Here is a 57421-nt window from a genome sequence, read left to right on the forward strand (position 1 = left end):
TTCCCGGGCAAGGAAGCATTGTTCGCGGCGATCCTGCATCAGCTGTGGGACGCGACACTTACCGCCGGCGCGCCGGCTTACTGCGCCGACGTGCCGTTGCGCGATCAACTGCTCGCGCTGCTGGGCCGCAAATTGCGCTTGCTGAACGACGAAGCGTTTCTCGCACTCGCACGCGTCGCGATCGGTGCGGCCATCCACTCGCCGGAACGCGCGCGCGACATGGTCGAACGCATGGGCGAGCGCGAAGAAGACGTGACGGTCTGGATTCGCGCGGCCGCAGCGGCCGGCCGGCTTACGGTGACCGATCCGGTATTCGCTGCGCATCAGTTGCACGGAATCGTGAAAGCGTTCGCGTTCTGGCCGCAGGTGACGATGGGTCAGCCACCGCTCGGTGTGCGGGAGCAGGAGAAGGTCGCGGAAACTGCCGCCGACATGTTTCTTGCGTACTACGCGCGTGCGGACCGCGCTGGTGCGAGTGCCGGGCAGGACTGACCGCACATCGTGCGAAGCGCGGAGTGGAACAGGCGCGTCGATATACTCGATGTGCGCTGCTTCTGCCGCCTCGAAGAATGTGCCATTCGACAACGGAAGAACGCAGGCCCGGGCACACACGTCGACCTAGCCCGTTTGAGCCGTACCGATGTGTGCGGCGGGCGCATTTGAAACCGAACGCGAGCGAACCCCGATGAAGACGCTGTTGATCGTCTATCACACGATGACCGGAGGCACGCAGCAGATGGCCGAGGCGGCCGCAGATGCCGCGCGCCAGCAACCCGGCGTCGACGTCAGGTTGCAGCGTGCGGATGCGACGAGCGCGGATGACGTGCTCGCCGCCGACGCCTACCTCTTCGCGACGCCGGAAAATCTCGCCGCGATGTCCGGGCTGATGAAGGATTTCTTCGATCGCTGTTACTACGCGGCACTCGATCGGGTGAACGGCCGTCCGTATGCGGCGATGATCTGCGCAGGCAGCGACGGACAGAACGCGCTGCGCCAGATCGACCGGATCGCGACCGGATGGCGGCTCAGGAATGTGGCGCCGGGCCTGATCGTCTGCACCCATGCGCAGACACCGGAGCGCATCCTCGCGCCGAAGACGATCGGCAGCGAGGATCTCGCGCGCTGCGCGGAGATCGGCGCGGGTCTTGCCGCAGGGCTTGCTCTCGGCGTGTTCTGATTGGCGACGATCGAGCCGGCCGCCGCGAAGCCGCAACTGCGCGCAACGACCGGAGCGCGACGCCTCGTGTGCCGCGTTCGATGACCGCGAGTGCTAGCGATGCGCACGATTCGCGGGACACCACTCCAGCGAACCGCATTGCCGTTCGCGGCAGCGACACCCAGCGATACCAAGCGACACCAACAGCTTGTCGATGCCCCGGTCAACCTTTGCCGATACTGGCGGCCGATGATGTTCGGGCCACAGGCTTTTCACGTGAAGCGCACTGAAGCGAGAAAGTGCAGAAAGCGACACTACGTAACGCGTGTGTCGATACCTGTCGAAAACACCGCCATAATGCGCGTCACGACTGCGCGGACGCCTTGCCTGCCACCCGGATCCGTCAAATCCGAACCGGTGAGTCAACCGACTGCCGCGCGTACCGGTATACTTCCACTCCTGCCTTTGTCCGGCATCGTGGCCGGGTGCCTGAAACAGTGGTGGTGGCGATGCGGCCCCGCAATGATCCGCATCGGTGGCAGTCGAGCCGCAGGCGATGCGGCGAACGCCGATGTGCGGAATGGCCGCACGAACCACACCTTATATTCCTGGTGGATTGAATTTATGGGTTTTGAACAACTTGCCGAATTGCGGGCGCAGCTCGCAGCCAAGGCCAAGCAGGAGCGCAACGCGAAGCGACCGGCTACGCAACCGGACGCAGGCGCGAAGCCGAAGTCCGGCGATCGGCCCGCTCGTGGGGCCAAATCGGGTGCCGGGGCCAAAGCGCCGTCCGGCGCGAAGCCTGCTTCGGCGAAGCCGTCGACGCCGGTCGATCCGGTCATCGTCGCAATCGGCAAACTGCAGCGCCGGTTCCCGCGCGCGTTCCCGAAGAATCCGGCTCCCAAGGTGCCGCTGAAGGTCGGTATCTGGGACGATCTCGCCCGCGAGGCGCAAGCCGTCGGCCTGAGCGAAGCCGAACTGCGCGAGGCAATGTCCACGTGGTGCCGCGGCAATCGTTACTGGTCGTGTCTCGTCGAAGACGCGGTGCGGGTCGATCTGCAAGGTAACGAAGCCGGACGTGTGACGCATGACGACGCCGCGCGTGCGCGCCGGCTGAAGTCGCGTCGTCCGGGCAACAAGGGCGGCGCACAAGCAGCGAAGGGCGCACCGCAGCAGCCGAAGGCCGATGCACAGGCCGATGCCGCCGCGCCGCAGCCGGCAGCCGTGGAAGCACCGGCCGATGCAGCACCGCAGGCCGAGCAGCAAACGGCCGCGAGCGAGTAACACGCGATGCGTCGCCGTGCGATATGCGCGGCGACGGCCGGCCTTCACCGCGCATATCGCGCATCACATGACGGACCGACCTTTCCTTGTCCGGGCAGGTCGGGACTGCCACCGCTGGCCGCACAGCCAGTCAGCCTTACCCGATCAGCATCGAACTGCCAATCGAACCGACGACGAAAGCACGTCGGCGGACGCGGCGTGTGCAACGTGTCGCTTACGCCGGGCGCGCGGCGACCAGGCATCGGGGAGTGTCGGCACGCATCAAGAATGCACGGTGCCGTCCCATCCGGAGAACGATGCACAGGCGGGCGTCCCGCGCGACTGCGTATACACGCTTGCGCGCGGACGATCGATGCATGCGCCATCGAGTGAGTGACCAACGCACATCCGCTTGCGTTCAATCACGATAATTCGTGTTCCTAATTTAATCGGATCGGAGATGAAACCCGGATTCGCACCCACGCGAATATGTCTCACGTGAACTGTTGTCAGGCGCGATGTGCGGCCGTATTCGAGAGACGGACGTTGAGATGTCCGGATGCGCCGCCGCGGCCGGCCGCTCGTCAGTTGGCGACCCGTAACACAAACGCGATAATCTCCCCGGCACGAATCGTCGGGCCGGCCTGCGTTGCCGCCCGCGCATGACGCGACAGGTACCTGAAAGCCTGCGTAATTCGTCCGACATTCCCCGACATTGAAAGGCACCGGCAAACCGCAAGCGCCACCGCATCGCACGCAACCTGCCGATTCCATACGCCCAACGCCCAACGCCAAGACTGCATCATGAACCCGAGACATTCCGCGATTCTCGTCGCGCTCACCGCCGCCGCGCTGTTCGGCGCCGCGACGCCGCTCGCCAAGGCACTGATCGGCGCGATGTCGCCGTTCATGGTCGCGGGCCTGTTCTATCTCGGCAGCGGGATCGGCCTGGGCGTCGGGATCCTGCTGCGCGGGTTGCGCCGCCGCCGCGCGCCGGCCGAGGACGCAGCGCCGCTGCAGCGCGCGGACCTGCCGTGGCTCGCCGGCGCGATCGCGGCCGGCGGCGTCGCGGGTCCGGCGCTGCTGATGCTCGGGCTGTCGAGCACGCCGGCCGCCACGAGTGCGCTGCTGCTCAATCTCGAAGGGGTGCTGACGGCGGTCATCGCGTGGGTCGTGTTTCGCGAGAACGTGGATCTCCAGGTGTTTCTCGGCATGGTTGCGATCGTCGCGGGCGGCACGCTGCTGTCGTGGGTGCCGGGGCGCGCCGGCGTGCCGGTCGGCGCGTTGCTGATTGCCGGCGCATGCCTGTGCTGGGCGATCGACAACAACCTGACCCGCAAGGTCGCCGCGAACGATGCGATGGTCATCGCGTGCGTGAAAGGCCTGGTCGCCGGGCCCGTGAACATCGGCATCGCGCTCGCGACGGGTGCGTCGCTGCCCGCCGTTCCGGCCGCGGCCGCCGCGATGCTGACCGGCCTCGGCGGCTACGGGATCAGTCTCGTGTTGTTCGTCGTCGCGCTGCGCCATCTCGGCAGTGCACGCACGGGCGCGTATTTTTCGGTGGCGCCGCTGTTCGGCGTCGTGCTGTCGTTGCTGATCTGGCCGGCGCTGCCGTCGGTCACGTTCTGGATCGCGGCCGCGCTGATGGCGCTCGGCATCTGGCTGCATGTGCGCGAACGGCACGAACACGAGCACGCGCATGAGCGGCTCGAGCATACGCACCGGCATCGGCACGACGAACATCATCAGCACGCGCACGACTTTCCGTACGACGGCGATGAGCCGCACACGCATCCGCACGTGCATCTGCCGATCACGCACAGTCACGCGCATTTCCCGGACATTCACCACCGCCATCGACACTGATCGCGCGGCACGGGCGCACGACCCGCGCTGTGTGCCACGCGCATCGCAAGGTAACCGTTTATGGGGCCGTCGTTCGTGTCCGCTGCACGGCTTCGGCGTCGATCGATGAGGCGAACCGTAGCGAGTCAGTCGTCCGTCTGAATCAACCGGATCAACGACCCGTCCGGGTCGATCAGCGCGCCGACGGTGCCGCCCCATGCCTCGCGTTTCGGCCGATGCACGCGCGGCCAACCGGTCGTTTGCTCGGGAATGCCGGCGGCGAGCACTGCGTCGAAAAACGCACCGACGTCGGCGAGCCGGAAGCAGCAGCTGAACCAGCTCGTGGCCGGATCGAGACCGGGATGCGGAAAGAATTCCAGCAGCAGGTCGCCGCGTCTCAGGATCATCCAGCCGTCGTCGCGCCAGGTTTCGACGAAGCCGAGCTTCGCGTAGAAAAGCGACGTAACTTCGAAATCGCGCGACGGCAGATTGGGACTCGCAAAGTCGGTCAAGGCGGTTCCTCCAGTGGGCGCAGCGATCGAACGAACGCGCGGGAAAGCGTGCGGACGGATGTCGCGCATGGTCGGTCAAACGATGCGCACCGGCAAGCCGCGCAAGCCGCCGCCGCGACTATCGTCCCGCGGGAAAGCAGAATCCGAAATCCTCGCAGCCCGGGCATCCGGGGGCGGGCCCGGGCGGCAGGCCGAGCGATGCGGCCGCTTCCTGCGCGAGGAATTTCTTCCAGCGCAGGTTCGCGAGATTGCGTGCGGCGAGCGCGGGAAAATAGCGGTCGAGCAGCGCGGACACCGCGGCGCGTCCGTCGAGGCCGAGATCGCGCCACAGGTGATCGGGGCGCAGGCACGCATGCGCGATGATGGTCGCGACGCAGTCGGCATCGTCGCGTGCGACGGCGCAATGCGCATCCTGCATCAACCGCGCGTGCAGTGTCGCAACGAACTGCGCGTGCGCGGTCGGCAGCGGCGCGATGGCGGCCGCCGACACGAGCGCGGCGGCATCGTCCGAACCCAGGTGCGGAAACTGGCGGGCAAGCAGGCCGCTCAACCGTGCGGGAGACAGACCGAGCAGCGCGAGCTCGTTGCGGCATGCGCGTGCCGCAACGAGCGTGCCGAACAGACGTGCATCCGGAGAATCGGCGTCGGCCGCCCCGGCCAGCAGCGATTGCAATATGCGCTCATGCGCGTGCTCGAGCATGGACGTCATCGTGTGCGCCCGCGCGCCGGTCGAGCGTCGCACGCCGCTTGCGGGCGCGGCGCACGACGGATCGTCGGTGCGGTCGACAGGGCGTTCACTCGACCCCGACGATCACGCTCGACGCCTTGAAGATGGCGGACGCGGCCTTGCCGCTCGCGAGGCCGAGACGATCGACGCTGTCGTTGGTGACGATCGCGACGATCTCGGCGCCGCCCGCCGCCTTGATCACGACTTCCGAATTGACCGCGCCTTTCGCGATCGACGACACGGTGCCCGAGACGCAGTTGCGGGCCGACACCTTGCTGCTGTCGACGTCGACCATCACGATCACCGACGATGCCTTGACGAGCGCAAACGCCTTCGTGCCGGCCGCGAGGCCCAGCGATGCGACGCTGCCATGCGTGATCACCGCGACGATGTCGAGGCCGTCCTGGGTACGCAGCGTGATTTCGTCGTTGACCGCACCGGGCTTGACGGCGCCGATCTGGCCGGCGAATTGATTACGGGCGCTGGTTCGCATGATGACTCTCCGGGAAATGGGCCGCCCGACGGGCGGCCGGCGAATGACGGAAACAGCGGACGAGTTTACCGGCAATGCAGGCGACGCGCGACGTCGGCATCGGCATACCGGACATGCGAAATCGCGCACGATGGCGCAGGACGGCAGACGTGTCGTGCACGCCGGCTGCCGCCCCGCGCGCGCTTACTTTGCGGCGGCCGGCGCCGCGGCCGGCGTACCCGCTGCGGAAGTCTGCTGCGCCGCAGCGGGCGCAGCGTCGCCTTCCCATCCGCCGCCGAGCGCGAGGAACAGCTTGACCTGATCGGCGGCGACCTGGCCCTCGGCCGCGGCGACCTGCGCGCGCACGCTCGTCAGCGTGCGCGTCGCATCGAGATCGGAGATGAACGACTCGCGGCCGGCTGTATAAAGCCGGTGCGTTTCGTCAGCGGAACTGCGCGCCGATTCGTAGGCCGTGCGCAGCGCATCGGTGCGCTGCACGTCGGCAGCATAGGTCGCGAGGCTCGACTGCGTTTCGCGCAGCGCGTTCAGCACGACGCCGTCGAAATGCGCGAGCGCGCCACCGGTCGCGGCTTCGGCCTCGCGCACGCGCGCGCGCTGGCCGTTGACTGGGAACGACCAGCTGATCAGTGGTCCGAACGACCAGCGATTGGTGGTGGACGAGAACAGGTCGGCGGCGACGCCGACCGAGCCGGCCGACGCGCCGATGCTGACCGACGGATACAGCGCGGCCGTCGCGACGCCGATCCGCGCGGTCGCGGCGGCGAGCTGGCGCTCGGCCTCGCGTACGTCGGGGCGGCGGCGCAGCAGCGCGGCGCCGTCGCCGATCGGAATCGGCTGGCGCAGCTTCGGCAGCCGCTCGCATTCGGCGACAGCCTTCGGCAGGTCGGCCGGCGAACGCGCGAGCAGCGCGGCGAGCTGGTACTGCGCGATCTTGCGGCGGCCTTCGAAACGCGGGATGTCGGCCGCGAGCGTGCGCACCTGCGTGACGCCGCGCGTGACGTCGGTCTGGTTGCCGCGCCCCGCGTCGCGCAGCCGCTGCGACAGCTTCACGCGCTGCTGCTGCAGCGCGAGCGACTGCTTCGCGATCGCGAGCTCGTCGCCGGCGGAGCACGACTCGACGTACGCGCGCACGACGTCCGCGACGACCGTGATGCGTGCGAGGTCGGCGGCCGCTTGCACGGCTTCGCTGTCCGCGCGCGCGGCCTCGACGCCGCGCCGCAGCTTGCCGAACAGGTCGAGCTCGTACGACACGCTGATGCCGACCGCGCCCTCGTTCACGACCGGCAGCTTGTTTTCGAGCAGATACTGTTCGGCCGATTCCTGCGCGCGCTGCACGGCGGCTTCCGCGCGGCCGGAAAAGCCGCCCTGTTCGTTCGCGACTTCCAGCGCCGCGCGCGAACGCGCAAGGTTGGCCGCGGCGACGCGCAGGTCGGTATTCGATTTCAGCGCGCTGCGCACGAGTTCGTCGAGCACGCGGTCGTCGTACAGCTGCCACCAGTTGCCGGGCACCGCGTCGCGCGACACGAGCGTGCCGTTCGCATCGTCGAGCGCATGGTTCGCGAGCGGCGCATTCACGTACGCCTGCTGCGGCAGCCTGTAGTCGGGGCCGACGGATTTGCACGCGCCGAGTGCGAGCGCGAGCGGCGCGAGTGCCGCCGCGAGGCGCAGGCCGTGCCGCTTCATTGCGAGGCTCCCGTCGCGCTGACGGCCGCGGGTGCGGATGCCGCGGAGGCGCCGGCGGTTGGCCTGGCGCCAGCGTCGCGGCGCGTGTCGGTGCGCATCGCGACGGTCGCGGTGCGCCCTGCGATCATCCGGAAGTCGTCGGGCACCTCGTCGAGCACGACGCGCACCGGCACGCGCTGCGCGAGCCGCACCCAGCTGAATGCCGGGTTCACGTTCGGCAGCAGGTTCGCGCCCTGCGTGCGGTCGCGATCCTCGATCGCGGCGACGATGCTCTGCACGTGGCCGCGCAGCGGCCGCGGCTCGCCCATCACGACGATGTCGACCGGCTGGCCGATGTGGATGCCGCGCAGCTTGGTTTCCTCGAAGTAGCCGTCGACGCGGAACGAATTGCGGTCGACGACCGACAGCACCGCGCGGCCGGCCGGCACGTATTCGCCGACGCGCGGCGCGCGATCGTTCAGGTAGCCGTCGACGGGACTCACGATCGTCGTGCGCTGCAGGTTCAGCTTCGCGGTGTCGAGCGACACCTGCGCGTCGGCGACGGCGGCTTCGCCCTGCTCGACGCGCGTGCGGCTTTCCTCGACCTGTTCGCTGGCGACCAGGTTGCCGAGCTGCTGGTTGCGCGCATATTCGCGCTTCGCCTGGGCGAGAGTCGCGCGGCGCTGCGCGAGCGTCGCTTCGGCCAGCCGTTGCGCGAGCGCGTAGCGGGCCTGGTCGATCACGAACAGCACCTGGCCGCGCTTTACCTCCTGGTTGTCGGCGACCTGCACCGCGGTGATGAGCCCCGCCACGTCGGGTGCGACCTGGATCACGTCGGCGCGCACGTGGCCGTCGCGTGTCCACGGCGAGAACATGTAGTAGTTGATGATCCGCCACAGCACGAGGGCGGCCACGACGACGACGATCAGGGTGAGCAGGATCTGCCCTGCCGAGAGCCAGGTTTTTTTCACGGTTAGCTAGCCACGAGATGGTGAGACACGATGACGACCGCGGCAAGCACGAACACGTAGATGCCGAGGTCGAAGATCGAACGGTGCCAGACGAGGCGGTAAAAGCCGACGCGTTCGAGCAGCGCGCGCACGACGATGTTGATCAGGTAGGCGATCAGCATCAGCACGAGCGGAGCCGGCACGAATACGCCGAAGATGTCGATTTCGCCGATCATGGTCGCGGTCGGAAAGACAGGTTGGAAAGCGGGATCATGCGCGTGCTCCGTCCGGTGCGGCTTGGGGCGGCTGCGCGGATGCGGCCGGGTACAGCGACAGGCGCAGGCCGACGAGCGCGTGCAGCGTGTCGCGCAGCCGGCGGTGCGTCGCGGGCGTGACCGGCGTCGCGGGCGTGCCCGGCGTCGTGCCGCCGTCCGCCGGCGCGACGGAAGTGCCGGGCAGGTTGCGCCCGGCCACGCGCTGCAGCGCGTCGTCGATCGATGCGAGCAGCGCGGGCGGTGCAGGCTGGCGCGCATTCGCGGCCGCGCAGCGCGTGTAGTGATCGTTGACGCCGGCGAGCACGCGGTCGATCGCGTCGGGCACGTCGCCCGTCAGCTTGCGGCGCGAGCGGCGCAGGTCGAGCGCGTTCAGCGCGATGCGCAGGTCGCGGAAGCTCTCGATCGACGGATGGCGGTGGTCGTCCGACGCGCCGAGGCGCGGCAGCAACTGCGTGACGCGATCGAGCATGCGCGACGCATGGTTGCGCTGGTCGTCGAGCGGCTGCGTCGACGCGGAGCGCGCGACGTCCTCCCAGCCCGAGCGCAGCAGGCGCCGCACCGCGAGCTCCGCGCCGAACGGCCGCGTCGCGCGCGTCCATACGTACGCGAACAGCAGCCCGGCGACACCCGCGAGATTACTGTTCAGGAACACGAAGAAGTCGGCGTCGTATGCGCTCTGGATGCTGATGAAGGTGGCGGTGTTCACCGCGACGAGCATCGTCACCATGTTGAATTGCGGGCGCGGCAGCAGCGTGCCGATCAGGATGAACGGCCCCGCGAACATCAGCACGAGCATCGGGAAGTCGTGCACGTGTGGCAGCACGACGAACAGGTACAGCCCGGCGAACACGACGCTCGCGGCCGTCGACAGGAAGAACTTGAACACCAGCGGCGCCGGTTCGTCGAGCGCGGCGAAGAAGCTGCACGACACGGCCACGAGCGTGACGGCCGCGGCACCGTCGTGCCAGCCGGACGAGATCCACAGTGAGCACGCGAACACGATCGCGAGCACGACGGTCAGCGTCGAGAACAGCATCATCCCGCGATCGAAGAAGCGTTCGGTGCCGCCGAGCCGCCAGTGCCGGTAGCGCGGCTGCCAGACGCCCGACTCGTTCGCGATCAGCGCGCGCAGCGAGCGGCAGTCCTGCCAGATGTCGATGACCTGGCGCAGCCGCCACAGCGCGTTCGACAGCAGCGCGCCGTCCCAGCTCGCCAGCGCGCCGTCGGCCGGCTGCAGCGCGGCGATGCGCTCGCGCAGGTGGTCCGCGACCGGGTCGTGCGCCATGTCGCCATCGCTGCCGGCCTTCACGGCCGGCAACGGCGCGTCGAACCACTTCGCTGCGTCGGCGAGCAGCGCGTCGAGCGCCGGCGGCCGCACGTGCAGGTCGCGCATCAGCGCAATCAGCGGATCGGCGAGCGACGACATCAGCGGCAGGAACAGCTGCATCCGGCCGGCGAGCGCCTGCGCGCGGGCGAGCACGCGCGGGTGCGCATGGTCGTAGCTCAGCTGGCTCAGCAGGAATTCGAGGCCGGTGATGGTCGCGGCGAGGCGTTGCCGGCACGCGGACAGCGCCTTGCCCGCGATATGCCCGGACAACGTCTCGCGGCCGTAGAACGCGGCGTCCTTGAACCATGCGTCGGTGCGCTCGATCAGCGTCGGCGCGAGCCGGTTCGGGAACACGGCGCTGCCGACCACGCTCGCGCACACGATGCCGAGCACGATTTCCTCGGTCCGCGCGATCGCGACGTCGAAGATCGTCGACGGATCGGTCACCGTCGGCAGCGCGACCAGCGGCATCGTGTAGCCGGCCAGCATGAACACGTAGCTGCGCGCGGTGCGGTCCGAGATCGCGAGATAGAGCAGCGTGCCGCACCATGTCGCGACGATGACGCTGAACAGGAACGGCGTCTCGACGAACGGCGGCACGAACAGGATCGCGGCGGCCGCGCCGAGCGCGGTGCCGAGCGCGCGATACAGCGCCTTCGAGCGCGTCGCGCCGACGAACGGGTTCGACACGATGTAGACGCTCGCCATCGCCCAGTAAGGGCGCGGCAGCTGGAAATACAGGCCGAGGTACAGCGCCAGCATCGACGCGGCGAACGTCTTGCCCGAGAACAGCCAGTCGCGAAGGCTCGGATAGGTCATGACGCGGAATCGGCTGGGTGGGACGGACGCGACGCCGGATGCTGCGCATCGGCCGCGTTGAACGCGTTCAGCACGCGCAGCGTGGCTTCGAGATCGGCGCGCGTGACGCCCTTGAGCACCTGGCCGCGCAACACGCGCAGGTCTTCTTCCATCTTCGCGGTGACCGCGCGGCCGGCGGCCGTCAGCGAGATCGTCTTCGCGCGGCGGTCGTGCGGATCCTCGTCGCGGCGTGCGAGGCCGGCCGCGCACAGCTGGTCGAGCAGGCGCACGAGCGACGGCCCCTCGATGCCGACGTGTTCGGCGAGCGTACCCTGGCGCACGCCTTCGCCGAGGCGGCCGGCGATCAGCAGCGGCGTCGCGCAGGCTTCGGATACGTTGTACGCGGTCAGCACGCCGTCGCTCGTGCGGCGCCACTTGCGCGCGGTGAGCACCAGCAGGCTGCTGACGGCGAGGCGGAGGTCGTGCAGATTGGTCATGGGCGAGATGATAGGAGCAAAAACATTCGATAGCAAACTATCGTTTTGTCACCCGGGTGTCATGCCGCATGCCGGGGCGCCGACCTGCAATGCGCAAATCCCCCTACCGCACGTACGGCAGCAACGCGCGCAGCCAGTACGCGACCGCCACCGCGCCGCCGTCCGGCGTGCCGATCGCGCGTTCGCCGAGATAGCTCGCCCGTCCCGCACGCGGTGTCATGCCGGCCGTCTGCTGCGCGCCGCGTTCCGCGGCGTCCACGGCGGCCGCGCATGCGCTCACGGGGGCGCGGTCATGGTCGAGTGCGTGGTCGAACGCATCGGCGGCGGGCAGCAGCGCGTCGAGCATTGTCCGGTCGCCGGCGCGTGCGCCGCCCAGTTCGGCGATGGCATCGGCTGCGCTGCGCAATGCCGCGGCCCAGTCGCGTGCCGACGGCTCGGCGGTATCGGCCGCCGCGGCGAGGCGCCGCGACGCGCGCAGCAGCGCGGTCGCGTAGAACGGTCCCGAACTGCCGGCGATCGCGCGGCGCAATGCGGCGCCGAGCGCCGCGAGCGTACCGGCCGGCGAGCCGTGCGCGGCGTCAGGCAACGCGAGGATCGCCTGCGCGGCGCGCCGCATGCTCGCGCCGAGATCGCCGTCGCCGGCGGCCGTGTCGAGTTCCGTCAGGGTCGCCTCGTGGTCGATCAACGCCTGCGCGACCGCACGCAGCGCCGGCTGCAGCCGGGCGGCCCATGCGCGACCGGCCGCATCGAGCGGCGGCAGCGGCTCGTCGTGCGCGGCGGCCGCGGCCACGCGAATCTGCGCGTTGACGGCGCCGCCGCCGGGCCATGCGCGCGCCTGCGTCGGCGCGTCGAGCAGGGCGATCCGCTCGTCGTTCAAGCGCAGCAGCGAGATCGAGCAGCCGGGCATGTCCAGCGCGGACAGGAACGTGCCGGCCCATGCGCGCGCGACGGTGATACCGCGCCGGCTCAGGTTGTCGTACGCGGCGCGCAGCACGATCGCCAGTTCCATGTCCGGGGTCGCGCCGAGACCGTTGACGAACAATGCGACGCGTTCGCCGCGATCGAGCACGAGGTCGGTGACGATGCTCGACAGCAGCGTCTCGACGAGCGCGTCGGCCGGCATCGGCGCGGTGCGTTCGACGCCTTTCTCGCCATGGATGCCGAGGCCGAGCTCGATCTCGTGTTCGGCGAGGCTGAACCCCGACTTGTCGGCGCCGGGGATCGTGCAGCCGTCGAGCGCGACGCCCATCGTGCCGAGGTCGGCGGCCGCGTCGCGTGCGATCGCCGCGACGCGGACAAGCGGCAGCCCGCGCGCGGCGGCCGCGCCGGCCAGCTTGTGGATCAGCACGGTGCCGGCGATCCCGCGCCGCTGCCCGCGCTCGACGCGGCCGCGCAGCGACACGTCGTCGGCGACGATCACCGTCTCCACCGGAATGCCCTCGGCGCGCGCGAGTTCGGCGGCCAGCCCGAAATTGAGGCGGTCGCCTGTGTAGTTCTTCACGACGAGCAGCGCGCCGTTCGGGCCGGCGCTCGCGCGGATCGCGGCGAGCACGGCATCGGTCGGCGGCGACGTGAACACTTCGCCGCAAACGGCCGCGCTCAGCATCCCTTCGCCGACGTAGCCTCCGTGCGCGGGCTCGTGACCGCTGCCGCCGCCGGACAGGATCGCGACGGGGCGCCGCGACGGCTCGGGAAGCGGCTGGCGGATGAGCACCTGCTCGTCGCCGAGGATCGCGACATGCGGCGACTGCCGCGCGATGCCTTCGAGCATTTCACGCACGACGTCGGACGGGTGGTTCACGAGCTTTTTCATGGCGACGGTTTCCTGAAGATGGGACCGAGCCCGGCGGCACGCGGGCGGTGCCGCCGGGCTGCGTACTGTGGATGGTAGGCGGTGGATGGCAGGCGCGCGCTCGGAAAGCGTAGAGCAAATTGATTCTGTCACTCCAGAGTCCCTGCGGTTCAAGGCATCCGACACCCATCGATCCAACTTTGCTTCGGTCTACGGCAGGTCAGCGCAATTTCGGAGAGGAGGTCATTCCTTCGCGACGATAAAGAAGCGCGAGCGGCCGGCGCAGTAGATTTGTTGTATATCTTTCGTGAGGTCATTATGGGCTGCTTCTCGTCGAAGATCGACTCGCCCCCACAACACTACGGGCTCGACACCATAGATTCCTCGCCGAGCGCACCCAGTCAGGACCGCCCACCCCAGCTGGCGCAACGACCTAGCGCAGTCAGTCCTGAGTTGGCGAATTTGACCGCGCGAGGACCGGGCACTTCCACCAGGAAACATCCGGACAGCACGGCCAGTTTCGCATCATCTTCGTTACCGTTAGCAAATGCTCCCGTGAAGACAGGCGGCCAAACGCATCCTGGCCAGCCCGACGCTGTCGACGGAGCACGCCTCGATAAACTGCGGGAACTCACCAGATCGGGGCGTGAGCCTCGGGAGGCCGCTGCTCGGCAAGAAGGCGATTCCGTGCATATTCATGGCATGTGGTATCAGTCCTCCCCGCACCCTCGCGTCGGTTCGCGCGATTCGAACTTTCGCCAGCATCTGGCGAGTGCGTTCATTACCGAGGTCGCCGGCACGTCCAACCTGCCGCCCAATGTCGACGCCCATCTTTGGACGGACAGGAGAAATCTGAAAGCACTGTATACGCCGATCGTACGATCGAATCTGTCCGAGCTTGAAATTCCCCACTCGATGATTTCAAGAACGCATCTGAAAATTCACCTCGAAGGGGAAATCGAAGCGCTGATTTCAAATTTTCCGGACCCGGAGCATCGGAAAATGTTTTCCGAGCTATTTAACCACCCGGCTACGATAAACATCGGATTTCGCAGTGACATCGTCCGCTTGCTGTACGGAATCCTGTATACCAAAGCATCGGTCAAAAGCGGAGGGGGCAGGGAATCCGAGTTCAACGTTCACGTCGATATCGACACCCTCGACGCCGGGATGGCGAAAAAAGCAACGAAACAGGGGTTCGCAGCGTATAAATCGGGCTTCGTAGACCAGGACTTCGAGAACGCCAAGCTCAACCTGAAGGCGGCACACGTGTCATTGTCACAAAGGACAGTTGGCGCAGGCATCGCTCCGCCACCTTCCAAGAACGAATTTGACAAGTTGATCACTCAGCCTCAAAAATCGTGGTCCAGATCTATTCCCGTCGACAATTCATCCGGAAAACCCGTAAAAATATCGGAGTCATTGCGCAGCGAGGGCTATGGCACTCTCAACAAGGCAAACGACGTAATAGGAATGTCCCCTCACCATCACGAAGCTGTGCAAGTAGCGAAAAATACACTCAAGCTGTTGAAAACCGGAATGTATGACAATCTCGACGAGTCAGCCGATTTTTCTGCGCTTGAGCACTTTGAAAGAAAAATACAGTACTTCGGAGGAATGCTGCACGTGATGAATGCCAATGGAGTACCCGATGAAATGAATGCGCCAAGTCAGGCGGAATTGCTCGATTATTTTCGTCTTTCAGAGAAAATCAGGAAATTGAAGCCCGAGCTTCAAGCTGAAGTGAATAAGCGTTCCGATATCATCAAGAGCAATGGAAGCAGCGACGCGGAGATCGAGGCGGCGAGAACTCAAATCAAGGCAATAAGAAATGTTTACAAGTTGAGCGGTAGTTTCATCGAGGCGTTCGTCAACAAGCATTCCTATTTTTCACAGATTGCCAATGTCCCGGATAGCGGCAATCCGGAGTTCAAGCGACTGTTTGAATCGATGCTCGGTTTCGACGAAGTTTCTGCATCGAGCGGAGGTTGGAAAGCAGATCGCCTCGATATCGACGAAATTGAATTGGGTATCGATAATGAAGGCATTGATTTTGAGGATGGTGTGGATGCCCTTGCGAACATGAGGAAAATGATCAAGCCGAGCACCACCGACGACCTCGATGTCATGTGACCGCTTGTCACGACAGACCGGCGCCGCAGGCGGCCGCGCGGCGATCAACCGATGCCGCTTGTGTCGAGCCGCTCGGCCAGGCTGAACGGCACGCTCTGAGCGAACAATTCGCGATCGCCGATCGCGCTCGTCTGCGTGGCGAGCTGCAATGCGAAATTCAGGCCCGGACGCTGGGTCGACGCCGTGCGTTCCTTCACCTTCAGTTCAAGCGGCATCCACGACGCCGCATCGCTCAGAATGCGCGCGGTCTTTTCGTCGAGCGCCGCGCGTTCGACCGTCGCGTCGCGCGGCAAGCCCTGGTTGAGGGCGCTCAGCACATCGAGCCGAGCCGCCGCGCTGCGCCGCAACCGATAGCGATGAAAATACGTCTGATTCGGCCGGCGGTTGGCCTTGATGTCACCCAGATGCGCGTCGATGCGTTCGCCCGCCAGTATGCGCGGGTCCGCTTGCAGTGGCGCCGGCAGTCCATCCTTCGCGGCCTGCTGGCGCTCGGCTTGCTGTTTGTCGGCGATCTCGCGCGCGAACAGCGAAACCCATTCTTCGCGGCCGGCGTCGAGCGCGCTGGTATACGCCTGGGCGCTCGAATACTCGGTGTCGAGCAGACATGCGCGATGCATCAGCGCGCCATCTTCGCGGACCAACTGCACTTTCGAGACGCTGCTGTCGTCGGCAAACGTCATCGTCGCGGCCGGCGCCTCGAGCGACAGGAAGCCGAGGCCGACGGTCGACGGCGCGTTGCCGACCGGCATGGTCACGCCGAATGCACCACTCACCCGGCCCAGCAGGCGAGAGCCGCCGCCTACCCGATGCTGCTCGATCTGCAGGCGGCCGCTATGCTCGGTTGAATCGAGCGTCTGCCGCGCGGTGCGTTCATAGCCGATGCCGATGTTGGCGCCGGCGCGTAGCGGCGAGCCCACCTTGGGCACGAGGGCCGACACGCCGGCGTCGACGGAGCCGCCGCGCTTCACCGTATCACCGACCGTATCGGTCCAGCTGACCGAGACGTCCGGGTCGTCGAAATAGCGCTCCGCGAGCCGGTTCCATGTGTCGCGGGCGCGGCCTGTCCGTGCGGCGGTGGCCTCGTCGAACACGTGGTCGACGATCGTCTCGAGCTTGCGGTGCATGGACTTGTCGTCGTAGCCGCTACCGTCCGCCTTGACTCGCCGCGCGACCCGCAGCGACACGCCGCTCGCCTTCGTCAGCTCCTGCGCGTGCAGCGTCGCCTGGGTGACAACGCCCGCGCGCAATTGCGTCAGGCTGACGTCGACGTCATAGCCGACCAGCACGCCGACGCCGGCGCGGCGGGCCTGCGTCTGCGCGGTACCGATGAACATCTCGGCGCCATGCGTGCCGCGGCTCAGCTCGACCACCGCTTCGCGGGACTTCGACGCACGCAGATCGACGCGCGGCGCGACCGGTACGCTCGTCAGCTGCAGCAGTTTGCCGATATTCGCCGACGCCCCGCGGGTGCTGCCTCCCACTCGGCCGCCGTCGCTCAGCCGCAAGCGCGCGCTCGACTGCAATTCGCCCGAGATCTGTTTCAGGGTCTCCCGCACCGACGCGATATTCCGGGAGGGCGGCGTGTCCGACGGGCGCGCCGCCGCCCGTATCGCGGCCACGCTTGCCCAGAACGGCGCATCGCGCGGGACGTTGGCCACCTTGCCCCAGGCCTCCAGCCGGTCGGCGTTGAAGGACTGCGCGACGATCGACTTGAAAGGCTGGCTTCGCGCAAGCGTCTGCGGATCGGCGTCGGCCCAGCTGTCCGTCTGAGCACGCAGCGCATCCGGCGTCGCCGGCCGGTCGGAACGTTCGGACTGTTCGGACTGCTCAGATCGTTCGGCCCCGAGGCCCATGCACATCTGGCGCGCGCGGTCGGCGATCGCGCGTACATGGGTGGCGTCAGCTCGATCGTTCGGAAACCCGCCGGATTCGAGCCATACATGCAGCGCTGCCAGCTCCACGATCGATTGCAGCGGGCGGGCGTGCGACACCGCGGCGCCCGGACTCATTTCCGGACGCTCGACCAATGCCGGCAAGGCGGCTTTCAGCGCGTCGGCGAGCTTCGCGCGCTCCTTGTCGACGGCTTTGCGCGGCAGCCCCTGGGTGCCGAAGCTCAGCGCCGACAGCGGCGACTTCTGTTGGCCGAATACCCGTGGCACGAAGTTCGTCAGTCGGTTATCGCCGACCCGGTCGATGGTTTTCGCCGAAAACTTGTTCAGACGTTGCTGCGCTCGAGACAAGTCGCTGCCGCGGCCATCTTCGCGGAAATTCTGCCGCCATGCGAAGAACGCCCCTTTCTGATCGGCCGTCAGCGCATTGCGGCCGTAGGAGAGCAGCGCGGCTGAAGCGTGATAGGCGCGCCACGCGAGCGGCGCGGCTTCGGTCGGCGTATCGGGCGGTGGCGCCGCCGCCGCGGCGACTGCGCCGGGCGACGGGTCGTGGTGGGGCGTTCCGTCGGCGGTGGTCGTGTAGGTTGGCGGCACGGGGTCGAGCGCGTCGGCGGTTTGCAACATGATCCGCTGCGCGAGCCGCTTCGATGCATCGGCAGGGGTTGGATCGCTGCCGCCGCGCAAATGCTCGAGCGCCTCGAAGCCGCCGTGCGTGCGCGAGAGTGTGCGCGCCACCCGCCACGCTTTCGCATCGGCCATGGTGGTCGAGCGGGCGGTGGCGGCCTTGGCGAAGTCGAGTCCGCGAATGGCCGCCAGCACCTGGCCCGCGTCGGCGGCATCGGCGACATTCGCGCCGCGCAGCGCCTGCGCGACCAATGCGCCGCGCGTCGTCGGCGGCGCGCCCTCGGGGGCGCCGAGCGCAGCGAGCGAATTCGACAGTTGCACCGCGGCTTGACGGTTGGCGGGCGCGGCAGGCATTGCGCGCGCCACGTAGCTCAATAGCCCGTCGTTGCCATCCATCGCGTTGTGGAGCGCGCGGGCCTCGTCCAGCGTCGCGAGCGGGATGTCGTCGCCATTCGACGCACGGTTGCCGGTGGCGCGCGCCTCGAGAGGCGGCGGCGCTTCGGCACGAAGCGAGCCGACTTCGGCCGGCGCATTCATGCGGGCGGTTTTCGACAGGGCCTGGCGGTTCTGTTTCTCGGTTTTTGCCAACGCGTTGCCGGCCGCCGTGGAACCGGCAACCGCCTTGACCGGATAGCGCTTGCCGCCGGCAGTGAAATCGGCCGGCGCGAACGGTTTGCCATGCGTACTGCCCTGGAACACCGCGGTGCTGACGTCGATCTTGCCCGCGCGCAGCCGCGCGCCGGTGCGCGACAGCTGGTTCTTCATCCGCCCCAGCGCTGTTTCGTCCGTCCGTGCGGCGGTCTGCTGAGTCGGTACGGACGCATTGCCCGCCGGCGTCCGCGTCGTCGCCGGATGCGTCGCGGCGGTATGCGTCGCAGGCGTGGCAGTGGATTCCGCCAGGTCGGTGTGGGCCGGGCGGCTGGACGAAGTGGCATTGACGGCGGACATGGCGCGCGGGGTTCCTCGATCGATTCTCGGGGAAACGATATTCAGTCGGGATGACTCGGCTGGACATGACGCGAAGCGTGGCCGCAAGAAGCGAAGCCTGCCTCGCGGCGAGGCTGCGGCGGCAGTGCGGATCCCGTGTTCTTGCCTGGGGCGATTCGCGTCCCGTTCCAGTCGTTCGCACCCGGGAACGGCGGCGCGCGAGTGCGGGCCTATGATCGGCACACCACGCTTCTGACGGATTCCCCTATGGTCATTCGAGCGATCGCGCTGCTGACGATGACGCTGTGCGTGCTGCACAGCGCCCGCGCCGACTGCTTTTCCGATGCAGCCTCCTATCAGCACGTGAACGAAACGATCTTGCGTGCGCTGGCATGGCAGGAGTCGCGCGACAACGTCAACGCGAAGCGCGTCAACACCAACGGGTCGATCGACTATGGCCTGATGCAGATCAACTCGATCCACTTGTCCGAGCTCTCGACCTACCACATCGATTCGCACACGTTGATGGACCCGTGCGCGAGCGTCTACATCGCCGCGTGGCACCTGCGGAAGATGATGCTCAAATACGGCAATACGTGGCGGGCGGTCGGCGCCTACCATTCGCAGACCCCCGCCGAGCGCGACCGTTACGCCGCGCAGGTACGGGCGATCGTGCAGCGGATGCAGCCTCGCTGAGGTGCGCGCGCGGAGCCTCCGGTGCCCAACGGGTGCCGCGTGCTTCAGCGATCACCGTCGGTGCAGGGCCGTCAGACGGAGATCCTGGCGGCCGTCAATGCAGCGGCGCCGGCTGCCATCTGCTCGGCGGTGGCCGCGATCCGGCCGGCGAACATCGATGCGTGCTGTTGACGTGCCTCGCGAGCCGCGCGATCAAGCAAGGTCATCGTGTCGGCGGACGGCCGCCCGGCGTGCCACGACAGTATCGCGTTCACCCGCAGCGCCTCCGGCCGCAGCCATTGCAGCCCCATGTCTTCGAGGTTCGCGATCATCTGTTCAAATCGTCGCATCAGCTTCGACGTGCCGGTTCGCGCCAGCGCGAGGTCCGCAAACTTTTCCAGCACGAGGAGGTCGATGATCGTCGCGTGTCCACGCTCGAGGTTGCACAACGCCTGATCGATCAGTTGATTCGCTTCGTCGCGGGTATCGTCGGCGGCGTGGATCCACGACAGGAAGCTGCGGCCCGCATGCCACCAGCCCTGGAGTCCGGCGCGTTGTGCGGTCGCGCATAACTGGCGCGCCCGATGCGCGGCGCGCGGGGCGTCGCCTTCAAGCAGCAATACGATGCACGCGAGGGCCTTGGTCCCGCAACGCGGCAGCGGGTCGGACGGCCGTTGCGTGTCTTGCAGCATGCGGTGCAACCACGGATGCGAGCGCTCGTTCGCGCCGGTGTGCCACAGCGAGAATGCGAGCGCACCGTGCGAGATCGTCTCGACGTAGTGCGGCTGGTGCGCGTCCGGCGAGGCGGTGTCGGCCGTGCTGGCGTCCGTGTCCGGTGCGTCGTCTTCCGGCGGAGTGAGCAGGGCGATCGCGTCGTCATGGCGGCCGTTCAGCGTCAGCAATGCGCCGCGCAGAAGAGCGAATCCGTCATGCGTCGATGAACCATCGCATTCCTGAGCAATTCGCGAACGAACGCGCGCCAGGAGATCGGGAGGATCGCCGTTGAAGCCGGCTTCGAGTGTGCGCAACAACAGGACCGACAACGCACGCAACCGGTTATCGTCATCGGCACAGGAGGTGGCCAGATCGTAGACGCGCCACCACGCGGCGATCGGATCGCCCGGCGGCCTCGATGGCGCCCCGTGCAGCAACGCCTGCGCCAGCACGAGATTCAACTCCATCTGGTCGCGGACCTTGAGGACGGCGCACTGTCCATTGCGGTCGAGCGTGCGCCGGATCCAGTGCAGCCGTTCGTCGACGAGCCGGGCGGCGATCCAGATTTGCGCCGAATGCTGCAGGAGCCGCGCGGCGATTTCGCACCGTCCGGATTCGATTGACCACCCGACCGCCCGCCGCACGTCAACGAGCGCAGTCGCGCGTGGCGGGCGCGCGTCGCCGGCGCCGTCATCGTCGCAGCAGCGGCATACCCATTCGGCCACGCGCTGCGCGTGCCGTTCAGAGGCCAATGCGGCATCGGGTCGATCGGCGAGTCTGGCGAGCGCGAACTGGCGTACCGCCGGAGGCACGCTCAGCTTGCGATCGCGCTCCACGGACGGGTAGGGCGGAGCGCCCCATGTGCATTCGATCAGCAGGCCGGCCTCGACCAGTCTTGACGCGTGCGCGCGCATTGCGTCGTCGCCGGCCGCCTGGCCGCTCGCATCGCCTGCGTCGCTCGTCGTGGCGACCGCGTATGCGTCGGCGAGGTCGAACGGGCTGGCGAACAGGCTGATGCAGCACAACGTATGCCGGGCGTCCGAATCGAGTGCGTAGTACGCGTGCGCGATCACCGACTGGACCAGTTCCGCGCGGCGCGGCACGACGTCGCCACTGCCATGGCGTTTCAACATTTTGCGGCGCCACGTCGCGTCCCAGTCCGCGAGTGCGTCGGCAGGCGTTGCGCCTCGCTTCAGCGCGCCAGCGATCTGATCGGCGGCCAGTTCGAGCGCGAGCGGCATGCCGCCCAGCGCACGGCAGATCGACTCCATGATGCCGAGCGCGGGAACGGACGATGCCGCATCGTTGGGGGCGCCACCTGCCTCGCGCATCGCAACGCCGTCGGATATGCCCGCCGGCAATGCGCCGCGCGCCTGCAACTGCAGGGAGAACAGCCGGCAGGCATCTGACGGCGCCGCATCCGGCGCGTCCCGCGCGGCGCAACGCAGCGGTGCGAGCGGCAGCAGATACTCGTCCGGGGTAAACAACGGGGCTTCGGCGCACACGATCATATGGGCCTGCGTGGCGGTGCGCAGCGCATCGAGGACGGTCGCGACTTCCGGCGCGAGATGATCGAAATTCTCGATGATGAGCACCGCTTGCCTGCCGCTCAGCCGCGCGATCAGACCGTCCAGCCCCGGCGCCTGATGCGGCGGCAGCCGGGTGAGTCGTGCCGCGATCGCATCGGCAACGCACTCGTGCAGCGTCAGATCGGCGAGGTCGACGACGATGACGCATTCGCGGAACAGCGCCGCGATGCGCTGCGCGGCTTCGTGGGCAAGCCTGCTCTTGCCGGTTCCGCGCGCGCCCATCAGCGTGACGAGCCGATGCTGCGGAATCCGCATCAACAGTTCGGAGAGTTCGGCGTCGCGTCCGATCAGCGGCATGCGCCATGCCGCATTGAAGTCGATCTCCGGGCCCTGGCACGTCGCATGGCGGTCGGCTTGCAGTCTTGAGCCTGTAGCCGGGGGCGCGTCCGACCTGCCGTCGGGGGCGACATGATCGTCGCCGGCCTCGTACCAATCGACGACGAGTCGATAGCCGCGGCGCGGCACCGTCTCGATCAGGTCGCGGTCGTCGCCGAGCGCGCGCCGGACTTGCGACACCACCGCCCGTACGCTATCGGCGTCGATCTGCGACGACGGCCACAGCTGTTGCTGCAGATGTTCGATCGACAGGATCTTGCCGCGCGCATCGAGCAGCGCGATCAGCAAGTCCATCGCGCGATCGTTGAGGGGCACGGCGCGCCCGTTCGCATACAGCGTACGCGACTCGCGCGCAAGCGCAGAGCGGCCGAACACCATGACTTGCTCCGCAGTGACGGAAGGCGCGTTGATTTCGTTCATGTCATGTGCGTGGTGTCAGGTAAAAGCGGAGGCCGTCCGCGGTCAGCGTCACGCAAAGCGTCTCGTTGATCCGCGGGTATCGCCTGTCGGTGCAACCGCGCACGTGTCGGGGCAAGAGATCCTTGCGCATCATGAACTCGCTATCGAATGACGGAAGCAGTCTGGTCAGGCACGCGGTGCTGGCCTGCAGCGCGGGAATTCACGATCAGATCGTAGCGGCGGCGCTCGCCGAGATCATGGCTTAATGCTGAATTGGTCTGAAAAAACATGTGGGACGCATGGGGGCGCAGCCGGTGGGACATCGCGCCCGCGCCTGCGGGCACGGTCCGCCGTGCTTCGCGGCGCGACGGATTCCGCGCAGGGAAACCGGTTCACCGATCAGGTGGCCCCGAGCCGGCGCGAGAAGGGCCGGCCACGACGCTCGTCGCGCTTCAGGTCTTTCAGGCGCGCAGCCAGATGAATTCTCCTGCCGCGATGCCTTCGAACATCTCGTCGCTCGACTCGATGATGTTGCTTTGCCAGTAACGTCCGTGTTCGGCGTAGTGCGACAACAGGTCGGCCACGGCCTGGCCGTCGAGGTCATCGCCGAACGGCACCCGTACGATCAGCACGATGCCGCCCGTATCGGTGTCCAGGCCGAGCTGAGCCTGGTCCTGCGCGTAGATCAGCAGGTTGGCTTCCAGCATCAGCCGGAAGACGATCAGCGTCCGGCCGGCGGTGACGGTACCGAACTGGAAATTGACGTAAAGCGCGCCGGGATCGGTTTCAAAATGATCGAGCCGCACGTCGAAACCTTCGACCTGGACAGAGCGGGTCTCCAGCACCTGATCGACATCGGGCAGGCCGACCGCGGCGCAGAGGTCGCTGATTAACGACGTATACAGGCCTGAGTTCATCGATATCGGCAGATTGTGGAGGGGCGCGGTCGTGCCAACGCGTGGCCCAAGCTGCGACAACGCGGAGCTGGCCGGCGCGCGAACGCCGGCCGTTCCGCATTGGTTACGAGGGCTTGGCCGCGTCCTTGATCTCGTTCGCGCCGCTCTTCAGCGCCGCGCCGATAGCGTCCATGAGGCTGGCCTCCGATTGCGCTTTCGCGATTTGGAGGCCTTCTTGCGCGTTTGCTGCGATCTGGGCGGTAATAGCGCCCGTGGTGGCGGCACCGTTCACCGCTGCACCAGCACTTTGAGCTGCGCCACCCATAATGCTGGTAGCGGTCATGCCATGACTGAGGCCTGTAGAGACATTCATCATCAACTCCTTTTGAAGTGTAGAAGGGACCATTCGAGAGATGCCGCTGTCGCGGCCTGCTACCTCTCCAAACGGCGCACTGCATACCATGACAGTCCGGAGTTCGGGTGTCATGGGGTTCCCGCAAATCGCGGAAATCGATGTTGCGCTACCTTGCCTGCGCCTGTTCGCGCAATTGAGCGATGACCCGGCTCGCGGCCATCATCCCCTGATAGATCTTCGAGCGGTTGCTGCGGTCGAGGTCGTTGCCGGCCGCGCCTTCGGCGACCGCTTGCGCGCTCTGTTGCAACGCTTGTTCGATGGCGATCAGGCGCTGACTGCCTGACGGATCGGCGAGCAAGTTCTGCAGATTGTTGAAATCCGCGGCATGGCGTTCGATTGCTTCGTACATGACACTTTCTCCTTGGGTTCAGTGCGGCCGTCGCGCCGCCACGCCGTCGTCCGAAGGCAATGGCACGGGGCTGGCCGCGACGGCGATCGACGATGCCGCGGTCGTCGTTGCAGGCGTCGCCGAGGCCGCAGCCGCTTCGGATGCTGGCGCCACTGCGTCCGGCGCGGCATAAATGTGCTTCACGCCGTCGGGCGTTTCCGCGTACTGCACGTCGCCTGACGACACCAGCGCGGTGAACGTGCCTTGCTGAGGCAGCGAGCCGGATGGGCTGGCGTCCGTCAGCGCGACGCGAATCTGCTGGACGTTCTTGTCGAAGTCGCCTCGCACCCGGTTGAGCGCGTTTTCGACCCGCTGCTTGTCCGCGACCGCTCCGGAGACGGTAAACACGCCCTGGCCGTCATAAGTCACCTGCACGCCATCCACGCCGATTGCATCGCGAATGCCGCGCGCGGTGTCGTCGGCCACCTGGTAGCGCCGTTCGATGACGCCGGGTTTCATGCGCTCGAACAGTTGCCGCGCGATGTAGTCTTCGCCCGACGAGCGCACCATCCCGGTCACCACCGCGCGGCCGGCACCGTTGCGGCCGGTGGTGCCGGTGGTGCCGGTGGTGCCAGTGGTGCCGTTCCGCACCGCGTGAAGCTCGGTCAGATGCGCATCGCTCAGCGCGCGATTGACCTGCTGTGCCAGCAGCAGATCCGGCGGCGTCTGTGCGGCGCGGCTGGTGCCGGTGGTCAGCGCGACGCTGACCGCGATCACCCCGACCGTGACCGCCGCACAGGTGGCGGTAATCCACGCGTAGCGCTGGCGTTTGATGCGTGCGGCGTCGCGCTCGGCGTCATCGGCGTCGCGCTTTGCGTCGGCCGGGCCGGTCAGCAGCGTCGACAGCAACGCGATATCGCTCGGCCATGCGCCGTCCGCCCAGCCGACGCAGATCACCGTGTCGTCGAACTGCATCGGCACGAAATCGACCATCCATACCTTGCCGGGGTCCGCGGTTGCGTCCTGCGTGTCCTGCAGGCCTGGCTCGGCGGCGCCATCGCCATCGCCGGCCGGCGACGCACCGGCTGCGGGTTCATCGACGCTGTCGGCCGGCGCTGCACCGGTCGCGGCTTCGTTGCCGCTGTCGGCCGGCGGCGTGGGCTGGTCGACGGAACTCGCGATATCCGCGGCATCCACCACGCCCGCAGTCGAGCCGTCCAGCCGCTCGCAGCTGACCGTGCCGTTGGGCTCGACGACCAGCAGCACGTCCGCGCCCTGCCAGTCGGTGAGCTGGACGTCAGCGTCATCGTCGGCGCCGATCCGATAGGCCCCGGCGTCCAGGTGGACTTGCGCGCCGGCGTGATGACCCGTGAGGATGCGTAGCAGTTTCATGGCTGGGCAGTGGTTCTACGGTGCGGTTTCTCGCACCTGAAGGGGCACGAGGCACCCGCTTGCTGTCGATGTGCCCACTGTAGCGACCGCAACCGGGCAAGCATGGTCGGGATGCGAAGCGCGCGGCAGGCAGGCGAAGCGTTCAGCGCTGCGCCGATGCTGTGCCGCCCGCTCCATCCGTCGGTGTGTCGGGCATGTCGCCGGCAGGGCTCGCGCCGGCTGCGAGCGATGCCAGCGTGCCGCGTGTGCGTCCCATACGCGACGCGAGCAGCGGCCGTTCGAGCATGAGCAGCTGCAGGCCGAGCAACAGGTTGAAATGCCTCGTGCGGGTCGACTCCGCCGGTGGGGGGGCGCCCGTGGCGTCGCGTTGTGCAGCCCGCTCGACCAGACGCGCGCGAAGGGTCTCGAAATCAGGCGCGGCGGGCGCGTCCAGCCCTGCACGCGCGAGCGTGACGTCGTGAGCGAGCTGGTAGAGCTGCGCGTCGAAGCCAGCGAAGCGCCGTCCGGCAGGCGTAGCGGCGAGTTTGTCGCGCAACGCGAGCAACGCGTCGCATGCCGCTTCGCCGATCGCGTGCCAGCGCGCCGCACCGGCTTCGTGAGCGACCGCGCCGGCGAGCCAGTCGGGCCACACCGTGTGGGCTGCCGCACTGTTGCCCGACAGCGGGAACACGCTTGCCGTGCCTGCCACGATGCGCCGGTCACCCTTGTCGCGCAGAGGGTCGCGCTCGCGACGCTGCTGTTGCTGACCTTGCTGCTGCTTTTGCCCGTCCTGCTGCGAGGATTGCTGGCCCCCGCCGCGATTGCCGCCGCGTCCACCGTCACGGCTGACGCGCAGCCCGGCGAGGCGGCCCGCGCCGGCGCGCTGTGCGGCCGCTTGCGAGCCGGCTTGCCGCAGCGACTGCGCGACCGCTTTGCGTGGCGCTGCAAAACGTGCCTGTTCGCCGGCCCGCGCCGGTCGTTTCTGCGCGAGCCGGGCGTGCAGGCTGCTCGCATGCTGCTTGTCCGCGAGTTTTTTCGCGGACGTCTGGCGCGAATAGGTGAAGGTCGTGCGCCCTCGATACAGCGAGGCCTGAGGGTTCGCACGACCTTCGTCGCGCACTTGCGAAGCGTGACTGCGCTCGACCTGCGCGAGCGAAGCGGGCTGCGCGGACGGCAGATTTCGCGTGACGGCGCTCATCGGCGCGCCGGCCGATGCCGGCCCGTGGCGAGGACGATCGCGCGAACGCTCATAGCGGCAGCGCGGTGCGCATCATCTGGTTGGCGAAGTGAAGCACGGCCGATGCCGCCAGCGGGGCCGCGATCGCGATCGCGATCACCACCGCCGTCAGCTTGACGCCGTGCGACAGCGTCTGGTCCTGCATCGACGTGATCGCCTGCAGGAACGACACCGCGAGCCCGACCACGGCAGCCACGATGACCACCGGCAATGAGCAGTAGAGGCACAGCAGCATGCCTTGTGCGGCAGCGCCGACCAGTGAATCGATATCCATTTGAAATCCGCATGCGTGTGCGGTCCGTGGCGGTTGCGGGTCACTGCCTGTATGTCATCACCAGGCCGTGAATCAGTGTCGACCAGCCGTCCATCGCGACGAACAGAAGCAGCTTGAACGGGATCGCGACGTTGGTCGGCTGCACCTGGTTCAGGCCCATCGCCAGCAGCACGTTCGCGATGATCAGGTCGACCACGATGAACGCGATGTACAGCAGGAAGCCGATCTTGAACGCATCGGTGAGTTCGCTCAGCGTAAACGACGGCGCCAGCACGAACAGATCGGTTTCCTTCAGCTGGCTCGCTTCCTCTTTCGGCCAGACGAGCGATGCGGAGCGCAGGAAGAAGCGCTTTTCGCGCTCGTGCGCATGACTTTCCAGGAACTTGCGAAACGGCTCGCGCGCCGCGCCGAATGCTTGCATGACCGATTGCGATGTCGATTCGCCGGCGCCGGGCGACGACTGCATATTGTGCGTGGCGGCGATCGCGATCGGTGCGAGCACGTAGGCGGACACCAGGATCGCAATGCCGTTGAGCACCATGTTCGGCGGCACTTGCTGGACACCGAGCGCATTGCGCAACAGGCCGAGCACGACCACGATCTTCATGTAGCAGGTCACGACCATCGCGACGAAGGGCACGATGCTGATCGCCAGAACGACGAGCAGCACGCCAGTGAGGTCACTGAACTGAACCATCGCCGTGCGCCATTTTGACGATGCGGATGCCCAGATGCTCGGCCACACTGATCAGTTCGCCGTAGCCGATGGTCTGGCCGTGCGCGACGAGCCTGATCTGCGCGTCGGCGACCGGCGTCTCCAGTTCGATCACGTAGCCCGCGCGCAGCGACGACAGTTGTGCGAGCGGCAGCGCGACGCTGTCGAGTTCGAACTGCACCGGCAGGTCCAGTTCGCCGATCTCGATCGCGTCGCCCTGGAGATCGCCCGCAAAAGGTGAGGTGCCGTCTTCCGGATACTGTAGTTCGTCGGTCATGATGGGAGTCTCGATGATGGTAAGCCGAGTGCCGTCGATCTCAGCGGCGACGGCGAGCCGGGTCAGTCCGGGCGTGCCCCATGCGGCAGCCACCCGGAACGGGTTGCCGAGACTCAGTGCGGTCTCGGTGCGGGATGGCATCGTGCGCAGCAGCACGTCGCCGGGCCTCAGCGCTTCCAGCTTGGCAATGGCGATGCCGCGCGCACCGATCGTGATGCGGCCCGGGATGCGCCAGGGCGGATGGCGCTCGGCCGATTGCGCGTGAAACGCGTTTTCGTCGTGCGCGGCATGCGGCTGCTCGGGCGCCGTCGAGCCGGCCTGCAGCGATGCGATGCGTCGTTCGAGCAGCGTGAGGATGGCCGGACTGGCATGCGCGCGCGCATCGTGACGGGATCCGCCGACCTCGACGGACAAGTTCACCATGAGCCGGTCGGCTGCAACGTCGGCGCTCGCGCCGGTCAGCCGGTGCACGTCGGCGACGCGCCACGTGCCGATTCCGGCCTCCAGCATGGTTTCGGTCACCGGCGCGAGCAGCGCCGTGGCGATTGACTGCCGCAACGAATGCGCGGCGCCCGCGTTCGCCGCGCCGGCCGAGGCCAGAATCTGCAGTGCCGGATAGCGCCGCAGATCGACATCGATCGAAAGGGTGCCCGCGACGTGCGTCAGTACGATCCGGCCCGGCTCGTCGAACGGCGCCGTCGCGTCGTCGGCGGCATCGGCGGCATCGGCGACGGGCCGCAACCGCCACGCGTCGATGCCGGCGAGACGGGCGGCAAGTGCGTCGACGCGCGCATCGAACAGCACCCGGCTGGCGTGCGCGGCGTCCTTCGTGATGCGCGGCAGGCGTGACGCGAGCGTTTCAACGGGCGGCGACGCCGGCTGTGCGCGGTCGGCCAGGCCGTCCGGGCCGGTGATGTCGCAATTGAGCGGTGCGGTTTCGTCCAGCGCGATGGCCATTGGAAGTCAGTCGAAGTCGGCGTTGAGGCGGCTGCCGCCGGCCAGCGAAAACCAGCGCTGCCCGGCATCCCGTCACCAGATCGTGATCTCCACCTGCCGCGATTCGCCCCAGGCGTCTAGCAGCATCGTGAGCTCGCGATCGAGCAGGTGACTATGCTGCAAGAGTAGCTGCTTGCTCGACGGATCCTGCGTGTCGAACCGAAGCTGCAGACAAAGAGGCGAAAGCATCAGGTACAGCGTGGTGTCGGGCAGCACCTTCTGGTCGAGCGGCAGGCGGACATCCCAGTTGCCCGACCGGGTGATCGCGCGGTTCGAGCAGAATGCGGCGATTTCGCGCGCGATGCGTGCCGTCAGTTCAACGAACCGATGCTGCTGCCGGTACACGGCGTCCACGATCGGCGTGCTGACCGAGCCGATCCGATCGGCGAGCGAATCGGCGGACGTGGTCGACCTGCGCGGGTCAGCCGGCAGGTCGTGTCCGGCCGTGTCGGACGGCGTGTCGGCATTCGAATCTTCCGTACCGTGTCCGTCGGGGAGCGTGCCGAAACCGGCCGGATTGGCGGCGTGCGGCGCCCGGCGGCGCAGCAGCGCCGCGTAGTCGAAGCGCCGGGCTCGCTGCGACCCGGCTTCGTCGGCCGTGCCGGGCGCGGGGGCGATGATGCGGGCGGGACGGTGGATTCTGGTCATCGCGGGCTTACAGCGTGACCCGGCCGACGGGTTCCAGATCGACGTGCGCGCCCAGCTCCTGATACGAATAGACCGCCAGCCAGCCGAGTCGCGATTCGATCATGCGTCGCACGTAGCGGCGGATATCCATCGACGTCACCAGCGCGATGCCCGTGCGTGGCGCCGGGCCGACGAACGACTCGATACTGTCGATCAGGAACTGCGTCTGGTCGGGCGGCAACGCCAGATAGTTGCCGGTCGGGGTTTGCTTGATGGCCTGGCGGATATGCTGCTCGACGGGCATGTCGAACAGCACGACCGGGAGCTGCTTCGCGCCGTTGGCGGCGCGGTGCGCCAGGAAGCGCGACAGGTCGCCGCGCACGTACTCCGTGAGCATCAGCATGTCCTTTTCCTTCGGCCCCCAGTTGATCAGGCTTTCCATGATGTTGCGGGCATTCCGGATCGGCACCTGTTCCTCGAGCAGCCGCCGCAGCACGTCGGCGATCCGTTGCGGCGGCATCACCTTCTGCACTTCGGCGACGAGCCCCGGGTAGTCGGCGCCGAGTTGCTCGAGGATGTACTGGACTTCCTGCACGCCGACGAAGAGCATCGCATGCTGCCGCAGCAACGCGATGGATGCGTGCGCGATCAGTTGTTCGGCTCGCCAGACGCGGCTCTTCGGCGGCACGGCCTTTTCGTCGATCCAGTAGGTTTGCGGACCGTCGGCGGTGATCGGCGTGCCGACGTCGCATTGCGCGATGATCGCGGTAGTGGACTCGCCGCCGGCGGCTGGCGCGGCATCCGGTTCCGGCGTGCGAGCGGCCGCCGAACCCAGATCGGGCAGTACGACCTTGCCGGGCGGCAGTTCGAGCAACAATTGCGGCACGTCGTGCATCAGGAATTCGCACGTCGACGGCGCCATCCGCTCCGAGACCCACATCGTGATGCCGGGGAATGGCAGGCCGAGCTCTTCCTGCAGCAGCGAGCGCTCGGTCTCGAATGCCTTGTCGAGCGCCAGCGGATTGATGCGCGCGACCAGGTCGGCCGAGATGCGCACCCCGAGCGGCGCCGCGAAGGCGGGCGCCTGCGGCAGGATCGCCGGAGAGCCGGACTTCGAGCCCGCACGCTGCATCGACTCGAGCGACCCGACATCGGGCCCGCTCTCCTGCGGGTTGCGCCGGCCAAGCTTGTAGGCGGCGAAGCCGAGTATGCCCGACAGCAGCAGGAACAGCGGCCAGGGGAAGCCCGGCACGGCCGCGAATGCGAGCAGCAACAGCGAAGCGAAGGCGAGCGCGCGGGTGCTGCCGACGAGCTGCTTGCCGATTTCGGCGCCGAGCGACAGAGGCTTTTCGTTGCGCTCGTCGGCGACCCGCGTGATCATGACGCCGGCCGCCACCGACAGCAGGAGCGACGGGATCTGCGACACCATCGCATCGCCGATCGAAAGGATCGAGAAGCGGTTGGCTGCTTCGCCGGCTGCCATGCCGTGATAGGCGACGCCCACCGCGAGGCCGGCCACGATATTGACGACGGTGATGATCAGGCCGGCCACCGCGTCTCCCTTGACGAACTTCATCGCGCCGTCCATGCCGCCGTGGAGCGCGCTTTCGAGCGCGAGCGTCGCGCGCTTGCGGCGCGCTTCCTCAGGCGTGAGGATGTTCGCGCGCAGGTCGGCGTCGATACTCATCTGCTTGCCGGGCAGCGCGTCGAGCGTGAAGCGCGCGCCGACTTCAGCGACCCGCTCGGAACCTTTCGCGATCACGACGAACTGCACCACCGTGATGATCATGAACACGACGATGCCGACGACCAGATTTCCCCCGACCACCAGCTTGCCGAAGCTGTCGATGATGTCGCCTGCTTCCGCATGAAGCAGGATCGACTTGGTCGACGCAATGTTCAGCGACAGGCGGTACAGCGTCGTGAACAGCAGCAGCGTCGGAAACGCGGACAGCGACACGATGCTCGGAACGTACAGCGTAATCATCAGCAGCGTGACGCTGATCGCGAGGTTGAAGCTCACCAGGATGTCGATCAGCAGCGTCGGCAGCGGCAGGATCATCAGCGAAATCATCGCGATGATCAGCATGAGCAATGCGATTTCGCCGGCCGCCGGCAGCTTGAATGTCTTCAGCATCATGATCCTCGGTAAGGTGCCTGGCGCACGTCAGTGCGTATTGGGCGACGCACTGGCATCGCGTGCGCCGGTGCCGAGCGAATCGACCCAACGCAGGATTGCCGCAATCGTTTCGAACAGCTCCTCGGGAATCGGTGCGCCGAGTTCCACCTTGTAGAGCGCGCGCGCAACCGGCGGATTCCCGACGATCGGTACGTTGGCCGCCTGGGCCTCGCGGCGCAGGCGTGCGGCCTCTTCGTCGTAGCCTTTCGCGATGATCACGGGGAGCGGGTTTTCGTCGGGCGCGTAGCGCACCGCGACCGCGTAGTGCGTGGGGTTGACCAGCATCACGTTCGCCGCGCTGACTTTCGGACGCGGCGCGCTGGTCGCGAGCTCGCGCGCGATCCGGCGGCGCTCGCCCTTGATCACGGGATCGCCCTCGTCCTGCTTGTGTTCGCGCTTGATTTCGTCCTTGCTCATCTTCTTGCCGCGAATGAACAGCCACTTCTGCAGCTGCGCGTCCGCGGCGCCCAGCACGATGAACGCCAGCGCGGCGATGCCGAACAGCTTCAGCGCGATGTCCGCGAACAGCCGCGACAATTGCGGGAGCTGCTGGTACAGCGAGCCGACCACCATCGGCATCAGGTTCCTGATGGTCAACCACATCACGGTCGAAACGATCAGGCCTTTCACGAGCATCTTTCCAAGATCGATCAGCGCGCGCAAGGAGAAGATCTTCTTGATGCCTGCCATCGGGCTGACCGCGCTCAACTTGAACGCGACGGGCTTCATCGACACCTGGAAGCCGATCTGCGGCACCAGCGCCACGATCGCGGCGATGATCGCGGCGGCGACGGGAACGATCACGGCACCGGCGAGCCGCGTGCCGATCTGCTGCAGCGCGAGCGCCAGTGCGACCATGTCGTGTTCGCCCGAAACGAAGTGCAACGCGGTATTCAACGAGGCACGCGTTGCGTCGACGATCATGTCGCCGCATGCCAGCAGCACGATGACGCCCGCCGCGAGCAGCACGCCGTCCACCAGGTCGGTGCTCTTCGAAACCTCGCCGTTCCGGCGCGCTTCGCGTAGTTTTTTGTCGGTGGGCTGTTCGGTCTTTTCGTCGCTCATTGCCGGGTCGAATCAATTGGGCGGGCGCCTCGTCGGTTAGGGGCCGCTTGGGGTCCCCATGCGACCGCGAGGCAATGGGTAGGGTCCAGGACGCACCGCTTCGCGCCGACGTAGCCCTGTTCGATCATAGGTGCGCCGCATGCCGCTGTCCGCGCCGGTCCGAAGTGCGGACAGCGGGAGCGAAGCGAGCCGGTGCCGAACCGCGCCGGCCGGAGGAGGGGCAGCGATGCCGGCGCCGCATGATCTGATCGGGACCGACAGGGCCGAATCGGCCCGACGGGCGGCGCTTCCGGGTAGCGCTTCGTTTGCACGCGGAAGACTTCGCACCGGGCGGACGCCGTGCCGATGCGGGTTGTTAAGGTTGCATCCGTCGTCAGTGGCGGCATGCATGGCCGGGTGCGCCGGGACTCCCGTCGGGACCCGCGGCGCGGCCGGCGTGCGGCGTGCACCCCACATCCACGGAGATCCAACGTCATGCTCCCGAGTCAATCCACGCAGTCTTCAACCAGCGCGCATCCGGACTACCTGCAATGCAGTCATGAAGTCGTGTGCGGCATGATCGAGGCGGCATCCGCGGCCTTGTTCGCCCATTTCCCGCAGGCGGCCGGCGATACGCTGGACGTCGAACTGCTGCTGGATGCGCTACGCGTGCTCCGTCCGAAAGTGTCGGAGATCGGCATGCTCGACGGCTTGCTGCATATCGTGCACGGCCGCTGGGATGATGCCGCGCATGCGCTGCGCGCCGTCATCGACATGGTGCCGGATTTCACCTATGCGAAAGCGTTGATGGCGTACTGCCTCGCGTCCAAAGGCGACCCCGGCTGGCGTCGGTGGGCGAGCGATGCAGTTGAATCGGCCCCGAACGGCGAGACCCTCGCACTGGTGCGGGCACTCGAGGCGCGCGAGGATCTGCATGCCGCGATGCGCGACTATCGAGGCGGCGAGTTCGTGATTCCGCAGACGTGCCAGTCGCTCGTCGACGAAGCGCGCGCGGCGGAACAGTCGCAGCCTGCTGCGTCCGGTTCGCTGCCGGTGCCGGATCCCCAGTTCGGCTACCTGCGCGCATGATCCGGCGCGCCGAAACGGTCGGCGCCTGAACGGCGCCGGCTTCCACATACACACGCAATCCCGGGTAAGGAGGCAGCGATGAGCGCTTCGGTAGGCGGCGAACTGATTGGCGCGGCGATGTCCGGCCTGACGCAAGGCGGCGACCAGGCCGGCGCAAGTGCCGGTGCGGCGGAGAAATTCCAGGCACTGATGGAACAGCCGCACCTGAGCCCGCCGGGCGTTCACGCGGTGGACGGAGAAGGCACCATGCTCTCGAACATGGTGGCGACACACGATGCCGCGGCGCAGCAGGCTATGGACGACGTCAACGGACTCTCGCAGCGGGCTGGCGAGATGGACCCGATGCAAATGATCGCGGAATCCAGTCGCGTCGCGATGGAGATGGTTCAGGTGCAGTTCGACTTCCAGGCGAAGATGAGCGTTGTAACCTCGTCGCGGTCGTCGGCGGAAACCTTGATGAAGAATCAATGACCATGGAACGTCGTTCACCGAGGAACGCCCGCGCGCGGCGCCGCGCCGGTCTCGCGCTGCTGCTGGCCGGCTGCGCGTTGCTGGCGTCGTGCAAGAAGGACCTGTATGCGAATCTCAGCGAGCAGGACGTCAACGAGATGGCCGTGGCCCTGCTCGAACGCGGCGTCAGCGCGGAGAAGGTCACGCCCGACGGCGGCAAGACGTATGCGCTGCAGGTCGAGAACAACGACATGGTGCGCGCGATGCAGATTCTCCGCGTTCAGGGCCTGCCGCGCAGCAGGTTCGACGACCTGGGCAACCTGTTCAAGAAAGACGGCCTGGTGTCGACGCCGACCGAAGAGCGCGTGCGCTTCATTTACGGCTTGTCGCAGGAGCTGTCCGGCACGCTGTCGCATCTCGATGGCGTGATGTACGCACGCGTGCAGATCGTGTTGCCGAACAACGACCCGCTGGCGCAGCAGGCGAAGCCGTCGTCGGCGGCCGTGTTCATCAAGTATCGGCCGGAATTCGATATCAGCGCACTGGCGCCACAGATCAAGAACCTGGTCGTGCACAGCGTCGAAGGTCTTTCGTACGACCAAGTGAGCGTGACCGCGGTCGCTGCCGAGCCGGCGGAGATCGCGGTGGCCGCGCCGGCGCAATCGTACCCGATGCGCTGGCTGGCGGTCGGTATCGTGGCGCTGCTGGTGGTGCTCTCGTGTGTGGCCGTCGGCTGGCGGCGCACGTTGCAGCAGCGTTTCAGGCCGACCGCCGACGTATTGAGCGGCGGTCTTGCGGCGTTGCGCCGCAAGCGCGGCACCTCTGTCTGAGCGCACGATGCTGCGTAACGCGCGTCGCGGGCCGGGCCCTGATGTGCTGACCGGGAGCCGCCCATGCATGGCGTGACCGATTCGCCGTTTCGCCGGGCCGCGGCTGTACTGGCCGCCTGGCAGCGCAATGCGACGAGCGTCCTGCAGTGGGCGCATCCGTCATGGCTGGCAAGCGCGCTCGCGATCGGCGAGGCCGACGCGCTTGCGCTGACGCGCGCGACGGTCGAGCGGTCTGGCGCCGGCGCGCCAGCGGATACGATGCCGGCCACCGGCGAGGGCGCCGTCGACAGCGCACGGGGCTCGCGCGCGCACCTGGACGTCTGTTCATTGGCGTTGCTGCGCAGCGTGGGGCTTGCCTGGCCTGAACTCGATGCGCTTGCCCGTCCCGGCGCGATGCGGCTCGACGTGTTGCCGCCCGAACTCGGTTTGTGCGTACTGCGCATTCGCGCGTTGCGTTTCAGGCGCGGCGAGATACGCCGCATCGTCGACAAGCGCACGCGGACGAACGTCGTGCAATGGGCCGGCGTTCCGGTCGATGTCCTGACGCGGGAGATGCCGAACGAACGCGCGGCGGTGCCGGATATCGGCCAGATGTCGGCACGCGTGCCGATCCCGCCGATCGCCGCGCTGGATGGCGACACGCTGGCGCTCGAAGGCCTCGCGCTGCTCCAGCGCGACCTGCGCAGCGCGGTTTCCCCGTGTCCGCTGCTGCGGCTCGCGTTGCCGCGCGCCGCGGCCGGCGGCCGCGACGGAACATCGATGGCGGCACGCGGGGCCGGCGAGTCTCGCATGAACGGGCACTGGGTCGAGCAGGTGCCCGCCGAGGTCGACCAGCACGGCACCGATGCGGTGTTCGCGCAGCTTCCAAACTTGTTTCCGGAGTGGGCATGGTTATTTGGCTAAGCAATCCAAGGCAGGCCGGCCACGAGGAGGCCGGCGCGCATGCCCGGCTCGGTGTGGACGGCGATATTCTGCCGCGCGAGACGTTCGGCGCGCTGGTCGACGTGGCGAGGGTCCATGAGCAGGCCGAGCGCGAGGCCGATGCCGCGCTGGCCGCCGCGCGCGAGGAAGCCTTGCGGATCATCGCCGCCGGCCGCGAGGAGGCGGACGCGGTGCTCGACGACGCACGCCGCGAATACGCGGCCGCCGCGGCGCGCGGTTATGACGAAGGCATGGCGCAAGGCCTCGCCGATTGGCTCGCGAGCGTCGCGCGAGCGGGCGGCGAAGCGCGCGCGGCCGACGACCAGATGCGCGGCCGGATGGCCGAGATCGTGGCCGTCGCGGTCGAGCAGATCGTGCGTAGCGAAGGGGCGGATGCGCTGTTCGAGCGGGCGCTCGCCACGGTCGACCGGATCGTCGAAGGATCGACCTACTTGCGCGTCGCGGTTCATCCGGACGATCTGGGCGACGCGCAAGCGGCATTCGACGGTCTCGCGGACCGGTGGCGCGAACTCGGCCGCCCGTTGCCGATGACCGTGGTGGCGGACAAGCGGCTCGAGCGCGGCAGTTGCGTATGCGAATCGGATCTCGGCCTGATCGATGCGAGCGTATCGACCCAGTTGCGGACCATGCGCGCGGCCATTGCACGCGCGCTGAAACTCTCGGTTCAGAATGGCGACCGCTCCGACGCCGCATTTGCGATGCAGGCAGCGGATGATGCGGTCCAGGCAGACCCGGCAGCGGAAGAGGGCGTTTCGTGAACGATATCGATCCGATCTCCGCGCAGGCGAGTGCGCCGGACGATTCGACCACGGACGTCGAGCCGGGCGCCGCATCCGGCGAACACGAGCGCCATTCCCGGGTCACCCGTTTCGGCAGCCTGACCGACGCGATCGAAAGGGAGCTGCTCGGCAGCGTACGGGTGCAGCGCAGCGGCAAGGTCATCGAGGTGATCGGCACGCTGATCAAGGTCGGCGGACTCGACCTGCATCTCGGGGAACTGTGCGAGTTGCGCGCGGCGGACGGCACGCTGCTCCAGCACGGCGAGGTGATCGGCTTCACGCGCGACTACGCGCTGGTGTCGCCGTTCGCGCAGCTCGGCCAGGTGTCGCGCTCGACGCAGGTGATCGGACTCGGGCGGCCGCTGGCCGTGAAAGTGGGCGACCGGCTGCTCGGGCGCGTCATCGACTCTCTTGGCGAGCCGATCGACGGCCTGGGTCCGCTCGACATCGACGACACGCACACGCGACCGATTTTCGCGGACCCGCCCAGTCCGATGACTCGCCGCATGATCGACAGCGCGATGCCGACCGGCGTTCGCGTGATCGACGCGTTGACGACCTTCGCCGAAGGCCAGCGCATCGGCATCTTCGCGCCGGCCGGCGTCGGCAAGAGCACATTGCTGGGCATGCTCGCGCGCGGCGCGCAAAGCGACATCAACGTGATCGCGCTGATCGGCGAGCGGGGGCGCGAGGTGCGCGAGTTCGTCGAACTGATCATGGGTCCCGATGGCATGGCCCGGTCGGTGGTGGTTTGCGCGACATCGGACCGCTCATCGATCGAGCGCGCGAAGGCGGCCTACGTCGCCACCGCCGTCGCCGAGCATTTTCGCGATCAGGGCAAGCGTGTGCTGCTGATGATGGACTCGTTGACGCGGTTCGCGCGCGCCGGCCGGGAGATCGGGCTGGCGGCCGGCGAGCCGCCCGCGCGGCGCGGGTTCCCGCCTTCGATCTTCGCCGAATTGCCGCGCCTGCTCGAACGCGCGGGGATGGGGGAGAAAGGTTCGATCACGGCGCTGTACACGGTGCTCGCGGAAGACGAGTCCGGCGGCGACCCGATCGCCGAGGAAGTGCGCGGCGTGCTCGATGGTCACCTGATACTGTCGCGCGATATCGCCGCGAAGAACCGATATCCCGCGATCGACGTGCTCGGGAGCCTGTCGCGCGTGATGCCGCAAGTCGTCAGCCGGGAGTACCTCGCCGCATCGACGCGCTTGCGCGAACTGATGGCCCAGCATCGCGACGTCGAAATGCTGTTGCAGGTCGGCGAATACAAGGCGGGCTCGAATCCGCTCGCCGACGAAGCCATTGCCAAGATCGACGCGATCAACGCGTTCCTCTCGCAGCCGACCGATCACTATGCGGATCCCGCCGATACCACCGAAATGCTGGCGCAGATCACGGAAATGCCCACCGGAGGCGCACGCCGATGAGCGCATCGACCAGTACGACGGGCCGCCGGATCAAGGCGCTCAAGCGTGCCAGCGACCGTCGGGAGCGCATGGAGACGGAGCTGCGTGCCGCACTCGACGCACGGCGGCGCGAGCGGGTGGAGTTGCAGGCGCATGTCGACGAAGCGACGGCTCGCGTGGCGGAACTCGACGCGATTGCCGTGCATCACCGCGGGCGCATCGCGGGCTTGATGACTGGCGAGGAACCGTTTTCGATCACCGTCTTCGACGGTTGCCGGCGCTATCTCGAGGTGGTCGATGCGCAATTAAGGGACGCACGGATGGAACTCGACGCACGCCGCGACGCGGTCGCGGCCAAGGATGAAGAGATCGCTGCCGCGCGGCGTGCGATCGCGCAGAACCGCGGCCGTATCGATGTCTGCCGTGAGCGCACGAAGCAGCTCGAACAGGCGCTCGACCAGGTCGCGCTCGACGCCGAGGATGAAGCGGCGGAAGAACTGGCGCTCGCGCGCCGCACACTCGCATGAACGAACAGTTTCTGCTGATCGGCACGCGCCTGGTTCAGGACCTGATGGTGCTCGGCGTGTGCTCGATCCGGCTCTACGTGATCATGACGCTGTTTCCGCCGACCGCCGACGGCATCTTGCAGGGACCGTTGCGCAACGGCGTTGCGCTGACGTTCAGCCTGTTTATCGCAATCGCGCAGCCGGCCGGCTTCGGCCAGTCGCTCACCGGCGCCACACTGATGGCCACCGGGCTGCGCGAGTCACTGATCGGCATGGTGCTGGGTTTTGCCGCGTCCACCGTCTTCTGGGTCGCGCAAAGCGCCGGCACCTACCTCGATAACCTGACCGGCTACAACAACGCGCAGATCACGAACCCGTTGCGCTCCGAGCAATCGACGCCGTCGGGTACGCTCCTCAGCCAGCTGGCGATCGTGGCGTTCTGGTCGCTGGGAGGCATGGAGTTTCTGCTCCAGGCGCTGTACGAGTCGTATCGCTGGTGGCCGGTGGCGTCGTCGAAACCGATCGATACGAATTTCCTCGAGACATTCGTGCTTCACCAGTCCGATACGCTGGTGCAGATGATCGCCAAACTCGCCGCGCCACTGGTGTTCGTGATGGTGCTGATCGACCTGGGCATCAATCTGGCATCCAAGTCGGCGCAAAAGCTCGAGCTCGGTGCGCTGAGCCAGCCCATCAAGGGCGCGGTTGCCGTGCTGATGCTCGCGTTGTTTGCCGGCATCTTCGTCAACGAAGTACGGGACCAGCTCGATCTGCGATTGCTCGCGCGGCAGATGAGTGTGCTCGCGCGATCTCACGGTGCGCCGGCCCCCTGACTCGATCGTGTCGCGTTCCGGAGTTCGGGGGCGGGATGTGCCGCCGAAGCGATGCATCATTGCGCCCGCGCGGCGTGAGAATTTCAACAGTTCTCAAATCGGGCCGCCGCGTTAGGTTTGTTGAAATTGTCAATCGGATATCCCCATTAAATTGATTCCGTAGGGTCGCGCGACGAAGAGATGACGCGCATATGTGGAATATGGATCAATATGGAGTCCGATATGTTTTCGAGCCTGTACTTTCCGCTTGTTTCGGCACTTACATGCGACGCTGCGCCCAGCGGGTATCTCGAGATGCTCCGCAACGGCCGGATGAGCGACGCACTTTCGCGCGCGAACCGGTGTGCCGAGCAGTGCGATCATGGTGACGATGCGTCGGGCTGCATGCAGATGCAGGCCGACTTGCAGATGATGCTCGGCATGGACGTCGATGCGGAAGATTCGTACCGGGAGGCCCAGAAACTGATCCGGTCGACGCACCGGGACGTACGGCTGGCATCGTGCCGCAATGCCGGCTGGCAGGCGTTCTTCCGCCACCGCTTCGGCACGGCGATTTCATGTTTCATGCGTATCGTCGACGATGCGGGCATCGGCCATCGCCACGCGATGGAAGGGCGTTTCGGCGCAATGAGCGTTCTGTTCGAGCTGGGGCAACTGGATCAGGCGGCCGATTTGCTCGACGAGTTCGAGGCGATCGTCGATTCAGCCTCGGCGCCCGGACCGGGCGAGTTGCCGGAGCGCTCCGTATGGCGCGAATTGTTCGATACGTTGCGCTACGACGTGGTTGTCCAGCACGAACTGCGCAGCACCGCGCAACTGGCCGACCACGTGTACTGGCAATCCGGACTGGCGGCCGGAGCGGCGTCGCGGCTGCTGGGCGACACCCGCGTCGCACCGGCGGCCGCGCAGGTCCGCTCACCGCTGCTGCGCGCGCGGATCGACTATCTGGACAGCCTCCGTCGGCTCGCGGCAGGCCAGCGCGAGGCCGCCGACGCGTCGGTCCTGCATCTGAACTGGGCCGTCGCGAACAACCTCCATGCGTATCAATATGCCGTGCGCCTCGAAATCGCGCTCGCCGGACTGGCCGGCGGCGCGCCTCATCTCGCGGAAGCGATGCTGGCGCCGCTCGGCGCCGAGCGGCGCGCGATGCAGGGTTACCGGCAACCGGAATACCTGTACTGCGTCGCGAAAACGCGCGCCGCGCAGGGGCGCGACCAGGAGGCGGCGCAGTTCTACAGTCGCTATGCGCTTGCCGCAATGCGATGTCTGCGCGAAGCGTCCGGGGAACTGGCGCCGTTCGTGCATCGCGCGCGGCGCCTGCCCGAGCAGCTCGACGACGTCGGCGCGCGTCTGCCGGCGAAATACCGGCGCGCGTATCGATATCTGATGGAAAACCTCGAGCGCAGCGATCTGTCGGTGCGGGAGGTGGCCGCCGAAATCGGCGTGACCGAGCGTGCGTTGCAGAGTGCGTTCAAGAACTGTCTCGGTTCGACACCGACCGAGATCATTCGCCAGAAACGCATGGAGCGGATTCGCGCCGAACTGCAGCGCGAAGGCGTGCACGGCGAGCCGAGCCTGCTGGGCGTGGCGACCCGGTGGGGCGTCCAGAATCGCTCGACGCTCGTCAAAGGCTACCGGCGGCAATTCAACGAGGCGCCGTCCGACACGCTGAAGCGCTGATTCCGTTCCCCTTCTTCAATCGAAAACCGATGAGCAATGTCATGACAACCACTTCGCATCGTCAAAGGCGGGGCGCGCGCCTCGTCACGAGCCTGAAGCTGTGCCTGTGCCTCGCGCTGGCTGCCGGCGACGGCGGCCGATATGCGATGGCCATGCAGGTGCCGTTTCGCACGTCAGCTGTCCATATCGCCGTCGAAGGCAAGGAGCTCAAGGACGTGCTGCGCGATTTCGCCGCAAGCCAGGGAATCGCCGCGTCCGTGAGCAGCGACGTGCAAGGCACGGTATCCGGCCGGTTTGACATGTCGCCGCAACGCTTCCTCGATACGCTCGCCGCCACCTTCGGCTTCGTGTGGTTTTACGACGGCAGCATGCTGTCGATCAGCAGTTCGAACGATGTGACGCGGCAGGTGATCCATCTCGACTTCGCGGGCACCGCCGCGTTGCGCTCGACGCTCGCGCAGATGGGACTGGACAACAAGCGCTTCCCGGTGGTGTACGACGAGTCGCTGGGCGCCGCGCTGGTGACAGGTCCGAGCCAGTACGTCGCACTGGTTTCCAATCTCGCGGCGCGCCTCGACCAGAATGCGAACCGCCAGGTCGGAACGGTGGTTCGCGTGTTTCCGCTGAAGCATGGGTGGGCGGCGGATCACAACGTCGTCATCGACGGCAAGACGATTACGGTGACGGGCGTCGCCGGGCTGATGGCCGGCATGTACCATCCGGGCAAGGACGATTCCGGCGCAAACATGGACGGTGTTGGCGCGAATTCGACGGCGCCGGGCATGGCGCGGCAGACGCCGCTGGCGGACGCTTCCGGCGGCACCGGCGGAGGTTCGCCGTTTGCCGGCGGCGACAGCGGCGGGGTGAATCCGCCGCTGCCGTCGTTGTTCGCGCAGGGCAGCATGCCGCTGTTCGGCGCGAAACCGCAGGCGCGGCCTTCGGGTGCGGCGGCCGGCAACGGCGGGTCCGGCGGCGGCTTCGCGAACAGCGGCGGCACGGGGGCCGTGCCGGCCGGTGCGTCGATGCTGCCGGTGATCAAGGCGGATCCGCGTACGAATTCGGTGCTGATCCGCGATCTGCCGCAACGCGTCGATCAGTATCAGGCCTTGATCGACCAGCTCGACGTGCGGCGGCGTCTGGTGGAGATCGAGGCGCATATCATCGAGATCGACGATACGGCGCTCCAGCAGATCGGTGTCGACTGGCGCGCGCACAACAGTCACGTCGATATCCAGACCGGCAACGGCCGGACGAGCGCGAACAGCTATGCGAACGGTCAGCTGAACCCGGTATTCAGCAGCACGGATTCGAGCGGCAACACGATCGCCAATATCACGCCGGCGGGCCTGTCGCTGACTGCCGTGCTCGGTGACGCGGGCCGCTATCTGATGGCGCGGGTCAACGCGCTCGAGGACAACAACCTCGCCCGGATCGACGCGAGTCCGAAGGTCGCCACGCTCGATAACGTCGAGGCCGTGATGGACAACAAGAAGCAGTTCTACGTGCGCGTGCAGGGCTACACGTCGGGTGACCTTTATGCGATTTCGACCGGCACGTCGCTGCGGGTGCTTCCGCTGGTCGTGGACGAGGACGGGCGAACCCAGATCAAGCTGCAGGTACACGTCGAAGACGGCCAGGTGACCGGACAGCAGGTCGACAACATCCCGGTCATCTCGACGAGCACGATCAACACGGAAGCGGTCGTGTCGCAGGGCGAGAGCCTGCTGATCGCGGGCTACCGTGTCGACAATGCGTCGAAAGGGGAGAGCGGCATACCGTTGTTGTCGAAGATCCCGTTACTCGGCGGCCTGTTCCGGTATCGCGAGAACCAGCACAGTCACATGGAACGCCTGGTCCTGCTCTCGCCGCGCGTCATCGAGTACTGAGCGGCGACACGGCCTGGATACGCGATTCACGCGATGCGGTGAATCGCGGGGCAGGCCGCGGGGAACGTCCATTCGTTCTCGCTTTCGGGTGCCCATGCCTGTGCGTTGCGCGCCGCCTCGCTTCCGCCGGGATGCAGCTTGATCCGGCCGCCGGCGGCCGGCCGCAGCGCCTGCGATGTCGCCGGTTCCGTGGTCCGTTCCATCACCCGCTCGATCCGGTAGCCATGCGCGTACATCGTGCGCAGCGCGACGCCGCATGTACCGTCGAGCCGCAGCTTCTTGCGCAGCTTGTAGATGTGCTGCTCCAGCGTGCGCCCGACGATCTCTTCCGAGCTGCCCCACACCGTCGCGGCGATCGCGCGACGCGTCACATAGTTGCCCTGCTGCGAGAACAGGACCCACGCAATGGCAAATTCGCGGGTGGTGAGCCGCACTGCCTTGCCGTCGACCTGCACGCTGCCGTCGCGGCGGCTGAACCGGTACGCGCCGGTGACGAGATCGTCGTCGGTCCTTGCGGACGTGCCGGAGGCCGTCGGACATGTCGCGAAGCGGCTCGCCGCGAGATGGACCCGCAACCGCAGTTCGCGGGGGTCGACGGGCAGCAGCACGATGTCGTCGGCGCCAGCGTTCAGCGCGGCGAGCATCCGCTCGCGGTCGCAGAAGTCGCCGATCGCGATCACCGGTGCACGCCGGTCCCCATAGCACGCACGTCGCGCGAGGACCGGGTGCGATGCGTCGATCCCGGTAGAGGCGTCGAAGACAATCGCGCTGAATTCGTCGCGATGCAGCGCGCGGGCCAGATCGACTTCCTCGCCATAGCGGACGCACGTTGCCCCGTCGGTCGTCAGGCCGCCTTGAATCAGGCGGAATAACGCCGGGTCGTTGGTGAATATTGCAAGTTTCACTCGTTACCTCACTGGTTACTCGTAAAGACATGGCCATTTTTTACACACGCAAGGGACGCGGCAGCGTGTCCCGGCCATCGAAAGGTATGGGGGGCGAAGTGCTAGGTACGTAAGAATTTGTAAATTCTTATGATGATTTGAACACCGCGGATCGGCGCCGGCGACGCGGCGCGCGCACGCAGGCAAACGATTGCGGTGAATTGACTGAAGTTAGCGGCAAATTCCGATTACTCGGGCGCGGCGTTCATGAGGGCCGTTACTTTCCGGCGGCGTGGCTTTTCTCGCGGCTCGCCTTCGGGAGCCTTATCCCACGGGGGTTTGGGCACAAAGTTACATCGCGTAAGGTAGGGAACTGATTTTGTTTGAGCTTCGATCAGTCCGTTGGCAGCGGTGTTGCGCCATTTGCACGCTGTGGCATGTCTGCCGACGGAGATTGCGCGGCTCGGAACTGTCCGGCCTGCGCCGGTTGCCCGTCCGCCACCTCGCTATAAAGAAGATAGGCCGCGCTGTACGGCACCAACAGCGTGCCGCCTTCCCGATCGCAGAGCGGAACGGGAGGCAGTCCGCCGGTCGTATTGACTTGCTGGATGACCGAGGTGCGGGCGAATCGACCGGTTTGGGCCTGGCTGCCTCGCTTGTCGCGTGCGACAAGGCGCACCCATGTCAGGGTGCCGGCCGTGACCTGCGCGACCGAGTCCGCGCGGGTGACGACGTAGCTGTCGTCGTAGGCCGTGAAATAGCCGCCAGGCGCCACCGTGCCCACGCTTCGGCGTTGCGAATCGACCAGCGTGGCAAGCTCGCCTTCGCGGACCCAGGACTGCTCGGCACCGTTGCGGCGGCATTCATAAATCGTCTGGCCGCGCGCGGTCAGCACCTCGTCGAGATGCCGGCCCGGCCCCGCGCGCAAGGCCGACGGCAAGTCGGTGTCGGCCGGTGGCGCAAGCGGCGCGGTACAGGCGGCGAGGCTGGCAAGCAATGCGCCCCCCGCAAGCGCGCGTAACGCCTGCGGCATCCGCTCGCGCCCGGCCTGTGTGCCGGACCGCGTGCCCCGGGAAAACATCGTCCGCAAGACGATCGACACGAGTCGAAGGTTCAGCATGATTTGCTCCAAACGCGCATTGGACATCGTGGGAGGATTCGGGCGTCGTCGGCCAGCCGTGCAGGCGCGGCGTCGGCCGCGAGGCAGGATGTCGACGGCAGGGCGGCCGACGTGCAGCAACGCATCCGGCGACCGCCATGCGATTTGCCATCCGGATCGAAGCGGCATTGTCCGCGACGCGGTGTGCGTACCTGCCCGCTTGCGCGAAGCGCGCAATGCGCGGGCGAACCTGGCGCGGGGGGCAGGGCGAGGGGCCGTTGCCGCGCGCCCGGGAGGTCGGGCATGGCGACCCCGGCCACGCATGCGTTGCGCGTTCCCATGCATGTGCTGCGGCTTTGGCGCGAGTCCTGTCGCGCAATGGATTCGGCGAGCGCGACGCGACTTCGCATCAACCGGACGGCGAGCGCAACGTCGCTCTTAGCATACGTGGTGAATTGAAACGCGTTCGTCGACCTTCAATGCGCGACGCGGGCAATGGACAGCTCAGCGGCGCTTCGATTTCATCAAATCCATTTCGGGGGAGTCGATGGTGAGAATTATCGGTAAGCCATTGGACGTGCAGTGCGAGGTCCTGACATCCGTATTCAAAAAGGACAAAAGCCGGGCCGGCGCGGCTGTCAATCAACCTTCCGAACCGAGCGGCAGCGCCGTGTTGCGGAATCTTGCCGGCATGAAATCGTCACGCCGACAGGCGGCCGCGCAATCCGGCGCGCCAGGTCATACGCCAGTCTCGTCCGAAGTGCCGGCCAGTCGGGCGCAGATTACTGCGCCAGCCGCGGAGCACGCGCAGCACGCTGCCGGTGCGGGTCAACATGGCAATGAAGTTGACAGCGGTGTCGACACGGAGTTGGTCGCAGATCTCGCCTCACTGGGCCTTGGCGGCGCGATCGATCGTTTCGAGGCCGACACGCACGAGCCGCCCGCCGCGACGGTTGTCTCTCCGCAAAGGCAGCCGAGCGAAACGATCGAGTCGTCGCATGGTGCGGCTGAGCCCGCTCGGACGCACGGCGCGCAAGCCGCTGCCGCCGAGACGGCGCCACACGGCGAACACGTGGCAACACCTTCGACGCCATCGACTCACAGTCACTCGACCGAGGCGGCATCGGCCGGACACGCAACGGGCGCCGCGCAGACAGCCGAAACACAAGCCACCGGTCATATTCCCGCCGACCTGGCGTTGGTGCTCGCGCGCCCGCCGTCGCAGCACCCGGTCGGTTCGCCGGAACAGCACGCGGCGATCGATCACCAGGTCGGACAGCTCCATCAACTCTTCACCAACTCCTACACGGGCACCGCTGCCGGTTGGGGGGGAAATCTGTTCCACGCGACGTTGCGCGAGGGGGGCGTCACCTTCGTCAGTACCGTGCTGCGTGAACTCGCCGGGCAAGCGGTCGCGAAAGGGCTCGCAAATGCGAGCGAGCAAACGAAGCTGGGCGCGTCGATCGCGGTGTTGGTCGGTACCGGCATGTTGAACGGTGCGGCGATGCTGCGTCAGCATCTCGACGGCACGGGCAACTGGATCACCCGCTCAGCCCAGCTTGCGAACATCGCCGCGCTGGCGGCAGCCGGCAGCGTTGCAGGAACGACGGGCACGCTCGGGGACATCGCGCCGCTGCTGCTCAAGGCCACCGCTTATACGTTGTCGCGCGATGGCATCAACCTGTTTGTCCGGCTTTCCGACAATCGCGATCCCGATCGTGCACCCATCAACTTCAAGGCGGTGGCGACCAACATGGCGGTGTTCGGCGTGAACCAGTTCGTCGTCAACACGCTGCAAGGTCTCGGCGTCTCATACTCGGGCACGAGCAAATCGGGCCAGGCGGCGACGGTGAGCCAGGCGTTCGGCCACATCAGTGCATTCGCTGCCGCGAATGCCGGCGGCGAAATCAGCGACGCGATGCTCTATCCTGCCATGACGGCGTTCTTCGACAAGATCGGTGAAAGCATCAGCCAGGGAAGCAAGGGCACGGTGCGTCAAGGGCTGCGCGGAGCGGCGGACGTGCGGCTCGCAACCCGCATCCATCTGCCGGCGGGGAGCGAATTGATCAACCGCGTCACCGGTCACGAAGTCGTCGGCACGGTCACCGGGAGCGATGTGAAGGACAAGATAACCGGCGCGGTGACAGCACGCCTGACACTGTTCGTAGTCCTCTTCTGTCTGCTGGATTCCATCAACAAGGCCGGCCAGAATTTGCCGCAAGCCGGGCATGAGACGGTCACGAATCTCATTGCGGGATTGGCGGGCGGGATGATGCTGTCGACCTTCATGTCGTCGCTGTCTCTGACGCCGAAGCGCGACGCGACCGGAAGCCAGGATTCCGTCAGAGGCCCGTCGAGCGATGCCGATGCCATGGAAGCGGGACGCGCCGGCGCGGCCGTCGAAGGCGCAGCCCCGACGGTCGCCAGCGCGGCAACGTCGGCGCGCGTGGCGTAGCATGCATCCGCGAACCGGAGCGATGTGCGATCCGGGCGTCGCCCGGCCCCAGCGTCGAGCAGCCCTGACGGGGCTTCGTTTCAACGGGAATTTCAGTCGGTGATCGTTTTGCTCTGCGCTTCGAGCCACTTTCTTGCGCGCGCGAATTCCTTCTCGCTCTGGTTGTAAGCGTCGGCGAGCAGGTCGGTCGCCGGTTTCATGTCCTCGCCGAAGTGCTTGTCCGGATGGAATCGAATGAGCAGCGCCCGATAAGCCTTTCTGGCGTCCAGCTCGGCCTTCGCGATGTCCGCGGCCATTTTCTGAACGCCTGCGCGCGTGGTTGCGTGCTTCATCACCGTATCCGGTAAGACGCGGCCCGTCATCTTCAGGATCTCGCGCCAGTCGGCTCCTTCCGGAACATTCAATTGCGCGTGAGCCGTCTGGTGGGCGCCGTGCGTACCGGGCGCGGCGGACGACGATTGCTTCAAGCTTTCCTGAATGGCTGCCGCCAGCGCGTCGTCGTTGGCTTTCTGAATGGCTTGCGGGTTGACGCGAAGCCCGGCATTCAGCGCACCGAGTACGTGGGCCTGGCGGCCGGTCATTGCATTCGCGGGTGATCGGGAGGAGGCGAGGCTTGCCGCCATCGCCGCCTTCAGTGCGTCGTCATTGGCCTTTCGGATGGCCTCAGGCTTGACGCGAATGCCGGCGCGCATCAATTTGTCGAGATCGGCCTGCGTCGAGCGCATGGCGGCTGCATTGCCCGTGCCTTCCTTCTTCGGCAGGTTCCGAAGCCCCTCCAAAGGAGAGCCGGTGCGGCTTCGAGGCGATGGCGCGGACGGCCGCCGAGTGTCGGCCGGTTGTCGGTCGGGCGGAGACTCTTGCCATATCGGCGCTGCGCCCGTCGTTCGGGTGGCCTTCATTTTTCATCCTTTGATGGTGCGCGATTGCGTGCGAACGTCGGCAATGTGCGGATTCAACCCGCTTCGACGGCAAGCTTTCGCCGATACCGGTTCACCGCATCGAACGCCGTGGCCACCGCGGCGCGCAGTATTCTTGCCGTGTCGCCGTGGAACGAGTTGAACAGCGCGTTATAGTTCCCGACGTATCGATCCGGCGGCACTGGCTTTCCGCCAATGGCCATATCGATTCGGGGTTTTATCTGGTTCAGCGCCCACATGACCTCATGAATGGAATGGCCGCCGTCGAACACGACGAACATGAGTGCGCCCAGCATCGCGTGAGCCGGATCGATTCTCGCGTGCTCGTAACGGTTCATGTAGTCGACCGCTTTCGCGACAAATGCAACCGATCCCGAGGGCCCCGATCCATAAGGTGCCCCGCTCGGCAGTGAAGTCTTGACGGCAACGGATGGCGCATTTATGTTCGGCCGGTTCGTCGTCGAGGGTCGCGGCCAGAAATGACTGGCATACGGGTCGTCCGGCATGGGCGCCTGATGCGCCAGCAGGATTCCGCTTCCCTGACCGATATGACCTGGCTTCTTGACAATGGCGCGCGCTGCGTCGCGTTGCCGAAACTCTTTGGCATCCTGAGCGGTTTTGTCCCAGCCGATATAATCAGGCGCGTGTTGTTTCAATGCCGCCGAGATCTTGACCGTGGCGTAATGAATGCTGATGCAATCTTCGCCGCTTTCGAGCATTTTGTTCAGGTAATGCAGCAGCTTGTCCCCGCGCTCGTCGGCGGATGCCTTCACGAATTTGCTCAGCCGCGACACTTTCGCCGTCCAGAACCGGTCGTCGCCGCGCATCTTGAGCTGCACCGCGCCTGCGACTTTTTCCCATGCGACGGGATTGGCGCGTGCGAGTGACGTGAGCCGGGCGCGTTGCGCTTCGGCGAGATCATTGGCCGCTGCCGCGACCTTTGGCGGAGGGGATTTCACCAATTCGCGAATCAGTGCCGACTCCCACGCGCGGGCCATCTGGCTGTCGTATTGCTGCGGGAGCGTCCCGGTCGCGGCCGCGCGCGACAACTCCCGGCTCAATTTGCCTGCCAGCGCGCCCAGCGTCGGCAAGCCGCCCTTGTTGCACCGATCCACCTGCCCGCGGAAGTAGCTCGCCAGATCCGGCGCGGTCATGTCGTGCGACAGCCAGATATCGCGCGCTTCTGTCTCGATGCGTCTGATCCGTTCGCGGCGATTCGTCGATCCGGCCAACGCGCCGTACTGCGTGTCGAGTGCATCCATCCAGTGCGCGAGACAGTCGTACGGAGGACGAGCAGCCTCGCTGGTGTCGGCGCGAGTCGATGGCAGCTCCTTGGCAGCGGCCCGGTGCATCCGTTCGGAGACAGGCTGCAGCACGCGGCGCACGGACTCGGCGTCGAGCGTTTCCACGGCGTCGATGTCCTTCAGACATTGCTCGACGGCGCGGTCGAAGCCGGCCAGCCCCAGGCTCGTCCTGGAACCGTTGTCCAACGTGCGGGTTTCGATGAACGGGCGCTTGACGCGGCGCGGTTCCTGGATGTTCAGGACCAGGTCTTTCAGGACTTCCCTGGCTTCATGAAGCGACTCATGTTTCCCGAAGGTAAAGCGCGTCCAGTCGAGCCACATCCCGTCCTTGTTCCTGCCCCCCGTCAATTTGCTCTTGCTGCTGGCCTCCCTCGTCAGAAACGGGAGCGCATCGCCAAGATCGGCATCGCGAGCGAGCGTCAACGTGGAACCACTGGCTTTGGCCTTTTGCGACGGAAGAAAGACGGACGACTGCGACACGGTCCGATGTATCGGGCCGCCCGCGCCATAAGGCATGCCGTGGCCGGCCGATTCCGACGCTCTGCGCGCGCGAACCGGCTTGTCGGCTGGCACCGCCCGAAAATCGTTCGTCCGAGCGTTGCCCGGCGCCACATCTGCTGCCCTGGGAGTCTCGCGCTTGGGACGCCGCAACTCCTGGAATTGCATGTTCTGCTGCGCGGTCGCAGGCGTGGCGAGTGACATTGCGCGTGCTCGGGACTGCTGACGAGGCGGCGCGTCGGGGGTGACGAAAGCATCGGCATGGCCCGGCGGGACTCTATTCGGAAAGCGGGATTTGAACACGAGGACCTCGGCTCGGAAACGTTGGAATTTTGATCTGGCAGCGCTGATCCGATCGAAGTCTGCCCGGCACATGGGTACCGAGGCGGACGAGTGCGAAGTGGATTGCGGCCAAGCGAAGTCCCGGCCGGTGAAGGAGTCGGCCGCGGCGTTTCCACCTCACCGTCGTTCCGGTGACGCTGCGGCGAGACGAGACGCTCCGAATTTTCCCGGCAGGATCCTGCTCAAACGAGATCGCCCCGTGTTTTGCCCGGCCTCCTGTCGATTCCACCGCGTTGCGATGAAGGTTTCGGCGATGAGAGGTTCGGCGAGCGCTTCGCTTTCGGGATGTCAAGTTCGCTTCCTTGCCGGTGAACTGCAATTTGGGTATTTAGCATCGAATCGCGGTTATGAATGACGTCTTTCGTATTGTCGTGCCGAAGGGCGGCTGAGCGAGCAGAGGTGCAAGGTCATATCCGTAAAACGACAATTCCCAATGCATGTTAAATATTTTGAAGGTATCGACATGAAAATCGAAGTCAAAGAACCTATGGTCAATTCGGTCGCCGACCAGGACGAACTGCTGGCAAGTGAAATCCTCGAACTCCACGATGAAGACGGCGCATTCGAAGAGCGCCTGAACTTCGTCAGCGGTGGCTATTGCTGAGCGAAGTCATCGTCGCGCGCGCTCGGGCCTTCAGACGGGCCGACGCGTCGGGTATGACGAAATCATCGGCATGGCCCGGCGGGATCCTGTTCAAACGAGATCGCCCCGTGTTTTGCCCGGCCTCCTGTCAATTCCACCGCGTTTCGATGAAGGTTTCGGAAAAGACATGTTTGACGAGCGCTTCGTTTTCAGGTTCTCAAGTTCGCTTCATTGCCGGTGAATTGAAATTTGGATATTTAGCATTGAATCACGGTTATGAATGACGTCTTTCGTATTGTCGTGCCGAAGGGCGGTTGAGCGAGCAGAGATGCAAGGTCATATCCGTAAAACGACAATTCTCAATGCAGGTTAAATCTTTTAAAGGTATCGACATGAAAATCGAAGTCAAAGAGCCTGTGGTCAATTCGGTCACCAGCCAGGACGAACTGCTGGCAAATGAAGTCCTCGAACTCAACGGTGAAGACGGCGCATTCGAAGAGCGCCTGAACTTCGATACTTCCAGCAGCGGCAATGGCGGCACTTATTGCTGAGCGAAGTCATACCCATTCGTCCATTGGGTTAGGCACTTTGCATCGCTGATTTATTGCGCTGCCCCGGGTGATGACCTCGGGGCGGCGCAAAAAATCATCACTGTCAGACCAGTCATGAGACCGGCAATGCGACCCGAAAAGATACGCTCTCCGAATCCGAGCCTCCACCAATCGAAATACAGGTGCTGAAATGTCCGGCGATTTGCGAACTTCGATCGGTGCCTGGCTCGAAGCGCCGACGCGTCAGGCGCTGGATGCCGCGATGGCCGTGCTCGAGGAGCCCTGCGCAACGCGGGCGACGCATGGAGACCTGACCATCGCGCTGGGTGCGTCGCAGCCGTTTCGAGATGCGCGCACCAACATCCGCGCGATGGCCGTCCACCTGCCGTTGCTGGTCCACGCGGCCATCACCGGTGAAACCGCCGCTGCGGTGCCCTTGGCGTCCGCACTGCTGGTGATGGAAGCGGGTGTGTACCTGCTCGACCACATGATGGATGGCGAATTGGCGGCGCCGCTCGACGCGTGGTCGCCGGGTACCCAGGTCCTTGCCGCGACCAGTTTGCTGTCCTACGTACCGCAGCAACTGCTCACATCGATGCCTTGCACTGCCGAGCGATTGCGTTCGATCCAGCACCGTCTTGCGGAAGGCATGCGCAGGATCCGTCTCGGGCAGGCCATCGAGATCGAGTGCAAAGCCGCAGGACGCGTGACGCTGGCCAGCGCGGAAGAGTCCGTCAACGGAAAGACGGGGGAGCGTCGCGCGTTGTATGCCACGCTGGCCGCGATCCTCGCAGGCGCCGACGCGGCGACCGTCGCCGCTTACGAAGGCTACGGAATGAGTCTGGGCGTTGCCCGCCAGATCAATTCCGACCTCGTCGACCTGTTCGGAAGGCAGCCGAGCCGTGATCTTGCCGGCGGAATTCGCACGTGGCCACTCGCGTTGTATATCGACCGTGCCGAGCCCGCCGACCGGGACCGGATGCTCCTGCTGCTGGAGCTGGCACGCAACGATCAAGCCGTGGTCGTCGAGATCCGCGAACGCCTTCGAGCGTCCGGTTGCCTGCGCGAAATGCTTCTGCGCAAGGAAGTGCATTGCCAGCGCGCATTGAGGCTTCTTGCGGAGGTCAAGCCGCTTGAACCCGCGGCGCAGGAATTGCGCGATGCGGTCAAACACGTGTCGATGGCGGCCTGACATATCATCCCGGTCGCCCGAAGGGCGCCCTGCAGAACAATGTACGGAGCGCGCACCATGAGCGGGTGCATCTCGAACATCGATCTGGACTATCGCCCGCTTCGTTCCTCCGACGCGGAACTGCATTCCCGCGCGGAAGGCGAGCGAAGAATCCACGTGATCAAGCAACGCCGGCTGCTTGCGTATGTGCAGTTGTCGGCCATCGGCGCCTTCGTGTGGAGGCGCCTGGACGGACGGCTTTCAATTCGGGAACTTGCACTCGAAGTCGCCCGTGCCGGAGGCACTTGCGAACCCTCGGCGTTGGTGGCGCTGGTACGCGCATGGGCCAGTCGCGGTTTCATCGCCGACGTGAACCCGCCGGAGCGCCGCGTGCCCGCGACGCGCGGCCGGTGGCGCATGATATTGCGTCGCTGTCACTGGGCCTTGACCTGGAAGCAGGCGTGGCCAGGCGCCGACGCGTGCATCGCCCGTGCATACGATCTCGGCGGGTTCATCGTCTTTCATCCCGGCATGCTGCTCGCGATGGCGCTGCTGGCGGGCGCGGGGCTCGTGAGTTTTGCCGACCTGCTGACGTCCCATCGGTTTGCGTGGCAGCTGCACATCGGCCTGACGCAGTGGTGCCTCTTCTTCATCGCGTCCGTGCTGCGCTCGATGGTGCATGAACTGGCGCACGGACTGGCCGTGAAGCACTTCGGTCGCGAAGTGCTGGGGACCGGGTGGGCCTGGAACTGGATCGCACCCGCGTTGTACGTCAACACATCCGATATGTGGCTGTCCGCACGCTGGCCGCGTATCGCCGTCAGTCTGGCCGGGCCATGCTCGGACATTCTGATTGCGTCCCTGGCCGTGCTGTCGTGCAGGCTTGTCCCGCCCGCGATGTCGCCGTATGTGTTCGTATTCGGCGCGCATACCCTGCTGGGGGTTGTGTTCAACATGTGCCCGCTTCTCAAGGGCGACGGCTATTGCATCCTGGTCGATGCGCTCGGGCGAAGGAACTTGAGGGCGGACTCGATTCGCTGGCTCTGGTTCGGCTGGTTCCGGAAGTGGCGCGACCTGCGCGCGCTGCGCGAGCACACCGTGGAGACGATGTATGGATTGGGCGTACTGCTCTACCTGGTCGCCATCGCCTACTTCGCTGTCGTCCACTGTCGCAACCTGGCCACCGACATGTTGTCGGGGAATCTGTCGCCTGCCGCGGTCTCGCTCCTCGGCTGGCTCACTGTGCTTGCATTGTCGTTACCCCTCGTGATGGGGTTCGCGGGCGAGATCATCGAAAGCAAACGCAATCAAGGAAATTTTCATGTCAACTCTCCGCTTTGACACGGTGGACACCGTCGATTCTCGTGCGTGCGTCGCGTATCTCGACGTCGCGACCCAGGTCGGCATGCAGCTCGGCATCAAGCAGCGAAACATTGATCTGCTCGAGCTTCGCGACGGTGAGACGGCCCTCGACGTGGGTTGCGGCACGGGGCAGGATGTCTGCACGATGGCGCAATTGGTCGGGCTCGGCGGCAGGGTGATCGGCATCGACTCGAGCCTGACCATGGTGACCGAAGCACGGCAACGCACCGCGGGGCTCGGCCTGCCTGTCGAGTTTCATCAGGCCGACGTGTACGAGCTGCCGTTTGATGATGGCGCGTTCGACGCGTGCCGCGCGGATCGCATCTTTCATTTCCTGAACCGGCCTGCCGCCGCGCTGCGCGAGATGATCCGCGTCACGCGCGTCGGCGGGCGCATCGCGGTCACGGAGCCTGACTGGTCGTCGCTGTCGATCGAGGGGGGCGACGATGCGCGGACGCACACCGTGGTGCGGGCGACGATCTCCGACGGGATCGGCCCCTCCAGCATCGGGGCCCGGCTGCCGCGGTTGTTCGCGCACTGCGGACTGGCCGTCGAGAAGGTTGTCGACAGCAGCTTGAACCTGGACGATCTGGCGACCTGCCGTTATCTGCTCCAGCTCGATACGCTGGCCGGTCGCGCGGTCGCGCAAGGTCGACTGTCCGCGGATGACGCCCGGGCGTGGATCGCGTCGCTCGAGCACGCATTCGCGGGAGGCAGGCTGCACTGCAGGCTGGAAGGCTTGACCGTCGTCGGCACGAAGCTGGCCATCGAATGAGTGCGGGCCCGAAAGCTCTCCGGGCGTGGCGCTGTCGAACCGATATCCGTTGATTCCCTGGCCGGCGCCTGGGTCGTTCGAGCCGCATGGCCAACCGGATCGCGCGGGTGGCGCGTAGCTTCGGCCCAGATCCGATTACCGGCCCTCGACCCGCTTCGCCTCACGGATTTCGTCTTCGCGAAAGCCTCTCGTGGAATCGGAAAGCGCGCGATCATCAACACGACCGGTGCCGGGTCGTGCGCGTAAGGCGAGCAAGCGGCGCCGATCCGACAAGGCCGCAAGTTCAATCGTCGAACGAGCTTGATGGGACGCGCCCGATTGGCCGCGCAAAGCAGAAGGCAGGAAAACCAGATCATTGGGAATGCTATGCAACTCGTTGAAAATTCTGTCGCGTCAACCGCCGAACCATCGCCATACGAACTATACATCCGTCTCGACGAACTCCGGAGCCTGTGGCCGCAGGAGACGGCATCCATGGCCGAAGTGCTGACCACTTGCGGTTTTCAGGCGGTCGAACTCACGTTCCGGCTGATCGAGGAAGCGCTGCAGGAGCGACGCCCGTATTCATTTCCGGACAGCAGGCTCCGGCGTTTCGTGCGTCACGTGACGGATAGCCTTGCGTTGATTTCGGAGCACGTGGCAGGGCAGGCATGCCCGAATCGGTCGCTGTCGGGGCGTGATGCGTTTTCTCCGGGGTTATACGTGGCGAGCTCGTTGCCTGCTCATCTTCTCGAGGAAGTCGTGGAGGCCTATGAGGCAGCAGCGGACAAGGCCGGTTTCGAATTCGGCGTGACGCGGCAGGTGGCGCAGTTGCGCAACATGCTGCCCGGGCGAGCCGGGCGAGCGGATCGCACCGGCGACGATTGCGGCCACAGGCTGCGCGTCACGTTCGACTACGTGAGGGCAGTGGCGCCCGCGAGTCTGTGCGCCATTCGAGAGACCGAGCCTTTCGGGCCGGAAGATCACTTCTTCTCGACGGCTCACCAGATTACCGAATGCTGGCTGAACGTTGCGCACGTGGCGATTTCGAAGAGTGAAGCGCTCGCGAGGCATGGCAACTGGGTCCATGCCGCCGGGATCATGACGCTGGCGACCGATAGTCTCAAGCTGGCGAGCCAGACAACCCGGCTGCTGGAGGAAATGGCATTGGTCGACTACCACCCGCTGCGCGTTCGTTTGCGGGATGGAAGCGGGGCACAGTCGAAGGCCGCGCAAGGCCTGGGTGTGGCAGCGCGGTCCGCGGCGGCGCCGCTGTGGCGGATCCTGGAGACGGAAGGCGGCGACGTCGAGGGCATTCTTCGCAGTCCGGGCGAGAATCTTGGGCGCTATACGTTTCTCAGGGCAGTTTGCTCGATCGGGCAGGAAATCCAGCTGTTTCTCTTCCATCACTATCTTCTGGTGCTTCGCGTCCTTGGCACCCACACGACAGGGAGCCTCGGCTACCAGGTGCACAAGCTCGCGGAGCGCGCATCCATGCCGGTTTTCAACGAGATCAATCAGGCTCACCACAACTACGTGATGTCGACGAATTTCGATCATGGCCAATACTCCGGCGCAATCATCCTGAAGAACGAGGTCGATCGGGGATGGAGTCCGTACGGCAAGTTTTCGGTCGGACGAGGATGTGCGCCCAAACTGATGGAAAGCGCCGTGAAGCAATACTTCGCATTCATCGCCGCGCGCAATGGTGAAGGTTGGGTCAATCTGTTCGACCCGACATCCGGCGAAATGGTCGACGGTGGTGATGCAAGGCCGTTCCGCGGGCGCAAGCATTTGCGCGTATTCATCAACGCAATGATGAATGCATTTTCGGAGATGCGGCCATCGCTGTCGGACATTCGGTTCGAAGGCAACAAGGCGACAGCGGCGTGGCACTTCGAGACGGTTTCCTACCATGGTCGGCGCGCCTCGTTCGGCGGCACGGAGGAGTTCGTTTTTTCCGATGCCGGCGAAATACTGCGCGCCAGGGCCGATTGGACGCCCGATGCCGTGTCGCGTCAGTGGAGAGGGGCGGTGACGCTCGTGTAACGCACCGCACGCGAGCGTTCATGGCTTCCTGCAATTGCGCATTCAATCGCACTTTGCCGTCAGCGGGCGCGCGGAACCCGTTCGGGCGCGCGCGGTTGCCGGCGGA

49 protein-coding genes (1 of these 49 running past the window's edge) are annotated in these 57421 nt (G+C 66.2%); 23 read left to right on the top strand and 26 right to left on the bottom strand.

Annotated features, from left to right (window positions below; translation table 11 throughout):
• The 4 genes from U5A56_RS30705 to U5A56_RS30720 form a co-directional block, all read left to right on the top strand.
• A protein-coding gene (locus U5A56_RS30705) for a TetR/AcrR family transcriptional regulator (RefSeq protein WP_044849163.1) crosses the window boundary here: on the top strand, positions 1–492 show its 3' portion. It extends 159 nt beyond the left edge of the window; 492 of the gene's 651 nt are visible here — the last part of the coding sequence; its start codon lies beyond the left edge, outside the window; it ends in the stop codon at positions 490–492.
• Between the two features lie 193 nt (positions 493–685).
• Positions 686–1177: a flavodoxin family protein gene (locus U5A56_RS30710; protein ID WP_044849164.1), complete on the top strand. Its 492-nt coding sequence runs from the start codon at positions 686–688 to the stop codon at positions 1175–1177.
• A 603-nt stretch (positions 1178–1780) separates the two neighbouring features.
• Complete coding sequence (locus U5A56_RS30715) at positions 1781–2440, top strand: ProQ/FinO family protein (protein WP_044849165.1); 660 nt, start codon at positions 1781–1783, stop codon at positions 2438–2440.
• Positions 2441–3223: 783 nt separating this feature from the next.
• Positions 3224–4285, top strand: a complete 1062-nt coding sequence (locus U5A56_RS30720) for a DMT family transporter (protein ID WP_321803976.1) — start codon at positions 3224–3226, stop codon at positions 4283–4285.
• A gap of 125 nt (positions 4286–4410) precedes the next feature.
• Here the strand turns inward: U5A56_RS30720 and U5A56_RS30725 are convergent, their stop codons facing one another.
• From U5A56_RS30725 to U5A56_RS30765, 9 genes are all read right to left on the bottom strand, one after another.
• The gene (locus U5A56_RS30725) at positions 4411–4776 is read right to left on the bottom strand and encodes a bleomycin resistance protein (protein ID WP_321926223.1); all 366 of its coding nucleotides are present in this window, start codon (positions 4774–4776) and stop codon (positions 4411–4413) included.
• A gap of 118 nt (positions 4777–4894) precedes the next feature.
• Positions 4895–5485 (bottom strand): nitrogen fixation protein NifQ, encoded by a 591-nt coding sequence (locus tag U5A56_RS30730; RefSeq protein WP_321926225.1) that lies wholly within the window; start codon positions 5483–5485, stop codon positions 4895–4897.
• A gap of 85 nt (positions 5486–5570) precedes the next feature.
• Positions 5571–5996 (bottom strand): TOBE domain-containing protein, encoded by a 426-nt coding sequence (locus U5A56_RS30735; RefSeq protein ID WP_124489331.1) that lies wholly within the window; start codon positions 5994–5996, stop codon positions 5571–5573.
• A gap of 183 nt (positions 5997–6179) precedes the next feature.
• Positions 6180–7679, bottom strand: a complete 1500-nt coding sequence (locus U5A56_RS30740) for an efflux transporter outer membrane subunit (protein ID WP_044849169.1) — start codon at positions 7677–7679, stop codon at positions 6180–6182.
• Entirely contained in the window at positions 7676–8629 is a 954-nt protein-coding gene (locus U5A56_RS30745; protein WP_321812053.1) for an HlyD family secretion protein, read from the bottom strand. Before U5A56_RS30745 ends, U5A56_RS30740 begins: the two co-directional genes overlap by 4 nt.
• A 2-nt stretch (positions 8630–8631) precedes the next feature.
• Positions 8632–8844, bottom strand: a complete 213-nt coding sequence (locus U5A56_RS30750; protein ID WP_044849171.1) for a DUF1656 domain-containing protein — start codon at positions 8842–8844, stop codon at positions 8632–8634.
• A gap of 34 nt (positions 8845–8878) precedes the next feature.
• Complete coding sequence (locus U5A56_RS30755) at positions 8879–11029, bottom strand: FUSC family protein (protein ID WP_321926228.1); 2151 nt, start codon at positions 11027–11029, stop codon at positions 8879–8881.
• A complete protein-coding gene (locus U5A56_RS30760) occupies positions 11026–11505 on the bottom strand; it encodes a MarR family winged helix-turn-helix transcriptional regulator (RefSeq protein ID WP_044848654.1) in 480 nt (159 codons plus the stop codon). Before U5A56_RS30760 ends, U5A56_RS30755 begins: the two co-directional genes overlap by 4 nt.
• Positions 11506–11608: 103 nt before the next feature.
• Entirely contained in the window at positions 11609–13318 is a 1710-nt protein-coding gene (locus U5A56_RS30765) for a dihydroxyacetone kinase family protein (protein WP_321926230.1), read from the bottom strand.
• Positions 13319–13852: 534 nt separating this feature from the next.
• Here U5A56_RS30765 and U5A56_RS30770 point away from each other — a divergent pair.
• A complete protein-coding gene (locus U5A56_RS30770) occupies positions 13853–15430 on the top strand; it encodes a hypothetical protein (protein ID WP_321926232.1) in 1578 nt (525 codons plus the stop codon).
• A gap of 44 nt (positions 15431–15474) precedes the next feature.
• On the opposite strand, the gene U5A56_RS30775 is transcribed toward U5A56_RS30770, so the two are convergent.
• Entirely contained in the window at positions 15475–18891 is a 3417-nt protein-coding gene (locus tag U5A56_RS30775; RefSeq protein WP_321926234.1) for an autotransporter, read from the bottom strand.
• 246 nt (positions 18892–19137) lie between these two features.
• Between U5A56_RS30775 and U5A56_RS30780 the strand changes: the two genes are divergently transcribed.
• Positions 19138–19566: a lytic transglycosylase domain-containing protein gene (locus U5A56_RS30780; RefSeq protein ID WP_321926309.1), complete on the top strand. Its 429-nt coding sequence runs from the start codon at positions 19138–19140 to the stop codon at positions 19564–19566.
• Between the two features lie 71 nt (positions 19567–19637).
• Here U5A56_RS30780 and U5A56_RS30785 read toward each other — a convergent pair whose 3' ends face one another.
• From U5A56_RS30785 to sctU, 12 genes are all read right to left on the bottom strand, one after another.
• Positions 19638–22604, bottom strand: a complete 2967-nt coding sequence (locus U5A56_RS30785) for a winged helix-turn-helix domain-containing protein (RefSeq protein WP_321926236.1) — start codon at positions 22602–22604, stop codon at positions 19638–19640.
• Positions 22605–23044: 440 nt separating this feature from the next.
• A complete protein-coding gene (locus U5A56_RS30790) occupies positions 23045–23500 on the bottom strand; it encodes a CesT family type III secretion system chaperone (RefSeq protein ID WP_257773432.1) in 456 nt (151 codons plus the stop codon).
• Between the two features lie 103 nt (positions 23501–23603).
• Entirely contained in the window at positions 23604–23966 is a 363-nt protein-coding gene (locus U5A56_RS30795) for a hypothetical protein (RefSeq protein WP_257773431.1), read from the bottom strand.
• Between the two features lie 34 nt (positions 23967–24000).
• Positions 24001–24243 (bottom strand): type III secretion protein, encoded by a 243-nt coding sequence (locus U5A56_RS30800; RefSeq protein WP_257773430.1) that lies wholly within the window; start codon positions 24241–24243, stop codon positions 24001–24003.
• 18 nt (positions 24244–24261) lie between these two features.
• Positions 24262–25614 (bottom strand): secretion protein, encoded by a 1353-nt coding sequence (locus tag U5A56_RS30805; RefSeq protein ID WP_321926240.1) that lies wholly within the window; start codon positions 25612–25614, stop codon positions 24262–24264.
• Between the two features lie 142 nt (positions 25615–25756).
• On the bottom strand, positions 25757–26791 hold the full coding sequence (locus tag U5A56_RS30810; protein ID WP_321926242.1) for a hypothetical protein: 1035 nt from the start codon (positions 26789–26791) through the stop codon (positions 25757–25759).
• Between the two features lie 49 nt (positions 26792–26840).
• Positions 26841–27104, bottom strand: coding sequence for a type III secretion system export apparatus subunit SctS (sctS, locus tag U5A56_RS30815; protein ID WP_257773427.1), 264 nt, complete (start codon positions 27102–27104; stop codon positions 26841–26843).
• Between the two features lie 40 nt (positions 27105–27144).
• Positions 27145–27801 carry a type III secretion system export apparatus subunit SctR gene (gene sctR, locus U5A56_RS30820; RefSeq protein ID WP_257773426.1) on the bottom strand — a complete coding sequence of 219 codons (657 nt, stop codon included), beginning with the start codon at positions 27799–27801 and terminating at the stop codon, positions 27145–27147.
• Positions 27785–28900 carry a type III secretion system cytoplasmic ring protein SctQ gene (gene sctQ / locus U5A56_RS30825; protein ID WP_321926244.1) on the bottom strand — a complete coding sequence of 372 codons (1116 nt, stop codon included), beginning with the start codon at positions 28898–28900 and terminating at the stop codon, positions 27785–27787. The genes sctR and sctQ overlap by 17 nt, the downstream gene beginning before the upstream one ends.
• A gap of 225 nt (positions 28901–29125) precedes the next feature.
• On the bottom strand, positions 29126–29740 hold the full coding sequence (gene sctP / locus U5A56_RS30830) for a type III secretion system protein SctP (protein WP_257773423.1): 615 nt from the start codon (positions 29738–29740) through the stop codon (positions 29126–29128).
• Positions 29741–29747: 7 nt separating this feature from the next.
• Entirely contained in the window at positions 29748–31859 is a 2112-nt protein-coding gene (sctV, locus tag U5A56_RS30835; protein WP_257773422.1) for a type III secretion system export apparatus subunit SctV, read from the bottom strand.
• Positions 31860–31886: 27 nt separating this feature from the next.
• Positions 31887–32963, bottom strand: coding sequence for a type III secretion system export apparatus subunit SctU (gene sctU, locus U5A56_RS30840; protein WP_321926247.1), 1077 nt, complete (start codon positions 32961–32963; stop codon positions 31887–31889).
• A 474-nt stretch (positions 32964–33437) separates the two neighbouring features.
• Between sctU and U5A56_RS30845 the strand changes: the two genes are divergently transcribed.
• From U5A56_RS30845 to sctC, 10 genes are all read left to right on the top strand, one after another.
• On the top strand, positions 33438–34031 hold the full coding sequence (locus U5A56_RS30845; protein ID WP_321926249.1) for an HrpB1 family type III secretion system apparatus protein: 594 nt from the start codon (positions 33438–33440) through the stop codon (positions 34029–34031).
• 78 nt (positions 34032–34109) lie between these two features.
• Complete coding sequence (locus tag U5A56_RS30850) at positions 34110–34502, top strand: type III secretion protein HrpB2 (RefSeq protein ID WP_257773419.1); 393 nt, start codon at positions 34110–34112, stop codon at positions 34500–34502.
• Between the two features lie 2 nt (positions 34503–34504).
• Positions 34505–35311, top strand: coding sequence for a type III secretion system inner membrane ring lipoprotein SctJ (gene sctJ / locus U5A56_RS30855; RefSeq protein ID WP_321926251.1), 807 nt, complete (start codon positions 34505–34507; stop codon positions 35309–35311).
• Positions 35312–35374: 63 nt separating this feature from the next.
• Positions 35375–36214, top strand: a complete 840-nt coding sequence (locus U5A56_RS30860; RefSeq protein ID WP_321926253.1) for a type III secretion protein HrpB4 — start codon at positions 35375–35377, stop codon at positions 36212–36214.
• Entirely contained in the window at positions 36199–37011 is an 813-nt protein-coding gene (gene sctL, locus U5A56_RS30865; protein ID WP_257773416.1) for a type III secretion system stator protein SctL, read from the top strand. Before U5A56_RS30860 ends, sctL begins: the two co-directional genes overlap by 16 nt.
• Positions 37008–38462 (top strand): type III secretion system ATPase SctN, encoded by a 1455-nt coding sequence (gene sctN / locus U5A56_RS30870; RefSeq protein WP_321926255.1) that lies wholly within the window; start codon positions 37008–37010, stop codon positions 38460–38462. The genes sctL and sctN overlap by 4 nt, the downstream gene beginning before the upstream one ends.
• Positions 38459–38968 (top strand): type III secretion protein, encoded by a 510-nt coding sequence (locus U5A56_RS30875; protein ID WP_321926257.1) that lies wholly within the window; start codon positions 38459–38461, stop codon positions 38966–38968. The genes sctN and U5A56_RS30875 overlap by 4 nt, the downstream gene beginning before the upstream one ends.
• Positions 38969–39012: 44 nt before the next feature.
• Positions 39013–39780 carry a type III secretion system export apparatus subunit SctT gene (sctT, locus tag U5A56_RS30880; RefSeq protein ID WP_257773413.1) on the top strand — a complete coding sequence of 256 codons (768 nt, stop codon included), beginning with the start codon at positions 39013–39015 and terminating at the stop codon, positions 39778–39780.
• A gap of 312 nt (positions 39781–40092) precedes the next feature.
• Positions 40093–41460 carry a helix-turn-helix transcriptional regulator gene (locus U5A56_RS30885; protein ID WP_321926259.1) on the top strand — a complete coding sequence of 456 codons (1368 nt, stop codon included), beginning with the start codon at positions 40093–40095 and terminating at the stop codon, positions 41458–41460.
• A gap of 41 nt (positions 41461–41501) precedes the next feature.
• Positions 41502–43346, top strand: a complete 1845-nt coding sequence (gene sctC / locus U5A56_RS30890; RefSeq protein WP_415749245.1) for a type III secretion system outer membrane ring subunit SctC — start codon at positions 41502–41504, stop codon at positions 43344–43346.
• Positions 43347–43372: 26 nt separating this feature from the next.
• Here the strand turns inward: sctC and U5A56_RS30895 are convergent, their stop codons facing one another.
• Together U5A56_RS30895 and U5A56_RS30900 are read right to left on the bottom strand one after the other, a co-directional pair.
• Complete coding sequence (locus tag U5A56_RS30895; protein WP_321926261.1) at positions 43373–44251, bottom strand: response regulator transcription factor; 879 nt, start codon at positions 44249–44251, stop codon at positions 43373–43375.
• A 373-nt stretch (positions 44252–44624) separates the two neighbouring features.
• Positions 44625–45350, bottom strand: coding sequence for a DUF3455 domain-containing protein (locus U5A56_RS30900; RefSeq protein WP_321926263.1), 726 nt, complete (start codon positions 45348–45350; stop codon positions 44625–44627).
• A 526-nt stretch (positions 45351–45876) separates the two neighbouring features.
• On the opposite strand from U5A56_RS30900, the gene U5A56_RS30905 reads away from it, so the two are divergent.
• Positions 45877–47784: a hypothetical protein gene (locus U5A56_RS30905; protein ID WP_321926264.1), complete on the top strand. Its 1908-nt coding sequence runs from the start codon at positions 45877–45879 to the stop codon at positions 47782–47784.
• Between the two features lie 92 nt (positions 47785–47876).
• Here the strand turns inward: U5A56_RS30905 and U5A56_RS30910 are convergent, their stop codons facing one another.
• Together U5A56_RS30910 and U5A56_RS30915 are read right to left on the bottom strand one after the other, a co-directional pair.
• On the bottom strand, positions 47877–48683 hold the full coding sequence (locus U5A56_RS30910; protein WP_321926266.1) for a hypothetical protein: 807 nt from the start codon (positions 48681–48683) through the stop codon (positions 47877–47879).
• A 53-nt stretch (positions 48684–48736) separates the two neighbouring features.
• Entirely contained in the window at positions 48737–50707 is a 1971-nt protein-coding gene (locus U5A56_RS30915) for a hypothetical protein (protein WP_321926268.1), read from the bottom strand.
• Between the two features lie 601 nt (positions 50708–51308).
• Here U5A56_RS30915 and U5A56_RS30920 point away from each other — a divergent pair.
• From U5A56_RS30920 to U5A56_RS30945, 6 genes are all read left to right on the top strand, one after another.
• Positions 51309–51449, top strand: coding sequence for a hypothetical protein (locus tag U5A56_RS30920; RefSeq protein ID WP_321926270.1), 141 nt, complete (start codon positions 51309–51311; stop codon positions 51447–51449).
• A gap of 371 nt (positions 51450–51820) precedes the next feature.
• Complete coding sequence (locus U5A56_RS30925; protein ID WP_257773405.1) at positions 51821–51979, top strand: hypothetical protein; 159 nt, start codon at positions 51821–51823, stop codon at positions 51977–51979.
• A 190-nt stretch (positions 51980–52169) separates the two neighbouring features.
• A complete protein-coding gene (locus U5A56_RS30930) occupies positions 52170–53171 on the top strand; it encodes a polyprenyl synthetase family protein (RefSeq protein WP_321926272.1) in 1002 nt (333 codons plus the stop codon).
• A 57-nt stretch (positions 53172–53228) separates the two neighbouring features.
• A complete protein-coding gene (locus U5A56_RS30935; RefSeq protein WP_257773403.1) occupies positions 53229–54491 on the top strand; it encodes a hypothetical protein in 1263 nt (420 codons plus the stop codon).
• The gene (locus U5A56_RS30940) at positions 54472–55287 is read left to right on the top strand and encodes a methyltransferase domain-containing protein (RefSeq protein ID WP_321926274.1); all 816 of its coding nucleotides are present in this window, start codon (positions 54472–54474) and stop codon (positions 55285–55287) included. Before U5A56_RS30935 ends, U5A56_RS30940 begins: the two co-directional genes overlap by 20 nt.
• Positions 55288–55761: 474 nt before the next feature.
• Positions 55762–57315: a nuclear transport factor 2 family protein gene (locus U5A56_RS30945; protein ID WP_321926275.1), complete on the top strand. Its 1554-nt coding sequence runs from the start codon at positions 55762–55764 to the stop codon at positions 57313–57315.
• The last annotated feature ends 106 nt before the right edge of the window (positions 57316–57421 follow it).

Origin of the sequence: Burkholderia sp. BCC1998 (assembly GCF_905339875.1) — a bacterium.
Taxonomy (GTDB): domain Bacteria; phylum Pseudomonadota; class Gammaproteobacteria; order Burkholderiales; family Burkholderiaceae; genus Burkholderia.

What these genes read in the sequence shown, in the direction of transcription:
- U5A56_RS30780 (WP_321926309.1), top strand. Translation starts at nt 19,138, where the DNA reads ATGGTCATTCGAGCGATCGCGCTGCTGACGATGACGCTGTGCGTGCTG.
- U5A56_RS30925 (WP_257773405.1), top strand. Translation starts at nt 51,821, where the DNA reads ATGAAAATCGAAGTCAAAGAGCCTGTGGTCAATTCGGTCACCAGCCAG.
- U5A56_RS30850 (WP_257773419.1), top strand. Translation starts at nt 34,110, where the DNA reads ATGAGCGCTTCGGTAGGCGGCGAACTGATTGGCGCGGCGATGTCCGGC.
- U5A56_RS30795 (WP_257773431.1), bottom strand. Translation starts at nt 23,966, where the DNA reads ATGACACCCGAACTCCGGACTGTCATGGTATGCAGTGCGCCGTTTGGA.
- U5A56_RS30785 (WP_321926236.1), bottom strand. Translation starts at nt 22,604, where the DNA reads ATGAACGAAATCAACGCGCCTTCCGTCACTGCGGAGCAAGTCATGGTG.
- sctP (WP_257773423.1), bottom strand. Translation starts at nt 29,740, where the DNA reads ATGACCAGAATCCACCGTCCCGCCCGCATCATCGCCCCCGCGCCCGGC.
- U5A56_RS30720 (WP_321803976.1), top strand. Translation starts at nt 3,224, where the DNA reads ATGAACCCGAGACATTCCGCGATTCTCGTCGCGCTCACCGCCGCCGCG.
- U5A56_RS30750 (WP_044849171.1), bottom strand. Translation starts at nt 8,844, where the DNA reads ATGATCGGCGAAATCGACATCTTCGGCGTATTCGTGCCGGCTCCGCTC.
- U5A56_RS30710 (WP_044849164.1), top strand. Translation starts at nt 686, where the DNA reads ATGAAGACGCTGTTGATCGTCTATCACACGATGACCGGAGGCACGCAG.
- sctT (WP_257773413.1), top strand. Translation starts at nt 39,013, where the DNA reads ATGGTGCTCGGCGTGTGCTCGATCCGGCTCTACGTGATCATGACGCTG.
- U5A56_RS30845 (WP_321926249.1), top strand. Translation starts at nt 33,438, where the DNA reads ATGCTCCCGAGTCAATCCACGCAGTCTTCAACCAGCGCGCATCCGGAC.
- U5A56_RS30735 (WP_124489331.1), bottom strand. Translation starts at nt 5,996, where the DNA reads ATGCGAACCAGCGCCCGTAATCAATTCGCCGGCCAGATCGGCGCCGTC.
- U5A56_RS30900 (WP_321926263.1), bottom strand. Translation starts at nt 45,350, where the DNA reads ATGCTGAACCTTCGACTCGTGTCGATCGTCTTGCGGACGATGTTTTCC.
- U5A56_RS30915 (WP_321926268.1), bottom strand. Translation starts at nt 50,707, where the DNA reads ATGTCACTCGCCACGCCTGCGACCGCGCAGCAGAACATGCAATTCCAG.
- sctR (WP_257773426.1), bottom strand. Translation starts at nt 27,801, where the DNA reads ATGGTTCAGTTCAGTGACCTCACTGGCGTGCTGCTCGTCGTTCTGGCG.
- U5A56_RS30715 (WP_044849165.1), top strand. Translation starts at nt 1,781, where the DNA reads ATGGGTTTTGAACAACTTGCCGAATTGCGGGCGCAGCTCGCAGCCAAG.
- U5A56_RS30875 (WP_321926257.1), top strand. Translation starts at nt 38,459, where the DNA reads ATGAGCGCATCGACCAGTACGACGGGCCGCCGGATCAAGGCGCTCAAG.
- U5A56_RS30945 (WP_321926275.1), top strand. Translation starts at nt 55,762, where the DNA reads ATGGCCGAAGTGCTGACCACTTGCGGTTTTCAGGCGGTCGAACTCACG.
- U5A56_RS30805 (WP_321926240.1), bottom strand. Translation starts at nt 25,614, where the DNA reads ATGAAACTGCTACGCATCCTCACGGGTCATCACGCCGGCGCGCAAGTC.
- sctU (WP_321926247.1), bottom strand. Translation starts at nt 32,963, where the DNA reads ATGAGCGACGAAAAGACCGAACAGCCCACCGACAAAAAACTACGCGAA.
- U5A56_RS30790 (WP_257773432.1), bottom strand. Translation starts at nt 23,500, where the DNA reads ATGAACTCAGGCCTGTATACGTCGTTAATCAGCGACCTCTGCGCCGCG.
- sctV (WP_257773422.1), bottom strand. Translation starts at nt 31,859, where the DNA reads ATGATGCTGAAGACATTCAAGCTGCCGGCGGCCGGCGAAATCGCATTG.
- U5A56_RS30765 (WP_321926230.1), bottom strand. Translation starts at nt 13,318, where the DNA reads ATGAAAAAGCTCGTGAACCACCCGTCCGACGTCGTGCGTGAAATGCTC.
- U5A56_RS30930 (WP_321926272.1), top strand. Translation starts at nt 52,170, where the DNA reads ATGTCCGGCGATTTGCGAACTTCGATCGGTGCCTGGCTCGAAGCGCCG.
- U5A56_RS30800 (WP_257773430.1), bottom strand. Translation starts at nt 24,243, where the DNA reads ATGTACGAAGCAATCGAACGCCATGCCGCGGATTTCAACAATCTGCAG.
- U5A56_RS30920 (WP_321926270.1), top strand. Translation starts at nt 51,309, where the DNA reads ATGAAAATCGAAGTCAAAGAACCTATGGTCAATTCGGTCGCCGACCAG.
- sctC (WP_415749245.1), top strand. Translation starts at nt 41,502, where the DNA reads ATGACAACCACTTCGCATCGTCAAAGGCGGGGCGCGCGCCTCGTCACG.
- U5A56_RS30905 (WP_321926264.1), top strand. Translation starts at nt 45,877, where the DNA reads ATGGTGAGAATTATCGGTAAGCCATTGGACGTGCAGTGCGAGGTCCTG.
- U5A56_RS30755 (WP_321926228.1), bottom strand. Translation starts at nt 11,029, where the DNA reads ATGACCTATCCGAGCCTTCGCGACTGGCTGTTCTCGGGCAAGACGTTC.
- U5A56_RS30775 (WP_321926234.1), bottom strand. Translation starts at nt 18,891, where the DNA reads ATGTCCGCCGTCAATGCCACTTCGTCCAGCCGCCCGGCCCACACCGAC.
- U5A56_RS30760 (WP_044848654.1), bottom strand. Translation starts at nt 11,505, where the DNA reads ATGACCAATCTGCACGACCTCCGCCTCGCCGTCAGCAGCCTGCTGGTG.
- U5A56_RS30910 (WP_321926266.1), bottom strand. Translation starts at nt 48,683, where the DNA reads ATGAAGGCCACCCGAACGACGGGCGCAGCGCCGATATGGCAAGAGTCT.
- sctJ (WP_321926251.1), top strand. Translation starts at nt 34,505, where the DNA reads ATGGAACGTCGTTCACCGAGGAACGCCCGCGCGCGGCGCCGCGCCGGT.
- sctL (WP_257773416.1), top strand. Translation starts at nt 36,199, where the DNA reads ATGGTTATTTGGCTAAGCAATCCAAGGCAGGCCGGCCACGAGGAGGCC.
- U5A56_RS30935 (WP_257773403.1), top strand. Translation starts at nt 53,229, where the DNA reads ATGAGCGGGTGCATCTCGAACATCGATCTGGACTATCGCCCGCTTCGT.
- U5A56_RS30810 (WP_321926242.1), bottom strand. Translation starts at nt 26,791, where the DNA reads ATGAGCGCCGTCACGCGAAATCTGCCGTCCGCGCAGCCCGCTTCGCTC.
- U5A56_RS30860 (WP_321926253.1), top strand. Translation starts at nt 35,375, where the DNA reads ATGCATGGCGTGACCGATTCGCCGTTTCGCCGGGCCGCGGCTGTACTG.
- U5A56_RS30940 (WP_321926274.1), top strand. Translation starts at nt 54,472, where the DNA reads ATGTCAACTCTCCGCTTTGACACGGTGGACACCGTCGATTCTCGTGCG.
- U5A56_RS30730 (WP_321926225.1), bottom strand. Translation starts at nt 5,485, where the DNA reads ATGACGTCCATGCTCGAGCACGCGCATGAGCGCATATTGCAATCGCTG.
- U5A56_RS30740 (WP_044849169.1), bottom strand. Translation starts at nt 7,679, where the DNA reads ATGAAGCGGCACGGCCTGCGCCTCGCGGCGGCACTCGCGCCGCTCGCG.
- sctS (WP_257773427.1), bottom strand. Translation starts at nt 27,104, where the DNA reads ATGGATATCGATTCACTGGTCGGCGCTGCCGCACAAGGCATGCTGCTG.
- U5A56_RS30885 (WP_321926259.1), top strand. Translation starts at nt 40,093, where the DNA reads ATGAGCGACGCACTTTCGCGCGCGAACCGGTGTGCCGAGCAGTGCGAT.